Below are 56,333 nucleotides of genomic sequence, written 5' to 3' on the forward strand. Positions count from 1 at the left end.
CGGCTCGCGCCCGTCCGGAGATCGTCGGCAGACCCCCGTCCGTTCGGACGGGGGTCTCGCCTTTTAATACCGGAAAAACCTGTTTTTAGCTGGCTGAGCTGTTGAATGGCTTCTGTCCGGTATAACTGGCCCCAAAATCGGCGGCTCTGCGTAGCGGGGCGACCGCCATGCGTAGTATCCCCAGCATTGCTCCAGCACTGTGACCATTCCGTTGTAGAGCACGGTGCAGACACGCCCGGGCGTGCTGGGCATCATGCTTGACGTGACCGAGGGATGCTACGCCGGGACCATGACCGCGGCCGCTGCCGAACCCTCGGGGGGGCACGCCCCTCCACCACCCCACGTCACCGGCCGTGGGATACGGGTTCTGCGCGCGACCAAGGCGGCCGACGGTGACCTCAAGGAGCTGACGAACCTCGCCGTCCAGGGCGATCCCGGCGCCATCGAGGTCCTGATCGCCGAGGTGCGACCGATGATCGTCCGGTACTGCCGGGCCCGGCTCGGCCGGGTCTCCGGGCAGTACCACATCGCCGACGACGTCGCGCAGGAGGTCTGCATCGCCGTTCTGTCGGCCCTGCCCCGCTACCGGGACATGGGCCGCCCCTTCGCGTCCTTCGTCTTCGGCATCGCCTCCCACAAGATCGCGGACGCGCTGCGCAGCGCCGTCCGCGCGGCGGTGCCCACCGAGGACCTGCCGGACGGTCCGGACGACCGTCCAGGTCCCGAGGAGACGGTGGTCCGCTACATCGAGGCCCAGCGCGCCCGCGACCTGCTGACGCGCCTTCCCGAGCACCAGCGCGAGCTGGTGCTGCTCCGGGTCGTCGCGGGCCTGTCGGCCGAGGAGACCGGTAATGTACTGGGCATGTCCGCGGGGGCGGTACGGGTCGCGCAGCACCGGGCGCTGGCCCGGCTTCGGGCGATGGCGCGAGAGGAGTCGATCGCTTGACGGAGCGAGGCCCCTTCACTGGCATGCGGGGCGCCCCGGGTCCGGCCGAGCCTTCGAGCACCGGCGATCCCCCCGCGACGGCGACCGGGCCGCAACAGATCCCCGGTCTGCCCGCGGACCTCGGCGCCGTGCGCCGGACGGACGCGATCATCGACTCCCTGTCGGCCCGGCGCGCTGCCGGTACCGCGGCCCGTTCCACGACGGGCGCTGAGACCGGCGCCGAGGGGTGTGCCGAGGGCTGCCGCCCGCGCCAGGCCGACGAGCCAGACCCGGCCGTCCGGCTCCTGCGCGCGCTGATCACCGACGTGGACGAGGCCCCCGAGGCGGGCGCGGACACCACTCCCGCGCCACCGTCGCCGCCCGCTCCCGGCTCCGGTCCGCGGCGCCGTGGGCCCCGCACCATCGTCGCCCTCGGCGTGGCCGGGGCCGTTCTCGCCAGTACCGGTGTCGCCGCCGCGGGTGACGGCGTGTCGGAACGCGGCGCGGCCGCCCCCGTCCCGGCGAGCACGGGCGTGTCGGGCGACGTGGAGAAGCCCATAAGCACCGATTCCGACGCCGGGTTCCACGACGACTGGCGGGCCGTGTCCGTTCCCGGTGCGTCCTCGCCCGTGCGTGTCGTGCCCGTGCGGGTCGTCCCGGACCCCGTACGTCAGGCGGCGCGCAGACCGCCCGCCGAGCGCCGGGAGTACGACCCGACCAGGTCGCGGCCGAGGCACCTGTACCCGCACCAGACGCCGTCGCCGTCCGAGAACGCCCCGGTGACCCCCGCGTACTCGCCCACTCCGCGCCCGGAGGACACGCCGTCCAGCCCTCCGCCGTCGAGCCCTCCGCCGTTCGGTCCTGCGCCGTCCAGCCCCGCGCCGCCGAGTGGCACCCCGGGCTACGGCCGCCCGCCGAGCGGCGACCTCGGTGAACCCCCCGAGAAACGCCCCGACCAGTACAAGTACCGCCGTCACCACGATCACCGCCACAACGACCACCAGCGTCGCGGCTAGCGACTGGGGTCAGTTCTCGTCGCGGCCCTCTTCGCTGTCGATCACGCCGTCGACGTAGCCGCGGGCGTACTCCCAGCTGACGTAGTCGACGGGATCGGGTGACATGGCGGGTTCGTGGACGCGGGGCAGCCCCTGGTCCAGCAGGTGCCGCAGGTTGCCGTGCAGCAGGTCCCAGTCGATGTAGTGGAGCTTGCCGCAGTCGCCGCAGTCGACGGTGAGCCCGCGGACGCCGAGCGGCTCCAGCAGGGCCCGGAAGACCTCCAGGTCGGCGAGGTCGGCCAGCACGTCCTCCCGCTCCGTCACGCTGAGCGGAGCGGTCTCGTCGCCCGGGTCGCCGAGCGCCGACGCCGGATCCTCCGGATCTCCGGCGAACGGGTCGAGCGGAGCATCGTCGTGCACACACCCACGCTACTGCCCGACGCCGGGGGAGGTGCACCCCCCTGTCTGCTCCGTGCGTGGCCTGTCACGGACTGTTCGCTAGGAACGGGAATGTACAGGAGCGTCGGGCTTGTTGCGGGATGTCATCAAGGCCACGTGACCGCCGTCCCGAACGGCGCGTCCAGCCGGGGGCGCACGCTCTACCATGGGGACAGGGTCGCCGTGACCTGGCCCGACGCCGCCACTGAACGGGAAGGTAGTCATGAACCCCGCCGAGCCCGACAAATTCCTCCCGCAGGGCCTGACCTTCGACGACGTGCTCCTGCTGCCGGGCTACTCCGACCTCCAGCCGGGCGAGGCCGACACCACGACCCGGCTGACCCGCCGTTACTCCCTGCGCATCCCGTTGCTGTCCGCCGCGATGGACACGGTGACCGAGGCCCGGACGGCGGTCGCGATGGCGCGCCAGGGCGGCATCGGCGTGTTGCACCGGAACATGTCGATCGAGGAGCAGGCCGAGCAGGCCGACCGGGTCAAGCGCTCCGAGGCCGGGATGATCACCAATCCGGTGACCTGTCTGCCGGACGCGACGCTCGCCGACGTCGAGGAGCTGTGCGCCCGCTACCGGATCTCGGGCGTGCCGGTCACCGACGTCCGGGGCGTGCTGGTCGGGATCGTGACGAATCGGGACATGCGCTTCGAGTCCGACCCGTCCCGTCCCGTCCGCGCGGTCATGACGCCGATGCCGCTGGTCACCGCGCCGGTGGACGTGACGCGCGACGAGGCGTTCCGGCTCCTGGCGGGCAACAAGGTCGAGAAGCTCCCGCTCGTCGACGCCGACGGCCGCCTCAAGGGTTTGATCACCACCAAGGACTTCACCAAGAGCGAGCAGTACCCGCACTCCACCAAGGACGCCGACGGGCGGCTCCTCGTCGCCGCCGCCGTCGGCGTGGGCGAGGACGCGATCAGCCGCGCCCGGGCCCTCATTGATGCGGGCGCCGACGTGATCGTCGTGGACACGGCCCACGGCCACTCCAAGGGCGTCGCCGACACGATCGCCACCATCAAGGCCAATGCCGGGGTCGACGTCATCGGCGGCAACGTCGGCACCTACGCCGGGGCCGAACTGCTGGTGGAGGCGGGCGCGGACGCGATCAAGGTGGGTGTCGGGCCCGGCTCGATCTGTACGACTCGCATCGTCGCCGGTGTCGGCGTCCCGCAGCTCACCGCGATAGCCGAGGCGTCCCGCGCGGCGGGCAGGGCGGGCGTGCCGGTGATCGGCGACGGCGGCCTCCAGTACTCCGGCGACATCGCCAAGGCGATCGTCGCGGGCGCCGACACGGTGATGCTCGGCTCCCTGCTCGCGGGCGTCGAGGAGTCGCCCGGCGAGCTGATCTTCGTCCACGGCAAGCAGTACAAGTCGTACCGGGGCATGGGCTCGCTCGGCGCCATGCGCAACCGCGAGCGCGGCGGCTCCTTCTCCAAGGACCGCTATGCCCAGGCCGACGTCAGCGCCGAGGAGAAGCTGATCCCCGAGGGCGTCGAGGGCCAGGTGCCCTATCGGGGCCCGCTCGCCAACGTCGCGCACCAGCTCGTCGGCGGCCTGCACCAGTCGATGTGGTACGCGGGCACCCGCACGATCCCCGAACTCCAGGAACGCGGCCGTCTCATGCGCATCAGCGCGGCGGGCCTGCGCGAGAGCCACCCGCACGACATCCAGATGACGGTGGAGGCGCCCAACTACCAGGGTCGCTGACCCGCGCCCGCACCTCGCGACCCCCTGACGTAAGCTCTTGCCGGGCTCGTAGGACGATGGCCGGCGCACGCCGGGGCGAGGAAGGGACGGCAGTGGCTGCTGAGGTGGAGATCGGCCGGGGCAAGAGCGGCCGCCGGGCGTACGCCTTCGACGACATCGGCATCGTGCCGTCCCGCCGGACGCGCGACCCCGAGGAGGTCAGCGTCGCCTGGCAGATCGACGCCTACCGCTTCGAGATGCCGCTGGTCGTCGCGCCGATGGACAGCGTGGTCAGCCCCGCCACCGCGATCGCGGTCGGACGGCTCGGCGGCCTCGCCGTCCTCGACCTCGAAGGCCTGTGGACCCGCTACGACGACCCGGCGCCCCTGCTCGCCGAGATCGCCTCGCTGGACGACGCCCGCGCCACCCAGCGGCTCCAGGAGATCTACGCCGAGCCGATCAAGGAGGAGCTGATCGGCCGCCGCATCGCGGAGGTCCGCGACGCGGGCGTCACCGTCGCGGCCCGGCTGTCGCCGCAGCGCACCGCCCAGTTCCACAAGACCGTGATCGACGCGGGCGTCGACCTGTTCGTCATCCGCGGCACCACGGTGTCCGCCGAGCACGTGTCCGGACGCGCCGAGCCGCTGAACCTCAAGCAGTTCATCTACGACCTGGACGTCCCCGTGATCGTCGGCGGCTGCTCCACCTACACCGCCGCCCTGCACCTGATGCGCACCGGCGCGGCCGGTGTCCTGGTCGGGTTCGGCGGCGGCTCCGGCCACACCACCCGCACGGTCCTGGGCGTGGCCGTCCCCATGGCCACCGCCGTCGCGGACGTGGCCGCCGCCCGCCGCGACTACATGGACGAGTCCGGCGGACGCTACGTGCACGTGATCGCCGACGGCGGCATGGTCAACAGCGGCGACATCGCCAAGGCGTTCGCCTGCGGTTCCGACGCCGTCATGGTCGGCTCCCCGTTCGCCCGCTCCACCGAGGCCCCCGGCCGCGGCTACCACTGGGGCAGCGAGGCGCACCACGGCGACGTCCCCCGCGGCACCCGCCTCGAACTCGGGTCGATCGGCACGATGGAGCAGATCCTGCACGGCCCGTCCCATGTCGCGGACGGCTCGATGAACCTGATCGGCGCGCTCCGCCGGGCGATGGCGACGTCCGGCTACACGGAACTGAAGGAATTCCAGCGCGTCCAGGTCGTGGTGGCGCCCCGCCGCTCCACCGACTGAGCTGTAACCGACCCCACGCGGAAACGGTCATTTCCTGGGTGGACCCGACCCTACTCTTGGGTAGGAAACGCTCCGGAGACAGAACCGCACTGGGGGGAATCGCGATGACGGGATCACCTGCGACGGGCCTGGGCAGCTCCCGCCTCGGCCCGGCCGAACGGGCGGCCGCGCTGGACCGCATGGCACGCGAGGAGTTCGACGTAGTCGTCGTAGGCGGCGGCATCGTAGGCGCCGGAGCGGCGTTGGACGCGGCCACTCGAGGCCTATCAGTCGCCGTAGTGGAGGCCCGAGACTTCGCCTCAGGCACCTCGTCCCGCTCCTCAAAACTGATCCACGGCGGCCTCCGCTACCTGGAGCAGTACAACTTCGACCTGGTCCGCGAGGCCCTCACAGAACGCAGCCTGCTCCTCCAACAAATCGCCCCCCACCTGGTCAAACCCGTCCCGTTCCTCCTCCCCACGACTCACCGAGTCTGGGAACGCGGCTACTTCGGCGCAGGCGCAGCGCTCTACGACATCCTGGCCTTCCAGATGGGCAACACCCGGGGCGTCCCGCACCACCGCCACCTGACCCGCCGAGGCGCGCTCCGCCTGGCCCCGTCCCTCCGCAAGGACGCCTTCGTAGGCGCGATCCAACTCTGGGACGCCCAGGTGGACGACGCCCGCTTCGTCATGATGGCCCTGCGCACGGCCGCCGAGTATGGCGCCCAGATAGCGTCCCGCACCCAATGCGTAGGCTTCCTCCGCGAGGGAGAACGCGTAACAGGCCTCCGAATCCGCGACCTCGAAAGCGACACGACAGCCGAGGTCCGCGCCAAACAGGTAGTGAACGCCACCGGCGTCTGGACGGACGACATCCAGGAACTGGTAGGCGGCCGAGGTCAAATCCACGTAAAGGCTTCAAAGGGCATCCACCTGGTAGTTCCCAAGGACCGTATCCACTCCGCGACAGGCATCCTGCTCCGCACCGAGAAATCGGTCCTCTTCGTGATCCCGTGGGGCCGCCACTGGATCATCGGCACCACCGACACCGCCTGGGACCTCGACAAGGCCCACCCCTCAGCCTCCAAGGCCGACATCGACTACGTCCTGGACCACGTCAACTCGATCCTCTCCACACCCCTGACCCACGACGACGTGGAGGGCGTCTACGCGGGGCTCCGCCCCCTCCTCACGGGCGAAACAGAAGAAACCTCAAAACTCTCCCGCGAACACGTGGTAGCGCACCCCGTTCCCGGCCTAGTCCTAGTGGCAGGCGGCAAATACACCACGTACCGAGTCATGGCCAAGGACGCGATAGACGCCGTAGCCCACGGCCTGGACGGCAAGATCCCCGAATCCTGCACCGACCGCGTCCCCCTGGTAGGCGGCGACGGCTTCCAGGCAATGTGGAACGCCCGCCACCGCCTGGCGGCCCGCTCGGGCCTCCACGTAGCGCGCATCGAACACATCCTCCGCCGCCACGGCACCCTGGTGGACGATCTCCTGGAGTTGATCGCCGAGAGACCCGACCTGGCCAAGCCCCTGACAGGCGCCGACGACTACCTCCGCGCCGAGATCGTCTACGCCGCCAGCCACGAGGGGGCCCGCCACCTCAACGACGTCCTCGCCCGCCGAACCCGCATCTCCATAGAAACCTGGGACCGAGGCGTAGGCGCCGCCGACGAGGCCGCCGACCTCCTGGCCCCCGTCCTCGGCTGGTCCAAGGAACAACGAGACCGAGAAATCGAGTACTACCGCAAACGCGTAGAAGCAGAACGCGCCTCCCAAACCCAAGAAGACGACCAGGAAGCCAACGCCCACCGCCGAGGCGCCCCCGACATAGTCCCCACCGCCTAATCTCGCCCTGGCAGGGCTCCGCTGTCGGCCTCGACCACGACACACTGGCGAGAAGCGCGCCGCGCTTTCCCATCCACGCATCTTCAGGACATCTGCCATGTTCTCCGAGCCTGACGGCTCCGACGTCCGTGAACGCGTGAACGCCGCCCGCGCCAGCGCGGCGGACCGGCTCGGATGCTCGCCCGTGTCCGGTGGAACCAGAGCCTGGGGCCACGGCGGGAGGACGCTCGGCACACCAGTCGCGACGTCCAACGGCAAGGCCTGGCTCCGCGTGCTGGAGGCGCCGCTGGGAAAAGAGGGCGGAAAGCTCTGGACCGGCACCAAGGAGGCAACCACCGCCCTCCCGCCGGACGTCCCACGTCCCCGACTACTGGACTCAGCCGAGTGGGCTCGTGACAGGTACGCCTACCGAACCGGACTCAGCACATTCGTCACGGCGTCCGTATGCTCCGATTCCCCAGCTCTCACCGAAAACATCGCTCTTTCGGACGAGTGGTGGTCCCAACTGCGGCGGGCCATGAACAAGGTCGCGTCCACGCCCGTCCCGGTGGACCGACCGCCCGTTGTCTCTTCGGACTACATACACCGCACCATTCCCCGCTATCTCGGTGACACGGGCATCGACACCAACGTCGGCCACTGGAACCTCGCCCACGGTGACCTGCACTGGGCCAACCTCGCCGGCCCAGGCCTGACCATTCTCGACCGGGAAGGCTTCGGCCCCGCCCCGCGCGGATTCGACGCCGCCCACCTTCACGCATACGCGCTGCCCGTCCCAGAACTCGCGGCCCATGTCCGCGCCATTTTCGCCGACGTCCTAGAAACGCCAGAAGGTCGTCTAGCAGAACTCACCGTCGCGGCCATCCTCCTGCAAGCCGCCGACCGCGACCCCGTCCACGCCCGCCTCGCCCCCCACATCCGAAAGAACGCTCAACTACTGCTAACCCGCGCCCGACGCAAACCGTGACCTGCCCGCCGAAGAAGGCGGGCCCCTGGTAACCGGTGTGTCAGTGGAGTTGGCCGACCTGGTGTAGGTGGTCGAAGATGATCTGGTCGACGGGAGAGACCTGGTCGCGGTCGGCGTAAGTCAGCCAGACCAGTTCGGCGATTTCGTTGCTCGGTGCCGGTTGGCCCTGGTGGTCGGCGGTGTAGCAGGTCATCTGCACCGTGATGCCGTCCGCGTGACCATGTGCTTGTGCCCGGAAGGTGCCCAGGTGCGCGGCGGTGGTCGCGACGATGGTGATGGCGAGTTCCTCGTCGATCTCCCGGACGAGGGTCTCGAGGTCGGTCTCGCCGGGTTCGCGCTTGCCGCCGGGGATGTAATAGACGTCCTTGCCAAGTGATCGCGTGCTGAGGATCTTGCCATCCCGCACATGGATCCAGGCGATCTTGTCGATGGTCGTTGTCATCACTCCATGGTGACGCGGACGCCACCCGCCCGACCCGTCGACAGCCGCGCTTCCCCAGCCTGGGAAGAGGTGACCGAAACAGAGAAACCCCGGGCACCCACTGCGTGCCCGGGGTTTCTCTGTGATCTAGAGGTTCTTGAGGGTCTCGGTGAGGCGGCGGAAGTCTTCGCGGCTCATGAGGATGTTGCCGCCGTTCGGGTCTTTGCTGTCACGGATTCCCACGACGCGGCTGAGCCCGGCGAGCTCGACGCAGGCGCCGCCGTTGCCGGAACTGCGTGAGGACTTGCGCCAAGTTGCCCTAGTCACATCCATGCACTTCTCCCATGATGCGGCGGATGAGCGATGCTGACTGCTTCACTGGCAGCGCGGTCGACTTGATTGCCTCATAGCAGGCGACCCAATGACTAAGGTCGTCGTGCCGCTCGATGAAGCGTCCACCACTCAGATCCTCAGTGTAGGCCACAGTGACCCCGTCAGCGACGGTCAACAGAATGAAGCTGCACGTGAGTCCGGCGTGAGCCCCGGTATCGAAGGGGAGGATCTGAACCGTGATCTTGGGGTGGTCGGTGATCTCCAGCAGGTGAGAGAGTTGGTCGCTCATGACCTTGCTGTTTCCCACGGGGCATCGTAGGACTGGTTCTGTTACGACAACCCACAGGGTCGGTGCGGTTGGTTCGGAGAGAAGCGCCTTGCGCTCTATTCGAGCGGTCACGAGAGCCTCTATCTCGTCTGGAGAGTCTCCGGGACGTCCGGCGCGCAGTAGTTCGCGCGTGTATTCGGGGGTCTGGAGAAGACCGGGAATGCACAGCGCTTCGTACCAGCGGATCATGCTGGTCTTCTTTTCGACTTCGAGGTATTCGGCGAAGCCAGTGGGGAACCGGCGTGCCTTCCGGAAGTCGAGCGCGCGCAGTAGCGCGCCGCCTGTGTTGAGTTCTTGATCGCATGCGGTTGCGAATGGCACCGAGGCCGGGACCTGCCCGGTCTCGGCGCCGGAGATCAGTGATTCGGAGAAGCTGATCTTGACGGCGAGTTCCGCTTGCGTGAGACCGGCCATGGTGCGGTGGTGCCGTAATTCTCGGCCCCAGATCGCTTGGGGGCTGTAGGGGTCGATCATCGGATGGAGACCTCCTGGTTTGTCGGACTTCGGCGAGTTCAAAGCCTTCAGTGAATACCGGTCGGGGTTCAGAGTTGCATCGAGGTGTTGTGACTTGCCCACCAAGCGTAACTTCGTCGGCTCAAGCTGGGGTCACTTCGCGAAACCAAACCGAAGGTCGTACCGATGCCAGCACCCGTTCAGTCGCCAGAGGTGTCCACGCTCGTCACACGTCCCACCGTCAATGCACCGGGGTTGGCGCGAGAGTTCGTCGCCAAGTGCTTCTGCGATCTGGGAGTCGCGGACGACTACGTGGTGAAGATCGTGGTCACCGAATTGGTGACCAACGTCCACAAGCACGTCAAAGTCGGACGGATCGTCATCCGAGTGTTCGAGGACGAGCGCGACGACTCGGTGGTCGTGGAGGTCTGGGATCAGGGCGAAGAACTGCCGGTCATTCGGGAGGCCGAGGACATGGACGTGTCCGGACGCGGTCTCTTCATGATGTCGTTGCTGGTTCGTGAATGGGGCGTGCGGCCGATCAGTGAGGGAGGGAAGATCGTATGGGCGAAACTCGACCGTTGACCGTCCGAGTGGGGCGGCGCGTCCTGCGACTGCGCACACACTTCGGACGCTCGAAAGCCGTCCGATATCTGGACACCCTCAGCGCCGCACTCAAGCCGCTGGGCTACAGACCCATCCGGCTCTACCACCCAGAAGAGTTCCCGGCCCCGATACCAGGCGGAGAACCCCTCCTCTGGATCTACGTCCCAGGCCCGCACAGCCATGTGGGGACAGTTGTGAACGCCCGTGCCGTAGCGAACCAGATGTGGGCCTACCACGAGGCCCAACGCGGCAGGCACGGCTACCTTTCTCCCTGCGGCGATGCGAAGGCGGCCGCAAAAGAGATCGACAGGCTGCTGAAACACAAGATGTATCCAGGTAATCCCTGGTGAGAGCCACGAGGACGTGTTGCTGCCTTCCCTTGCGCGTTCCTCGTGTCTGGGGATGACACACAAGTGAGGCTCCTTGGCTGGCTGGGGAGCTGTGGGCAGTGTCATCTCGGCCTCTGTCCCTTCTTTGAAGAGGGGGAGGGACAGGGGGCGCTCAATGGTGGAGCGGAGCGGCTGCCTCAGGGAGCCGCGTCTGGGGAGCCTCGCGAGCGGGCTTGTGGGGGCGCATTCGACATCTACTTGGGGTAGTCGAAAGTTCGTGTTCCGGCGTAGGTCAGGCCGGTGACGCGGTAGTGGTGGGCGGCTTCGCTGGCGGGGTGGTCCGGGCCGACGTTGACCGTGTCGGCGCGGGACCAGATGCCGTTGACCTTGTGGTCGATGAAGTAGATGAACTCGTTGAAGTCCTCGGCGGACGACACGAAAGTGTTGACGATGGTCAGGGAACGCCGACCGGCGGTCAACGATGGCGAGATGTCGATGCTCTGGTCTTTCCACCGGTAAGTGGGCTCAACGGGGAGGGGCTGCCATGCGCCCGCCGGTGCCTGTTCCACGGTGATGGACGCGGTTTGCTCGGCGATGCCGGCGTCCAGGCGGCGGGTCAGGCGCACACCGGTGTTGCGGGGGTCGACGGTCACGGTGAAGCGGCTGGAACCGCCGGGGCCGAACGCTCGACCGTCGTCGGTCACCGAACGTCCTGCCGAGGTGTCCGGTGGAGGAGCTGCTTGTGGTCGGTTCTGTGAGCCGAAGGTGTCAGTGAGCACGACGAACGCCGCTGCGGCGATCGTCGCTGCCGCGATGGTGGCCAGTGCCGCGGATCTGCCGGGTCGGAGTCGCCTTCGACTCACGGGATTGGTGCTCGTTCGGTCCGGGTGATCTTGTTCCGGCGGCTCATCATTGAGGGGGGCGGCGGGCTCAGTCACCTCGGTGGTCGCGGGGTCGATCGCGTCCGGGGTGGCGAGCGGGCGTCCCTGAGCGATCGCTACTCGTTCCCAGGCGCGCTCCCAGCGGGGCAGTTGGTCTTCGGGGACACCGCAGGCCCGCAGGAACGCCACCATCACCGCCTTCTTGGGGAACCGGTGGCCAGCGAGGATGTCCGCACACGTGGCACGCGGCAACCGGGGGCCGCCCGCTCTGTCCGCCCGTCTCTCCAACTCCCGGATTGACGCGTCGGCCCGCGTTTGCTGCTCGGCCAGCAGCCTGGCCAGCTCCTGCGGGGAGGTCACCGATTCCAGTTTCTCCGGTTCGTCCCCAAGTCCCTGAACCCTCAAGCCGTGCACCTCACTCTGGCCTGGCGGGCGTCCGCCGCCCGCGCGCGTTCATAGTCACATGAAGTGACGGACCGTGACTCTCGGTCGGCTGAATGTGGCTACTTGGCGTCCGGATATGGTCACTGTCCGGGTTGACTCCGGAGTGATCCTGGACGAGTCCGTCCACCGTCCTGTTGGCCACCGCTGTGGCTGAGTGTGCTGGCTGAGGGCGCCGACCGGCTGCCCACCGGCGAGGCGCGGCATCGGGCGACGGCCGCGTCGACCTGCCTCACCGGAACTTGATCACGACAGGATGGAGACAAGATGTGCGGCATCCCTTTTCGTCGGCCAGGGCCAGAACGAGTCGCTGACCGGATGCGGGAACGTAGGTTCAACATCCACCTGCACCTGGACGGGACCGTCCTGGTCGCGGTGGCCACCGCGGTGGCGTTGTCGCACCACGGCGAAATCATCGAGCACGCCGAGGCATTGCTCGCCGCTGCCTCGCTCACCGTGGGCCTACTGAGCAGACCGGACGCCGACCTGTAGGTGCAGCAGAAGGCCACTTTGAGGTACGCGGTAGGCAGGTCTGACAGTTCGTGGCGGAGTCATATGGACAAAGCTGGTCAGCAGCTGGCCGGATCGGCGGCGGCTGGCCAGCCCGCCGAGGCCGCCCAGTCCGTGCCCGGTCAGCAGTTTGACATGGGCGGCGAGGGTGCTGGTGGCTGGGCGCTCAGCAGCGTCTCCCGCTCAGTTGGCGGTTCGCAGGATTGTGGTTCTGGGGGGCTCGCGGAGCATGGAGGTCGCCTCTGCCATGCCGCTGTCCGCGGCGTCCTGCATGTGCTGGTGGAAGGCTTCCACGTTCTCCCACTCTTGGATGGCGTAAAAGGCGCCGGGGTCGTTGATGTCGTCGTATTCGCGGGAGCCGACCATGCCGGGCTTCTCGGAGGTCGAGATGGCGTGCAGCAGGGCGTCGCGGGCCTCTTGTTCCCGGCCCTCCTTGGCGTGGATCTCGATCAGGACTGTCACGGCGTTCGAGATCGCGTTCATTGTGCATCTCGTTTCGTGTCGGGGCCCATCTGAGCATGATCGCACTCGGCGGGGGTTGGGCGAGTCACCAAGGGATGGGGTTCGGAGGTGTGTGATCGGCCGAGGCGGGGGGCTTTGGTGTGGTTCTAGGTTCGTCGCATGTCTTCCACAGCTTCTCGTTATCCAGGGCAGGGCGTCGCTCTTGTGGGTGCCGCTGAGCGGCGGCTCGGGGTGATGTTGGGTGATGCCGCTCAGTTGATCGAGGTCGAGTCGCCCAGTGCCGATCATGCGATGGTCGCCAGGAGTGCGGGCGAGGTTGCCCAGTTGGTTGAGCGGCGGTTGGGGGTCATTCCCGAGGTTCGGGTGGTGGACGGGGTCAGTCATGTGCTGCTCGTGCCCGAGCGGCCACGGGTGCTGTTGTTGGGGCACCATGACACGGTTTGGCCTGAAGGGTCGCTTGCTGACATGCCTTGTCGGGTTGATGAGGGTGTTCTTCGGGGGCCCGGGTGCTTCGACATGGTGGTGGGGGTTGTGCAGGCCGTGCATGCCTTGGCGCTCCTGCTTGATGGCGGACGGCATGACGTGCTCGATGGGGTTGGGCTGCTGATCACCGGGGACGAGGAGGTCGGGTCGGGGACCTCGCGTGGGCTTATCGAGGAGCTGGCGCAGCGGGTTGACGCGGTGCTCGTCCTTGAGGCGGCGGCTGATGGTGGTGCGTTGAAGACCGCGCGCAAGGGCGTTGACGTGTATGTCGTGGAGGTCGCTGGACGGGCGGCGCATGCCGGGCTTGAGCCTGAGCTTGGCGTCAATGCGGGGGTGGAGATCGCGCGGTTGGTCGGGCAGATCGCGGCGCTGGCGGATCCTCGGTTGGAGACGACCGTGACTCCGACGAGGATGCGCGCGGGTACGACGACCAATACGGTGCCCGATCGGGCGCGGCTTGATGTGGATGTGCGTGCTTGGACGGCGGTCGAGCTCGACCGGGTTCATGCCGCGCTCAAGGAGTTGGCGCCGGAGGATCCGCGCGCCACGGTGACCGCACGGGGGGCGGATCGCCGTCCTCGGCCTTCCGGAGAAGGAGTTCCCGGTCGACTTCGCCAAGATCGTCATGTCCATGATCACGCTCAGGGGCATCTACGGCCGCGAGATGTTCGAGACCTGGTACACCATGTCGGTGCTGCTGGAGGGCGGCCTGGACCTGAGCCCGGTGATCACCGGCCGGTACCCGTTCCAGGAGTTCGAGGCCGCCTTCGCCGACGCCGCCGACGCCCGCTGCGGCAAGGTCATCCTCGATTGGACCAGTTGATGCTCGACTCCGTCCGGCAGAACCTCCAGGCCACCCTCGACGAGATCCGGGACGCGGGCCTGCACAAGCACGAGCGCGTCATCGCGACACCGCAGAGCGCCGCCGTCACCGTCGGTGGGCGCCCCGGCGAGGTCCTCAACTTCTGCGCCAACAACTACCTCGGCCTCGCCGACGACCCAGCGGTCATCGCCGTGGCGAAGGAGAGCCTGGACCGCTGGGGCTACGGCACGGCCTCGGTGCGATTCATCTGCGGCACCCAGGAAGTCCACAAGGAACTCGAAGCCAGACTCTCCGCCTTCCTCGGAACCGAGGACGCCATTCTCTACAGCTCCTGCTTCGACGCCAACGGCGGCGTCTTCGAGACCCTTCTCGACGAACGCGACGCGGTGATCTCCGACGCCCTCAACCACGCCAGCATCATCGACGGCATCCGGCTGTCCAAAGCACGCCGCCTGCGCTACGCCAACCGCGACATGGCAGACCTGGAATGGCAGCTGCAAGAGGCAGGGAACGCCCGCCGCAAACTGATCGTCACCGACGGCGTCTTCTCCATGGACGGCTACATCGCGCCCCTGGACCAGATCTGCGCCCTCGCCGAACGCCACGGCGCCATGGTCATGGTCGACGACTCACACGCGGTCGGCCTGGTCGGCCCGTCCGGCCGTGGCACCCACGAGCTGCACGGCGTGATGGACCGGGTCGACATCATGACCGGCACCCTCGGCAAGGCGCTCGGCGGCGCGTCCGGCGGCTACGTCGCCGCGCGACGGGAGATCGTGGCACTGCTGCGCCAGCGCTCCCGGCCCTACCTGTTCTCCAACTCGCTCGCTCCCGTGATCGCCGCCGCCTCGATCAAGGTCCTGGACCTCCTCGCGGACCAGCCCCCCGGCTACGGCCGAGAACTGCGCCGACGCCTCTACGCGAACACGACCCTGTTCCGCGGACGGATGACCGTCGAAGGCTTCGACATCCTCTCCGGGGAGCACCCGATCGTCCCCGTCATGATCGGGGACGCCGAGCAGGCCGGACGGATGGCGGACAAACTGCTGGAGCACGGCGTCTACGCGATCGCCTTCTCCTACCCGGTCGTCCCACACGGCAAGGCCCGCATCCGCGTCCAGCTGTCCGCGCGCCACACCGAGCAGGACGTTGAACACGCCGTCAAGGCCTTCACCAAGGCCCGCACCGCCCTGACCACCTGAGCCACGGGGCTTCCGAGCCCGGCGGAGCCTGCTGAGACGTCCGTAAACCACTGTGACTCGCCACTTCCGTAGCGGCCTTCGGCCACAACAGTGTGCCCAGAGCGGTCACTCTCAGTTATCAATCCTGACTTTAGGTTGATGTGACGGCCTCACTATGAAGGCTCGGTTCAACGGCGAAAGGTGAGATCACATGCGTGGCAAGCTACGCCCCCTGCCCCTGCTCGTCGGCACCCTCCTCGCGACGGGGTCGCTGACCGTGGCGGCGGCCTCGGCTCCGGCGGCGGAGGACGCCGCCCGCCCCTCGGCCGAGGCGGCACAACCGCAGGTGGTGAAGGGGCCCAGCGCCAACCATTCGACCGCGACCTGTCCCGGCGGGACCAAGGTGGCCAACGGCGGCTATTCCGTCAGTAGCTTCGCGCAGGGCGGTGACGGAGCCATCCACGACTATGTGAAGGCCAACAACCCGGTCAGCGACGGCACCGGCTGGGAGGCCGTGATGCTCGACCCCGCCTCCAAGGTGGAGGCGTTCGCCATCTGCGTTCCCAGCGACCAGGCCCCGCAGGTGGTGAAGGGGGCCGGCGGTAACCGTTCGACCGCGACCTGTCCCGCCGGGGCCCTGGCGGCCAGCGGCGGCTACTCCGCCAGTAGCTTCGCGCAGGCCGGTGACGGAGCCATCCACGACTACGTGAAGGCGAACAACCCGGCCAGCGACGGCGGCGGCTGGGAGGTCGCGATGCTCAGTCCTGATTCCAAGGTGGAAGCGTTCGCGCTCTGCGGCACGCCTCCGGCGATGTGACCCGCCGGACGGGGTCAGGGGCGGGGGTGGCCTTGGACGAGGTTCTTGCCGGTCTTGTAGAGATTCGTGGGGACTCGATCGGGGTCGAGGAGGTGCTGGAAGGCCAGGCCTAAGTCGAGGGCCATGGTGAGGATGGCGCGGTCGCCCGGGGCCAGGTCGTCGGTGGGGGCGAGCTGGCTGGCCAGGTGGGCGCGGCGTTCGGCGTACCAGTCGGCGATGCGCCATCCGGCGGCGTAGTCGCGCATGCCGTAGAGCCAGAACTCGACGAGGAGCAGGGCGAGCTGGCGAGCCCGGTCGTCGGGGGTGGTGCGGGCCGAGCAGCGGCCCTCGGGGTCGGCGTCCTGTTCGGCGGCGCGCAGCTCGTCGCAGACGTCGGTGGGGGACGGGTCGCTGGTGAATCGCTCCATCAGCGCCAGCAGCAGGTCGGTCTTGCCCGCGAAGTTGGAGTAGACGGCGCCCTTGGTGAGCCCGGCCGCGGCGGCGATGTCGTCGAGCGAGGCGCCGTGGATGCCGTGTTCGGCCCAGAGACGCTCGGCGGCGGTGAGGAGCGCGGCGCGGGTCTCGTCGCGGCGGCTCCGGCGTGGGGGCGCCGCGTCATCCTCGGGGTGGCCGTCCGTCATGGGTTGATCCCTCCTGAGAATCTCTCTCCTGCCCTTCGGAATACACCGGTCGGACGCGGTCGGTCTCCGAGTTGCGGAAGTCCGCCTGGCTTGGAACGGTCCGGTTGGTGGGGATTTCGGAAAACGGGAGGAGCACGGCGAATCGGCCGGCCAGCGCGTTACCTGCGGGTAGCCAGAGGTGGGCGGGGGATCATACGCTGCGAGCATGGCATCTCCTGCCCCGCTCGACCGGTTGGCGTCGCGGGTCGCCTCGGACGGTTCCGAGACCGTGGTGGTCCAGAGCCCGTTCACCGGGGAGGCTCTCTCGACCGTCCCGATCTCCGGTGCCGATGACGTCCGCGCGGCCTACGAGCGGGCGCGGAAGGCGCAGGCGGCGTGGGGGCGGGCAACGCCGTCGTCCACAAGCCGGACACCCAGGCGTGCCTGTCCAGTCTGTGGGTCGTTGACCTGCTGGTCGAGCTCGGGCTGCCGAAGGACTTGTGGCAGGTGGTCGTGGGGGAGCCGTCCGAGATCGGGGACGCGCTGGTGGAGAACGCCGACTATGTCGCGTTCACCGGCTCGACGCGGGCCGGACGGGCCATCGCGGAGAAGGTCGCGCCCCGGCTGGTCGGCTACTCGCTGGAGCTCGGCGGCAAGAACCCGATGATCGTCATGGCGGACGCCGACGTGGAGCGCACCGCGCGCGGCGCCGTCCGCGCGTGCTTCACCAACGCCGGGCAGCTCTGCATCTCGATCGAGCGTATGTACGTGCACGAGGATGTGTACGACCGGTTCGTCCCCAGGAGGCCTGTTGAAGTTCACCGAGTCGCAGACGGTCGCCAGCCAGCACCTCCTCGACCTCGAACCCCCGGGCGGCATGGGCTACGACCGGTTCGCCGACCTGATGGCGTCCGGAGTCAAGATCATGAAGAGACTGCGGATCAAGTAGTAGGGGTCGCCCTGTGAAGCATGACTTCGACGTGCTCGTCATCGGGTCGGGGTTCGGTGGCAGCGTGGCGGCGCTGCGGCTCGTCGAGAAGGGGTACCGGGTCGGGGTGATCGAGGCGGGCCGCCGCTTCGACACCGGCCAGTCCGGGACTCCGGGGGCGCGGTATCCGGGGCTGCCGAAGACGAACTGGCGCGTCGGCCGCTACGTGTGGGCGCCCGCGCTCGGGCTCACCGGCCTCCAGCGGATGCACCTGATCCGGGGCGCGAAGTCGAGCCGGGTGATGGTGCTGGCGGCGGCGGGCGTCGGCGGCGGGTCGCTGAACTACGGCAACACCCTGTACGTCCCGCCGGGGCCGTTCTTCAAGGACCGGCAGTGGGCGCACATCACGGACTGGCAGGACGAGTTGGCCCCCTACTACGCGCAGGCCCGGCGCATGCTCGGCGTCGTCCAGAACCCGACGACCACCGAGGCCGACCGGGTCGTCCGGCGGGTCGCCGACCGGATGGGCAAGGGCGACACGTTCGTCAGGACGCCGGTCGGCGTGTACTTCGGGGACGGCGCGGCGGTCGAGAGCGCCGACCCGTACTTCGGCGGGGCAGGCCCCCGGCGGCGCGGCTGCCTGGAATGCGGCGAATGCATGGTGGGCTGCCGCCACGGCGCGAAGAACATGCTGACGGAGAACTACCTGTATCTGGCGGAGAAGGCCGGGGCGCGGGTCATGCCGCTCAGCCGCGTCACGAGCGTCCAACCCCTTGACGATGGTTACGAGGTCCAGATCGTGCGGACCCGGTCGTTCGGACGCCACCGCAAGACCCTCACTGCCGGGCAGGTCGTTTTCGCCGCCGGTACGTACGGCACGCAGAAGCTTCTGCACAAGCTGAAGGTGACTGGACGCCTCCCACAGTTGTCCGACCGTCTCGGCGCCCTGACCCGCACCAACTCGGAGGCGATCCTCGGCGGCGGACGCGCCAACCGCAAGGCGGGCCCCGACTTCTCCACCGGGGTCGCGATCACGTCGTCGTTCCACCCGGCCCCGGACACGCACATCGAACCCGTTCGGTACGGGCGTGGCTCGAACCTGCTCGCGGGCCTCCAGACGCTCCTCGTGGACGGTGACCGTCCCGGCGAGAAGCACAGGCCCCGGCTGCTGAGGTTCGTGCGCGAGGCGATGCGGCACCCCGGTCACGTCCTCCAGTCGCTGGACATGCGGCACTGGTCCGAGCGGACGGTCATCGCGCTGGTCATGCAGACCCGCGACAACTCGATCACGCTGAGCCCGAAGCGCGGCCCGTTCGGCTGGGACGTCCGCGCGTCGGCGGGGCACGGCGAGCCCAACCCGACGTGGATTCCGGAGGGCCACGAGGCGACCCGGCTGATCGCGGACGAGATCGGCGGCATGCCCGGCGGGACGTGGGGCGACCTGTTCGACGTCCCGCTGACGGCGCATTTCCTCGGCGGCTGCGCGATCGGCGACTCCGCCGAGTCCGGCGTCATCGACCCCTACCACCGGGTCTACGGGCATCCGGGGCTGCACATCGTGGACGGTTCGGCGGTCTCGGCCAACCTGGGCGTCAACCCGTCGCTGACCATCACCGCGCAGGCCGAACGCGCCATGGCGTTCTGGCCCAACCGGGAGGAGGACGACCCGCGTCCCGCGATGGGCGACCCCTACCGGCGGGTCGGTCCCGTCCCGCCGATGGAGCCGGTCGTCCCGGCGGACGCGCCCGGCGCCCTCACCCTCCCGATCATCGACATCACCTGAGCGCGCCGCCCAGGCACGGGGTCACGCGCGGTAGGCGGCCCACTGGTCCTGCATGCGCTTGGTCTGGCCGGACGTGAACTCCGTCATGCAGGAGTCGTAGCCGTAGTCCATGTAGTTGTGGATCGGGTCGGCTCCGGCGGCGGGGCAGGTGTCGCGGCCGGTCGGACAGCCGGACGCCGGGCTCTCCTCGGCCGGGGTGTCGGACACCTGGTCGCCCGGGCCCGAGCAGCCGTCCTGGAACGTGTGGAACAGGCCCATCCAGTGGCCCACCTCGTGGGTGCCGGTGTCGCCCTCGTTGTAGTTGGTGAGGGTTCCGCCCGGGAGGCTCTGGTAGTGGATGACCACGCCGTCCATCGCGGGCTGGGTGCGGTAGTCGCTGGGGAAGGTCGACCAGCCGAGGAGGCTCGACCCTAGGTCGGCGGTGTAGAAGTTGAGGTCCTGCGCGTTGCCCTTGTGCAGGGCGCTCTTCATCGCCTGCTCGTTGCCCTCGGGGTCGGAGAACCAGGTCGCGTTCTGCGTCCGCTTGACCTCGGCGAGAGTGAACGAGACGCCGCTTCCGGCGTAGGCCGCGTTCATGACGGCGATCTGCTTGTTCAGCGTCGCGTCGGGCACGTTCCCGGCACTGCCGTAGACGACCTGGAAGTGCACGCGGACGGTCATGGCCTTCACGCGCTGCTTCCGCAGCTTGCCGAGGCGGTTCTTGAAGTCCTTCTCCATCGCCGTGACCTTGGCCCGGCCGGGCTGGTGCGGCTCGACGGCGTGGGCGCCGGCTCGGACGCGGGCCAGCGAGGGTCCGTCGCAGGCGGTCGAGCGGGCGGCGGCCGAATGGGTGGGGGCGGCAGCGGGGGCGGGCGCCGCCAGGACCGCGGGCGCGGCCCCGGTGGCCGTGGCGGTGACCGTGGCGGTGGCGAGCATGCCGAGGACGCTGACGATTCCGGCGCGTTTCATGGAACTCCTCGCGGGGGCTTGCGTGCGTGGGAGGCGCGCGCGCAGGGGGAGCGGAGTGATTGCTGGAACAAGAGTGGAGGCGAACAAACATCACGTCTTTGGCAAACTTGGACGAATTAGGGCGAGCAACGCTGAATACGGCGCCCTAGCGCGGCGGCGTAGCGTGTCCGCATGGATGTCAGAGGCGAGGCGGCTCGGGTCATGGCCGATATGCGGGCCGACGCCGACCCGGTTCGGGCCGCGCATGAAAAGCGCTATCTGAAGAGTGAGTACGTCCATATCGGCGTGCCGGTGCCCACGCTGCGCAAGCTGGCGCTGTCATCGGTGAAGACCAAACCCACCCGGGACGAGTTGGTCGCTCTTGCCGAAACCTTCTGGGACGTGACCGACGACGGGCGTCCCGTCCACGAGGCGCGCATGGCGGCGGGGGAGGTGCTCGCCAAGCGGGCCGCACTGCTGGAACCGCGCGACGTCCGGCTGGCCGAACGGCTCATCCGCGACTCGGTGAGCTGGGTATATGTGGACCACCTTGCCGAGAAGGTGGTCGGCGCTCTGGTCGTCCGGCACCCCGACCTTGGAACGGTTTTGGACGAGTGGGTCGGCGACCCCTACATGTGGATACGGCGCACTGCCGTCCTGGCTCTGCTCGCGGGCGTCCGGGCGGGAAACCCGGATCTGGACAGGCTCGACCGGTTCGGCGACGCCGTGATCGGCGAACGCGAGTTCTTCATCCGCAAGGCCCTCGGCTGGGTGTTGCGGGAACTGTCCAAGAAGGACCCGGAATGGGTGGTGACCTGGGTGGAACCCCGCGCCGCCACCATGTCCGGGGTCACGCTACGGGAGGCCGTCCGGCGATTGCCGCCCGAAGACGCCGCCCGCATCCTCGGCCGTTGACGCGAGTCTGCGGGCCCAGCTCCTGAACCGCGCGGGATCTCTGATCAGGCGCGGTACGCCTGCCAGACGTTGTGCATCCTGGTGCCCTGTCCGGGGGTGAACGACGTCATGCAGGTGTCGTAGCTGTAGTCCATGTAGTTGTGCACGGGGTCGGCCCCGGGGGACGAGCAGGTGTCCTTACCGGTCGGGCAGCCGTTCGTGGCGTCGCGCTCGGCCGGGGTGTCGTCGACGCGGTCTCCGGAGCCTCCGCAGCCGTCCTGGAACGTGTGATAGAGCCCCATCCAGTGGCCGACCTCGTGCGTGGCGCTGAAACCCTTGTTGAAGTTGTCGATGTCGCCGCCCGGCATGCTGCCGTAGTGGATGAGGACGCCGTCCATCTTCGGCTCGCTCTTGTACCGCCACGGGAACGTGGACCAGCCGAGCAGGTCTCCGCCGATGTACGCGCTGTACAGGTTCAGCGTGCTCTTGCCGCCCTTGCGCAGCCTGGGCTTGAACGTCTTCTCGTACCGCTCGGGGTCGCTGAACCAGTCGGCGTTGTCGGTGCGGGTGATCTCGCGGAGCTTGAAGGAGATCTGGGTGTCGGCGCCCCCGTCGCCCCCGGCGTAGGACGTGTTCAGCGTGCTGATCTGGCGGTCGATCGCCGCCTTGGAGACATTGCCCTTGGAACCGTCGTGCAGGACGTGGAAGTACACGGGCACGCTGACCGGCGTCGCGTCGCGCAGCCCGCCGCTGGTCGACTGCTCGCCGGGGGCGGTGCCCTGGCCCAGGCCGAGACCGTCCAGGATCCGGTTGAGGCGCTGCTCGACGGCGGCGGCCTCCCCGGGCGTCAGCTCGTTGCGCTCGTGGCCCTGCCCTCCCGTCCGCACCCTCGCGCCCACGTGCGCGCAGTCGTTCACCGACGGCGCGGCGGCCCGCGTGAGGCTGGACGACGCGTTGGTGGATCGTCCCGCGGTGGACGGCCCCGTGGTCGCCGGGATGGCCGGAACGATGGCGGTGATCAGGGCGGTGACGGCGAGCAGCTTCACGGCACTCCTCGGGAGGACGCTTGCGGACGGGAGCCAGTCGGACACGGTGTGTTATCAACAGGTATCAGACCGGAGCCCTTCCATGAGTGCCGTCAAGGTAAATGGATGCTGACCGTTATCGGAGGATCGCACCACGTGATGGTCGTACGAGGCCGCGCATCGGCGCAGGCCGCACCGCCCGTAGACTGGTGTCCTCGTTCCGGCCCGTGCGAAAGGGCGTTCTTTGGTGGCCGCAGACCAGTCCTTTGACACCGTTCTCGTCGTCGACTTCGGCGCGCAGTACGCGCAGCTGATCGCCCGGCGCGTCCGCGAGTGCCATGTGTTCAGCGAGATCGTGCCGTCCACCATGCCGGCGGCGGAGATGCTCGCCCGGCGGCCGAAGGCGATCATCCTGTCCGGCGGCCCGGCCTCGGTGTACGAGCGGGGTGCCCCGGCCGCGCCGGAGGGGCTGTTCGAGCTCGGCGTCCCCACGTTCGGGATCTGTTACGGCCACCAGGTGATGGCGCGGGCCCTCGGCGGGACGGTGGAGAACTCCGACGTCGCCGAGTTCGGCGGCGCGACCCTCTCCGTCACGTCGCCCGGGATGCTGTTCGCGGGGCTGCCGAACGCGCAGCCTGTGTGGATGTCGCACCGCGACCACGTGAGCCGGGCACCGTCCGGGTTCACGGTCACGGCCAGCACGGACGTGACCCCGGTCGCCGGGATGGAAGACCGCGAGCGCGGCTTCTTCAGCGTCCAGTTCCATCCCGAGGTGCTGCACACCGAGCACGGCATGGAGGTGCTGCGCCGGTTCCTGTACGAGGGCGCCGGATGCCGCCCGAACTGGACGATGGTCAACATCGCGGACGAGTCGATCGAGGCCGTCCGGGAGCAGGTCGGGCCCAAGCGGGTGATCTGCGCGCTGTCGGGCGGCGTCGACTCCGCGGTGGCCGCCGCGCTCGTCCAGCGTGCCATCGGCGACCAGCTGACCTGCGTGTTCGTCGACCACGGGCTGCTGCGCAAGGGCGAGCCCGAGCAGGTCGAGAAGGACTTCGTCGCCGCCACCGGCGTGAACCTGCGCGTCGTGGACGCCCGCGACCGCTTCCTCAAGGCCCTCGACGGCGTCTCCGACCCCGAGGAGAAGCGCAAGATCATCGGCCGCGAGTTCATCCGCGTGTTCGAGGCGGCGGCGCGGGAGATCACCAAGGGCGGTTCCGGGGGGTCTGCGGGGCCGTCCCCCCAGAGTGGCGCGCCGGACGCCCCCGAACCGGTCGAGTTCCTCGTCCAGGGCACTCTCTACCCGGACGTGGTCGAGTCGGGCGGCGGCACCGGCGCGGCCAACATCAAGTCGCACCACAACGTCGGCGGCCTGCCCGACGACCTCCAGTTCACGCTGGTCGAGCCGCTGCGGAACCTGTTCAAGGACGAGGTCCGCGCGCTCGGCGAGCAGCTCGGCCTGCCGTCGGAGATCGTCTGGCGGCAGCCGTTCCCAGGCCCCGGCCTCGGCATCCGCATCATCGGCGCCGTCACCGGCGACCGGCTCGACATCCTGCGGGACGCCGACGCGATCGCCCGCGAGGAGCTGACCGCCGCCGGGCTCGACCGCGACGTGTGGCAGTTCCCCGTCGTGCTGCTGGCGGACGTCCGGTCGGTCGGCGTGCAAGGTGACAGCCGCACCTACGGTCACCCGATCGTCCTGCGCCCGGTGACCAGCGAGGACGCGATGACGGCCGACTGGGCGCGGCTCCCGTACGCCCTGCTCCAGCGGATCTCGACCCGCATCACCAACGAGGTGCGCGAGGTCAACCGGGTCACGGTCGACATCACGTCCAAGCCGCCGGGCACCATCGAGTGGGAGTGATCCCGACAGCATGAAGGCCCGGGTGCGCGTGCACCCGGGCCTGTCTGTTTCAGATTAGACAGAGACGGGGGCTAGCGCGGCCTCGGCCTCCAGGGTGGCGGCGGCCGCGTTCACGACGGCGGCGACGCGCAGCGCCTCCGCGCGGTAGTACACGTTGTTCATCGCCATGACGGACGCCGCGCCCTTGGCGGCCTCGAACGCCTCGGCGGACAGGTGCTCGACCGCCTCCTCGGCCAGTTCCCGGATCACGATGGTGCTCCGGGTGGCGAGGGCGCAGGCCAGGACCGTCCCCCACAGCCGCTGCTCGCCGAGCTGCGACGTGGAGGTCACCGAGCCCAGGTTGAGCTTGGTGTCCTTGGCGTAGCCGGGCAGGGCGGACTTCAGCGCGTCGACGCCCACCGTCAGACCCCGGCCAGCAGTTCGGTGGCGTTGAGGGTGTCCTCGCCCTTGTTCCAGTTGCAGGGGCATAGCTCGTCGCTCTGGAGCGCGTCCAGCACCCGCAGCACCTCGGTGACGTTCCGGCCGACGGAACCGGCGGTCACCATCGTGAACTGGATCTCGTTGTTCGGGTCGACGATGAACGTCGCGCGCTGCGCCACTCCGTCGGCGGTGAGGATGCCGAGCGCGGACGACAGCTCCCGGTTCAGGTCGGCCATCATCGGGAACGGGATCTCGCGCAGGTCCGGGTGGTCCTTGCGCCACGCGAAGTGGACGAACTCGTTGTCGACGGACGCGCCGAGCACCTGGGCGTCGCGGTCGGCGAAGTCCTCGTTGAGGCGCCCGAACTCGGCGATCTCAGTCGGACACACGAACGTGAAGTCCTTCGGCCAGAAGAACACGACGCGCCACTTACCCTGGTGCGTCTTGTGGTCGATCGTGTCGAAGGCGTTGTCCGCGTCGAGCGAGACGCAGGCGGTGAGCTCGTACTCGGGGAACTGGTCACCGACAGTAAGCACGCATGCTCCTTCGTCATGAGTCAGAGGTCGCCTCCGACAGGGAGGCGCAGCTGGGCCGCCGTGTTCCGTTCCAGCGGCTGATGTCACTCAGAGTGCCGCAGGCGCGGGGAGAAGAGAAATCGGTTCCGGGCGACCGACTTATAGGGGCTGCCTATCAATCCCCGGGAGAGGGCCTGCCGACGTGGCGCAGTGAGCGGTCCGCGACCGTCACCGCCAGGAACAGGACGCAGATGGCGAGCATGAACCAGGCGAGATGGTGCAGGCCCGGAGTGTCGGCGCGTTCGGGGAAGAAGCCCGCGGCGGCCGACGAGGCGAGGATGGCGCCGAGGTAGCCGGACGTGCGCAGCAGCCCGGCGGACGAGCCGATGTGCTCGGGTGGGGCCTGGCGGTAGACGGAGTTCTGGAGGGCGAGGCTCGTGAGGCCCTGTGGCACGCCGAACAGCAGCGTGGTCGCCGCGAGAAGCCAGATCGGGCTCCCGGAACCCGATCCCAGGAGGAGGGCGCAGCCCGCGATCTGGGCGGCGGCGCCGACGAGCAGTTTGCCGCGTACCGCCTCGTGTCGTCCGGTGACGGCGGAGACGACGATTCCGGTCGCGAACATCGGTAGCTGGAGCAGCCCGGCGTGGGTGGGCGACAGATCGCGTCCCTCCTGGAGCCACTGGGTGTAGCCGTACAGGACGGAGTAGGACACGACATAGGCGAGCACGGCACGGGTGTACGTCGTGATCAGTGGCAGGTTGCCGCCGAGGACGCGCACGTCGATGAACGGGTCGGACGCCCGTAGCTCACGGACCACGAACCCCGCCGCCGCCACGGCCGCGAGCGCGGGCAGGTACAGGCGGCCGGTTCGCGGATCCATCAGGAACAGCAGCAGTGAGAGCAGCGTCGCCGTGAACAACGCCATGCCCGGCAGGTCCAGGCCGCCGAGCAGCCGCCGGGCGCCGACCCGCGCGGGCGGTGGTTTCGGCAGGCGGAGCAAGCCGAGGAGGATTCCGGCCGCCGCCAGTGGGATGTTGAGGGCGAGTGTCGTCCGCCAGCCGCCGAGGCCGATCAGCACCCCGCCGAGGGGCGGGCCGATGACGGCGATGGTCTGGGTGGCGACCGCGAGAACGGTCAGCACCCCGGCCGGGCTGTCGCGTCCCGTTCGTTTGGCCTCGCTGCGGATCAGGCTCATCGCGGCGGGATAGCCCGCGCACGTGCCGAATCCCAGCAGCACCCGCGCGGCGATCAGCACGCCCAGGTTCGGGGCGAGGGCGCCGACGACGCCCGCGATGCCCGTCAGGGCCGTCGCGACGAGGTAGGCGCGGCGTGGGCCGTGCAGGTCGATCAGCCGTCCGGCGACGGGCTGGCCGACGGCCGTGGCCAGGTAGAGCGCCGAGACCAGCCACGCCGTGTCGGACGGCGGCGCGCCGAACGCCCGTCCGATCGGGATCAGCGACACCGCGATGATCGAGGAGTTGACCGGGTTGAGGATCGCGCCGAGCAGCATCGGCGCGAGCAGCCCGCGGTCGAAACCGTCGCGCGGTCGTCCCGGCGTCGCAAGGTTCACGACACCATTTTCGATTGTTCAGAACGCCAAGCGTGTTCTGAACAGCCCGGGCCGCCCAGTTCCGGCTGGCAGGGCCTCGGTAATCTTGCTGGTGGGATGGCGATCAGTAGACCGACGGTGGCGCAGTTGCGGGCGTTCTTGGCGCTCGCGGAGCATCTGCATTTTCGGGACGCCGCGGCGGCGCTGCGGATGAGCCAGCCCGCACTGTCCGGCGCGGTCGCCGCGCTGGAGGACACCCTCGGGACGCGGCTCGTCGAGCGGACGACCCGCAAGGTGCTGCTGACGCCCGCCGGGCGGCGGGTGGCGCGGCGGGCCGAGGCCGTCCTCGCCGAGCCCGCCGAGTTCGAGCTGGCGTCCGCTGGTGTTCCCCGGACGGTGCTGGGCGATATGGACGTGATCCTGCTCAATGAGGGGCACTGCCTGCGCGACCAGTCCCTGGAGGTGTGCCGGGAGGTCGGCGCGCGGGCCGCCGCCACCTACGCGACGAGCCTGGCGACGCTGGTGCAGCTCGTGTCGGGCGGGCTCGGGGTGACGCTCGTCCCGGAGACGGCGCTGGCGGTGGAGACGCGCCACGCGCCGAACCTGTCGCTGCACCGGTTCGCGGCGCCCGCGCCGTTCCGCCGGATCGGGCTCGGGTTCCGGACGACGTCGCCGCGCGCCGACGAGTTCGAGGCCCTCGCGGGGTGCGTGCGCGACGCGGTCGCCGAGTCGGGCGCCGGGCCCGGGGTGCGTCCCGCCGGGTCGGTCACCCCCCGGTAAACGGCGGCCAGACGAGGTCAAGTCTACGTCAGGGGACGGCCTGGCAATCGCGATGCGCGTTCAGAACGTGACGCGACGTCACCATGCTCGGTGGGGCGAGGAGGAGGCCCCATGTCCCCGAAGCTCAGCGTCGTCGTGCCGTTCCACAACACCGAGGAGTTCTTCCGGGAGTGTCTGGAGTCGCTGGCCGACCAGACGCTGCGCGACCTTGAAGTGATCATGGTGGACGACGGGTCCACCGACAACGGCGCCGTGATCGCCAAGGAGCTGTGCGGGCGCGACGCGCGGTTCCGGCTGGTGACGCGGGACAACGAGGGCCCCGGCCCTGCGCGCAACGCGGGAGTGCGGCACGCGCGGGGCGAGTTCCTGGCGTTCGCCGACGCCGATGACGTGGTCGGACGCGACGCCTACGCGCGGCTGGTCGCGTCGCTGGAGCGGACGGGGTCCGACCTCGCGTCCGGGAACGTGCACCGGATGGACGCCGACCGCGACTGGCAGTCCCACCTGCACGACGGCGTTTTCACGGAGCCGTGTTCGAGGACGCATGTGTCGTCCAAGCCGATTCTGATGCGCGACCGGACGCCGTGGAACAAGGTGTACCGGCGTGAGTTCTGGGACCGGGTCGGCTTGCAGTTCCCTAAGGGCTACTACGAGGACCCGCCCGTCACGGCGCGCGCGCACGCGCTGGCCCGTTCCGTGGACGTGCTGAGCGAGACGGTCTATTACTGGCGCAAACGGCCGGGCTCCATCACCGAGGACCGCTACGACTGGGACAACCTCACGCAACGTCTCGCTTCTGCGCGCGTGCTGCGGGAAGAGATGGTCGAGTACGCGCCACGGCTCCTGGACGCCTACGACGAACACGCGCTTATCGGGATCGAGTTGCGCGTCCTGTTCGAGGCACTGCCCAGAACGCCGGACGAGCACGGGGGCGACCTCGTCGCGATCGGCGCGGAGCTGGCACGGCACATCGGCCCCCGGGTGCTGCGGCGGGTTCCCGCGATCACGCGCCTGCAACTGCACCTGCTGCGCCGCCGGATGCTGCCGGAGCTGCTGGAGGTGCTGCGGTTCGTCCAGTTGCGGAAGGTGGGGGACGCGCCGAGGGTGCGGCGGGGTATGCGGCGCCACTGGTACGCGGAGTACCCGTTCTTCGAGGACGAGGAGCGCGCCGTCCCGCTGGACGTGTACGACGTGACCGCCGAGCTGAGGCCGTACGCGGCGATCGACAGGGCCGAGTGGGTGGACGGGCGGCTCCGCGTCGAGGGGCACGCCTACATCCGGCACCTGGACTCCTCGACCGAGGACGATTCCCGCATCCGCGTGTGGCTGCTGGCGTCGAACAAGCGCGGTCTGATGCGCGTGCCGATCCAGCGGGTCCGCAGACCGGACGTGACCGCGCGGTCACGGCAGTCGGGGGTGTCCTACGACTGGTCCGGGTTCGTGGCCGAGATCGACCCCGCGTCGCTGCGGATGTTCGGACGTTTCCGGGACGTCGACTGGATCCCGTGCGTCGAGATCGTCAACCGTGGGCTGCGGCGGCGGACCACGTTCTCCAACCCGAGGCTGACCTGCCGCCAGTGGCCGGACGACCGGGAGTGCGCGCCCGGCGTGCTCGTCCAGGGCGTCGCGGGCAGGCACCGGTTCGTGCTCCAGGTGCGGCGGACGGCGGCGGCCGTGGTCGGCTGCCGACTGGAGAGAGGCGAACTGCGGCTGGACGGCTGGAGCCGGACCCCCATCGGCGAGGAGTCCAGGATCGTCGCCGTGCCCAGGATCGGACGCGGCAAGGTCGCGGGCCCGATCGAGCCGTCCGGCAAGACCGAAACCCACGACGACGGGCTCCAGAGCCACGGGTTCAGGGCGCGACTGCCGGTGGCCGGGTTGATGAAGCGTCCCGGCGACTGGGAGATAGCCCTGCCGGACGACGTGCGGCCCTACCTGGTGGAGCGCGCGGCCGGGATCGTGTTCGGCGTCCCCGGTGGGGAGGTGGAACTCGCCAGGACGCGACGCAGCACGCTACGCATCGTCGTCCGCGAACGGGCCTTGGCCGTGGACGCGCTGTCCTGGTCGCCCGACGGTGCCCTCTACCTGGAGGGAACGTGCACCGACCACGCCGGACGGCCCGACGCGCTGATCCTGCGGCGGCGGCGGTCGTCGGAGGAGCACGCGGTGGCGCTGCGCTGGGACGGCGACCGTTTCGCCGCCAAGTTCTGTCCCGCGCGCATGCCGGTGCTCGGGGTGGCCCGTCCGCTGGTCTCCGGCCGTTGGGACGTCGTCGCGGCGGTCGGTGGGAAGGAACGGCCGGTCGTCGTCAGGCGGCACACCCTCCGGGAACTGCCGGAGCCGTTCGAGGCGGGACTGCACCGGATCACGGTGCGCGCCCAGAAGACCGACCAGTTGCAGTTCCTCATCGAGACCGCCTTGGACGACGACGAACGCGGAGCCTACGCGCAGAGCCGGATCCGGTCCGGGCACTATCGGCGCCACCTGAACCTGCCCATGCGCGACCTGGCCGTGTTCGACGCCTACAAGGGGCGCCAGTATTCGTGCAACCCGCGCGGTATCTATGAAGAGCTACGAAGACGCGGGACCGACCTTGAGTGCGTGTGGGTCACCGAGAACGGCCAGTTCGGTAAGCCCGCTGGTGCCCGGACCGTCCTCGCGGGGACGCGGGAGCACTACGAGGTCCTGGCCCGCGCGCGCTACGTGTTCGGCAACTGGTCGCAGCAGGAATGGTTCACCAAACGCGACGAACAGACGTATGTGCAGTGCTGGCACGGGACGCCGCTGAAGAAGCTCGGCTACGACGTCAAACAGATGCCGTACAAGCGCACCGAGGGCGTCGACTGGATGGAGTACGACGTTCCCCAGTGGGATCTGCTCATTTCGCAGAACGCGTTCTCCGTGCCGCTGTTCCGGCGCGCGTTCGGCTACAACGGTGAGGTTCTCGTCAGCGGCTACCCGCGCAACGACCTGCTCAGCAGCCCGCACAGCGGAGAGATCGCGGCATCCGTCCGCCGACGCCTCGGCATCCCGGAAGGGAAGAAGGTCGTCCTGTACGCGCCGACCTGGCGGGACGACTTCCATCTGGCGATCGGCAAGCGGGCGTTCCGCCTCGAATTCGACCTCGATCGGTTCCGGAGCGCGCTGGGGCATGACCACGTCCTACTGCTGCGCACCCACTACCTCGTGACCGACCGGCCGAAGCTGCGTCCCGGCGACTGCGTCATCGACGTTTCCGTCTACCCGGACATCTCCGAACTGTTCCTCGTCAGTGACGTGCTGGTCACGGACTACTCGTCGGCCATGTTCGACTTCGCCGTCACCGGCCGCCCGATGGTCTTCTTCACCTACGACCTTGAGCGCTACCGCGACCATGTGCGCGGTTTCTACTTCGACTTCGACGCCGAGGCACCGGGCCCACTGCTGAGCACCTCCCAGGAGGTCGTGGACGCGCTGCGCGACCCGGTCGCGCTCGGCGCCGGGTTCCGGGACGCCCGCGCCGCGTTCGCCGCCCGGTACTGCCCGCACGACGACGGCCACGCCGCCTCCCGTGTGCTCGACCGGGTCCTCACGCCCACCCACTGAAACACCCACCACGGAGCCGCTCGTGTCACCTCAGATCAGCATCGTCGTCCCGTTCCGCGACACCGGGGCGCACCTGGCGGAATGCCTGAAGTCCCTGGCCGGGCAGACGCTGCGCGACCTTGAGGTGCTGATGGTGGACGAACGGCCGGAGCACGGCAGCCCGCCCGTCGCGGAGGACTTCGCCGAACTCGACGACCGGTTCGCGCTGCTCCAGCCGTCCGGCGGGCTGGACACCGTCATCGAGCAGGCCGAGGGCTCCTACCTGGCGTTCGTGGACGGCGACGACGTGGTGCCGCCCTACGCCTACGAACTCATGGTCCGCACGCTGGAGGACACCGGAGCCGATTTCGTCGGCGGCAACGTCCTGCGCTTGGACGGGACGCAGGTCCGCCAATCCCTGACGCACCGCGAGCCCTATGCCGCGACCCTGAAATCAACGCACGTGACCCGTCACACCGCGCTCATGCAAGACAGGCTGGTGCGCAACAAACTGTTCCGGCGCACCTTCTGGGACGCCTACCGCTTCCCACTCCCGACGACGACGCAGGACGGGTTCGCCGCCGTGCAGGCCCAGCTCCTTGCCGATGCCGTGGACGTGCTCGACGTACCCGTTTACTACTGGCGGGACCGTCCGGGGACGGCGACCCGGCTGCGTCACGACCCGGCGGGCATCACCGACCGGATGGTGGCCCTCTTCAACGTCCGGAAGTTCGTCGACGACCACGCACCGGAACTGTTGACCGTCCACGACAGGTACGCCCTGGACCTGGACGTGCGCGCGCTGATCCTCGCCTTGCCCGGGGCGACCTGGCAGGAACGCGAACGACTGGCCGAGTTGGGGGCCGAGGCCGTCGCGTCCATGGACCGTTCCGCAGCGGACGGGCTGCCGTCGATCAGGCGGTTGGAGACGCATCTCCTGCGCGAACGGATGCTGTCCGAACTCTTGGACGTGGTCCGCTTCGAGGAGATCGGCCTGGGGGACGTCCCGATCGCCCAACAGGGCCGCCTGCGGCAGCGCTGGCACGCCCGCTATCCGTTCTACGGCGATGTGGAACGTGGCATACCGGAGGATCTGTACGACGTCACCGACGAGGTCCGCCTCCACGCCGAGATCGACCGCGTCACCTGGGACGCCGACACTCTCGTCGTCGACGGGCACGCTCACTTCGACCGGTTCGATGTGTCGTCGTCGGCGGACTCCCGTATCCGCGTCTGGATGCGCGACGTGAAGACGGGCAAAGAAATACGGCTGCCGGTGGAGCGCGCGTACTGCCCGGAGGCCACCGCCCATTCCGCGCAGTCGACCGTGTCCTACGACTGGTCCGGTTTCTCCGTGCGGGTGGAGCCCGACTACCTCCTGGACGGCGACGAATGGCGAACCGCCACCTACGAGCTGTTCGCGGAAGTGTCGATGGCGGGACGCAAGGCCGTCCGGCGGTTGACGGCGGAGAACACGGCCGTGCGGTGGACGGTCGCCCGGCAGGTGGACGAGTACGTGGCCGTCCAACCGGCGGCGGGCGACGACGACGTGTTCGTCGTGCACGTCAAGCAGGCCAAGGCCGTCCTCACCGGGATCCGCCACGACGGCGACACCCTCGAACTGACCGGCTGGACCCGGTGCGCGCTCGGCGCCGGGGCCGCCCTGATCGCCGCCCGGCGGCACGGCGGCGCGGAGGTCCACGCCGAGGTGACGGTCCGCCAGTCGACCGTCCTGCGCTTGGCGGCGGGCACGGGTTTCGACTTCACGGCGAAGCTGCCGATGGCGAGCCTGGTCTCCGTCCCGGACGGACGCGACCACGAGCGAGGCGAATGCCACCACCTGCTGGACGCCATCGACTGGGACATCCGCCTGACCGGCGAGGGCGGCCCGATGAGGCTCACCGTCGCGCGGCACCTCCGCGCCGCCCGCTACGCGCTGCCCACCGGAGGACGGGAGTTCGCGCTCACCCGGACCGCGTTCGGGAACCTGCGGGGCGTCGAACGCGGCGTCCGTCCGGTGGTGATGGCGGCCGAATGGGACGAGACCGGCGTCCTCACCCTGACGGGCGACGTCGCGGACCAGGCCGACCGGCCGGACCACTTCGTCCTGCGACGGCGCCGGTCGGGCGACGAGCACCAGGTCCCGGTCACCTGGAAGGGCCGCCGGTTCACCGCCGCCATCACGCCCGGTGCGATGACCGTCTTTGGTACGGACCTGCCTTTGAGCAGCGGCACGTGGGACCTGCTGGCGCGCACACGCTCGGGAGAGGCGGCCGTCGTCGCAGAACGGGAGGCCATCCCCAGCCTGCCTGGTTGGCGAACCGAGGGAACGCACGAATTCGATGTCGGCGTGTACCAGACGGACGCGGTGCGGTTCCGCAGCCGTCCCGCCCTAGAGGACGGTGAACGCGGAGCCCACGCGCAAGCACTCCTCCAGCAGCGCGACTACCCCGTCTACCTGCGGAGCCCCCTCTGCGACACCGCCGTGTTCGACTGCCACGGCGGCACCCAGTACAGCTGCAACCCCAGGGCCATCTACGAGGAACTGGCCCGCCGCAAGCCCGAACTGGAATGCGTGTGGATTTCCCAGGACGGACAGTTCACGGTCGACGGAAAAGCCAGGATCGTCTTGGCGGGAAGCCGCGAGCACTACCGCGTCCTCGCCCGTGCCCGCTACGTGGTCACCAACCACGGGTTGCCGCCGTGGTACGTCAAGCGGGACGGCCAGACCTGCGTCCAGACCTGGCACGGCACCCCACTGAAGCGCCTCGCCCACGACCTCAAGGACATCCCCTACTACCGGTCGGAACGGCTCGACTGGATGGAACGGGAAGCGTCACGGTGGGATCTGCTGCTGTCGCCGAGCCCGTTCGCCACCCAGGTGATGCGGCGTGCGTTCCGCTACGACGGCGACGTCCTGGAGACCGGCTACCCGCGCAACGACATCCTGAGCACCCCCGAGTGGGAGAGCTTCGGGTCGCACATCCGCAAGCGCCTCGGAATCGCGGACGACAAGAAGGTCGTCCTCTACGCCCCCACCTGGCGGGACGACCGGCACCACGCGCCTGGCCAGTGCGGGTTCTCCCTTGAGCTGGATGTGGAAACCCTTCGTCGGGCCCTGGGCGAAGACCACGTCCTCCTTCTGCGGACGCACCACTTCATCACCGACCAGAACCGTCCCGCGACGGACGACTTCCTAGTCGACATGTCCCGCTACCCAGATATCGCCGACCTGTACATGGCCGCCGACGTTCTCGTCACGGACTACTCGTCCGCCATGGTGGACTTCGCGGTTCTGGGAAGGCCGATCGTCCTCTACACCTACGACCTGGCGCGCTACCGCGACCACGTGCGCGGCCTGTCCATCGACCTGGAGGCGGAGGCGCCCGGCCCGATCGCGACGACGTCCGCGGAGGTCGCCGAGGCGGTCAAACGGGCACCGGGATCCGAGGACGACTACGCCGACGGCTACGACCGCTTCTTCGTGAAGTACTGCCCGCACGACGACGGCCAGGCCGCCGCGAGGGTCGTCGACGAGGTCTTCGGCGCCATGATCAACGGAGCCTAGCTCCGCGCTAAGCTACCTCCGCCCGCCGACGGCAGAGGAGAGCGTGAGCGCATGAGTGGTGAATTCGTCCCCGCGTCCAACGCCCTGACGGCGCGGTGGGCCAAGGACGCCTGCGACGGCACGACCACCGTCCTGTCCGGCGCCGGGGTGTGGCCGCTGCTGGCGTTCCTGGCCGCCGCCGCCCGCGAACCCGGCCGGGCGGAACTCCAGCGCGCCATCGGCATCGACGCCGCCGGGGCCGACCGGCAGGCGCGCGTCGCGGTGAGCCTGCTGCGGACCGCCGCCACCGCCGCCGCGCTCGGCGTGTGGACGCACGCGGGACTCGCCGTCGAACCGTGGTGGCAGAAGATCGTCCCCACCGAGGCGCGCGGCGAGCTGAGCGGGGAGCCCGCCGCCGACCAGTCCAGGCTGGACGAATGGGTCCAGCGGAACACCGCCGACCGGTTGACCCGGATGCCGGTCCAGGTCCGGCCCGACACCGCGCTCGTGCTCGCCACCGCGCTGACCATCGACACGAAGTGGCGGGAGCCGTTCCAGGACGTCCCGCTCAAGCCCGCCGAGGGCCCGTGGGCGGGACGCGCCAAGGACGTGGCGGGCCTGACCCACACCAGCCCCGACGTCACCCGGCTCGCCCTCGTGCCGGACACCCCGGCGGGCCCCGTCACCCTCCTCACCACCCAGGGCGAGGACGACATCGACGTGACCCTCTGCATGGGCGAACCCCACCGCGCGCCCGGCGAGGTGCTCGCGGCGGCCGTGGCGGCCATCGACGGCGAACACCGCCTCCGCCGGGGCGAACGACTGCTCGACCGGACCCTGGCCAGACAGACGCCCGGCCTGCGGATCGACAGGATCACCGCGTACGAACCGCACACCACCTTGCGTGCGACCGCCGTGCGCTTCGACATCGACGTCCAGCACGACCTGCTGTCCCGCGCCGGGGTGTTCGGGCTGGAGACCGTCTCCACCCTCGACGGCCGCGGCCACCTGCCCGGGATCAGCCGGACCCCCCTGGCCGTCGGCCAGGCGGCGCAGGACGTCACCGCCACCTTCAGCGCCGAGGGGTTCCGCGCGGCGGCGGTCACGGCGATGGCCGTGGCGGCGGCGGGCGTCCCGATGGCGGAGGCGCAGGTCCTGGACGTGACGTTCGACCGGCCGTTCGGCTTCCTCGTCTGGCACCGGCCGAGCAGCCTCGTCCTGCTCGCCGGATGGGTCGCCGAGCCCGAGGACTGGCCGGACGACGTCGCCTAGGGCCCCGGTGACGCGGGTCAGCCGGGTCGGCGAGCCCGCGCGACCAGCTCGACGCCCGGCCACCCGCAGATCGGCAGCCGTCGCTCCAACACGGCCGCGACGCGCAGCGCCTCGTTGACGGCCGGGCGCAACGGAGCGAGATCCTCCCGGCGAACCGTGCGATGCCTGAGACGCCGCAGGAACGGGCGGAGCAGGACGCCCCGGCTCCACACCCGCTCCAGCACCAGCCCCGCGCCCTCGACGAGCTCCACGAACCCCGGGCGACTGTAGCGGCGGACCCGGCCGAGAGCCACGTCGTGCGCCGACCACATCGCCATGTCGCACGGGACGGACAGCAACGCCGTCCCGCCCGGCTTCAGCACCCGCGCGATCTCCGCCGCCGCCCGCGCGTCGTCCTCTATGTACTCCAGGACGTCCAGGGCGAGCGCCAGATCGAACCGCTCCGGGGGAAGCGGCAGGTAGCGGGCGTCACCCTCGTGGGCGTCCACGCCGTGACCGCGCGCCAGCGCGACGGCCTCCGGGCTCAGGTCGATCGCGGTGGCGTCCCAGCCGTGCTCGGCGAGCACCCGGGACGCGGCGCCCGCCGCCGCACCGATGTCCACGGCCGCGCCCGGCATGCTGAACCGCAGCAGCTCAGCGGAAATGATCTCCCGGCGCTCCCGGTACCACCAGTTGTCGTTCTCGATCCGTGCGATCCGCCGGAGCTCGATGGTGTCCACGCCACCAGCCGACGGCATGGACGGCGGTGGGTTCCACCGACCTGGCCGCCTGACGGCACATCGTTGACCGTTGTTTGACGTCAGCGCTTCTTGCGGCGACGACGACGGATGAACCGGACGCCCAGCAGCAGCGCGACCAGCCCGCCGACCACGGGGGCGGCCCGCTTGGCGACGGACGGGCCCGCGACCTCCATCAGGTCGATCGCGTCGTCCTCCCGCGCCACCCGCAACGGCGGCCTCTCAGTCTTCTTGGGCTGCTCAGTCTTCTTGGGCTGCTCGGCCTTCGCGGGCTGCTTGGTCTTTTCGGACTCTTCGGACTTCGCGGTTTCCGTCTCCACCGTCTCCACCGGGCTTTCGGCCTGGGGCTCGGGTTCGGACGCGGCCTGGGGTTCGGGTTCGGGTTCGGGTTCGGGTTCGGTGGGAGATTCGAGTTCCTCCGCCAGTGCCTTCGCGAACCTTGTGATGATCTTGGCGCCGACCTCTGCGAGGATGCCGCGGCCGAACTGAGCGGGGCGTCCCGTCACGTTCAGCTTGGTGTGGACGGTCACCCGGGTCGTGCCGTCCTGCTCCTCGTGCAGCTTCGCCTGGACGGTGGACGACGCCGTCCCCGAGCCGCGGGCCTCCTTGCCGGACGCCTCCAAGGTTACCGTGCGGGACGACTCGTCCGCCGACACGATCCGCGCGGTGCCCCGGTAGGTGATGGTCATCGCGCCGACCTTGACCTTCATCCGGCCCTTGTACTCGTCGCCGTCGACGGAGTCGAGGGTCGCGCCAGGCATGCAGGTCGCGACGCGCTCCACGTCGAGCAGCACTCGCCAGGCCTGATCCACCGGTACGGGGACGGCGAAATCGTGGTCGAGTTCCATGATCGTTGTCCTTGTCGTCCGGAGAGCTTGCCCGTGACGTGACCTTACGGCGGTGGCCCGTCCACTCGCCAGTCGGGGCCGGGTACCCGAAATCGGGAGGTACCCGGCCACAGACAGCCAAACGCGAACGAAAGGCTAGATGGCGGCGGTCTGGAGCGCCCGCGCGGTGAGCACCGTCGCGAGATGAGACCGGTAGTCCGACGACCCGTGGAGGTCGGTCGGCGGTGTCGTGCCCTCTGCCGCGTGTTCGGCGGCGGCACGGAACGAGTCGCCCGCCACGGGACGGCTCCTGACCGCGATCTCCACCGCACTGGCCCGCACCGGCGCGGGACCCATGTTGGTCAGCGCGACACGTGCGTCCTCGACCGTGCTGCCATTGCGGCGCACCGCGCACGCCACTCCGACGATGGCCCACGCCTGCGCCGTCCGGTGGAACTTCTCGTAGTGCACGCCCCACCCGGCGCCCAGCTTGGGGATCCGGATGCCGACCAGGAGTTCGTCCGGCTCCAACGCGGACGTCAGCCAGTCGACGAAGAACGCCGACGCGGGGATCTCCCGTTCACCGCGCGCCGACCGGACGAGGAACACCGCGTCCAGTGCCAGCGCGACCGCCGGGAGGTCGCCCGCCGGGTCGGCGTGCGCCAGCGACCCGCCGAACGTGCCGCGATGCCGGACGGCCGGGTCCGCGACTATTCGCACGGTCCGCGCGATCAGCGGGGCGTGCTCGCGGACCAGCGGGTCGCGGATCACCTGGTGGTGCGTCGCCATCGCGCCGATGAGCAGCGCGTCGCCCTCGTCCCTGATCTCGCGGAGCGCCGCGATCCGGCCGAGGTCGATCAGCGCGTCGGGGACGGCGAGCCGCAGCCGCAGCAACGGCATCAGGCTCTGCCCACCGGCGAGCACCTTGGCGTCCTCGCCCGCGTCGGACAGGGCCCGGACGGCGTCGTCCACCGACGCGGGCCGCGCGTAGTCGAACGTCGCCGGAATCATCGCGCACCTCCCGAGCGTGCGGCCCGCCACACCCGTTCGGGTGTGCACGGCATGGGTACGTCGTGCACGCCGTAGGGGCGAAGCGCGTCCACGACCGCGTTGACCACCGCCGGGGTGGACGCGATCGTGCCCGCCTCTCCGACACCCTTCACACCCATCGGATTGGACGTCGCGGGCGTCTCCGTGCGGTCGGTCGTGAACGTCGGCAGGTCGGCGGCGGACGGAACCAGATAGTCCGCCATGGTGGTCGTGGTCAGATTGCCGTCCGCGTCGTACACGGCCTCCTCGAACAGTGCCTGCGCGATGCCCTGCGCGAGCCCGCCGTGCACCTGTCCCTCCACGATGAGGGGGTTGACGACCTTCCCGACGTCGTCCACGGCCACATAGGTGCGGATCTTCACCATTCCCGTCTCGGTGTCGACGTCGGCGGCGCACAGGTGCGTGCCGTGCGGGAAGGAGAAGTTCTCCGGGTCGAACGTGGCGTCGGCGTCCAGCGACGGTTCGAGGCCGTCCGGCAGATCGTGCGCGGCGAACGCGGCCAGCGCGACCTCCTGGATCGTCCTGCTCTCCTCCGGGACGCCCCGGACGCTGAACCGGCCCTCGGCGAACTCCAGGTCCTGTTCGGCGGCCTCCAGCAGATGCGCCGCGACCACGCGCGCCTTCTCGATCACCTTGCCGCAGGCCGAGAACAGCGCGACCCCGCCGACGGCGAGCGACCGCGACCCGTAGGTGTCCATGCCCTTGGGCGAGATCGCCGTGTCGCCGTGCAGGACCTTCACGTCCTCGAACGGCACGCCGAGCCGGTCGGCGGTGATCTGCGCCCACGCCGTCTCGTGGCCCTGCCCGTGTGGGGACGTCCCGGTGATCACCTCGATCTTGCCGGACGGCAGGACGCGCACCGAAGCGTGTTCCCAGCCGCCCGCGCCATACGACAGCGAACCCAGAACGCGAGACGGTGCGAGACCGCACATCTCCGTGAACGTCGAAACGCCGATGCCGAGCTGTACCGGGTCCTGCGCTTCGCGCCGTGCGGCCTGCTCGGCGCGCAGCTCGTCGTAACGGAAAAGCTCAAGCGCCTTGTCCGTGGCGGCCTCGTAGTTGCCGGAGTCGTAGGTGAGCCCCGCGATCGTCTCGTAAGGGAACTCCTCGTGGGCGATCCAGTTGCGGCGCCTTACCTCGATGGGGTCGACGCCGATCTCGGCGGCCAGCTCGTCCATGATCCGCTCGATGGCGTAGGTGGCCTCTGGCCTTCCCGCGCCCCGGTAGGCGTCCGTCGGCGTCTTTGTCGTGAACACGCCCTCGCAGGTGAACGAGTAGGCGTCCATCTTGTAGATGCCGTTGAACATGAATGCGCCCAGCAACGGGATGCCGGGGGTGACGAGCATCAGGTACGCGCCCATGTCGGCCAGCAGATTCACTTTGAGCCCGCGAATCCGTCCGTCCCGCTCCGCCGCGAGCGTCAACCGCTGGATCTGGTCGCGCCCGTGGTGGACGGTCATGTTGCCCTCGCTGCGCGACTCCGTCCACTTGACCGGACGCCCGAGCCTGCGGGCCAGCAACAGCGCGAGGACCTCCTCGCCGTACACCTGGAGTTTGGAGCCGAACCCGCCGCCGACGTCCGGCGCCACCACGCGGATGTGGTGTTCCGCGATCCCCGTGACCGTGGCGAGCATCAACCGCAGGATGTGCGGGATCTGCGTCGCCGAATAGAGCGTGAAGTCGTCCGCGTCCGGCACGCACAGCACGGAACGCGGCTCCATCGCAGAGGGGATCAACCGCTGCTGCACGTACTCGCGTTCGATGACGACGGGGGCGTCGTGCAGCGCGGCGTCCAGATCCCCGTTCTCGAACACCCACGTGTAGGACTTGTTGGTGCCGAGATCCTCGTGGACGAGGTCGGCGCCGTCCGCGACGGCCGCGTTCATGTCCAGCACAACCGGCAGCGGCTCGTAGTCGATGTCGATGTCTTCCAGAGCGTCCGCCGCCGCGTATCTGTCTCTGGCGACCACACACGCCACGGGCTCACCGGCATACCGCACCTCTGTCACCGCCATGGGCGGATGGTCCGGATGCTTCATGTCGTCGGTGACGACCCACGCGCACGGCAGCGAGCCCTGCTCCTCGGCGAAATCGGCGCCGCTGAACGCCGCCACCACGCCAGGACGTGCCTTGGCCTGCGACGTGTCGACGTTCACGATCCGCGCGTGGGCGTGGGGGCTGCGCAGGAACATCACGTGGAGCGTCCCCGCCGGAGTGATGTTCTCGGTCCACCTCGTCTGGCCGGTGATGAGCCGGGCGTCCTCCGACCGTTTCCGTGGGGTGCCGACCTCCTGGATCGTCACGGCGTCACCTCCCGCTCCGCGGGCTCCCGCATCTCCCGCGCCGCGCGCCGGACGGCCTTGACGATGTTCTGGTACCCGGTACAGCGGCACAGGTTGCCCTCAAGACCCTCCCGGACCTCGTCGTCGGACGGGTCGGGGTTCTCCCGCAGCAGGTCGAGCGACGCCATGATCATGCCGGGGGTGCAGTAGCCGCACTGGAGCGCGTGCTCCTCGTGGAAGGCCCGCTGCATGGGATGGGAGGTCCCGTTCATGCCGAGGCCCTCGATGGTCGTGACGTCGCCGCCGTCCGCCTGGACGGCGAGCACGGAGCAGCTCTTCACGCTCATCCCGTCCAGCAGGACGGTGCAGGCTCCGCAGTTGCTGGTGTCGCAGCCGACCGGGGTACCGATCTTCCCCAGCCGTTCGCGCAGATAGTGGACCAGAAGGAGGCGGGGCTCGACATCGTCCTCGTATGTCGCCCCATCGACCTCGACACGGATACGTGGCATGCGTTCTCCCAGAGACGTCTCGGAGTGGACTCGGCATGAGACGTCCCCGGGAGGGCCGCGTGGACTCGGCGTCATCGGCCACCTCCAAGAAAGGCGACCTTAAGAACGTATGACGCCGGTCACGTCCTGGACCATGCCTGATGGGGCCTATTTACCGGCGGATGGCCGACGCGTGGCGCTGGTGCACGAAGCGGGACCTAGCTCACGCGGAGCAGGACGGGCCAGGTCTTCGGGCCGACGACGCCGTCGGCGGCGACGCCGCCCCACCGCTGCACCGCCTTCACGGCGGCCTCGGTGGTGTCGTCGAACCGCCCGGTCATGCGGATCTCCGGGTGGCTGCGGGCCAGCAGCAGCCCCTGGAGGCTCTCCACGTGCTCGCCCGAGTCGCCCTTGTTCAGTTCCGGCAGCTTCTTCACGATGTCCTCCGTCCAGGAGCCGCCGCCGTACGCGGGGCGTCCGTAACCGGCGATGACGCCGGAGGCCCGGACGCGGCGCCGCACCGCGTCGTCGGTGTTGGCCTCGATGGTCTGCACCCGCCCACCACCGAGCACCTTCTCGACCACGCCCACGTGGTCGATCGCCCCTATGTTGTTGGTGGCGTCCCAGTCGAAGAACACGATGTCCCCGGGCTTCGCCTGGTTCACGCTTGCGGTGGTCCCGCTGTGCCACCGCCCGACTTTCCGAAAATCCCCCGCGTGCCAGGGGGCGTAGGCGCGGTCACCGCCTGGCAGGGCGGCGGCGGCGTTCCCGCTGTGCCGCGCCCAGTAGGTAATGGCCATGTCGCACCAGCTGGCCCTGAGGAACTCGTCCCCGTGCCGCTCCGCGTACTCCTTGGTGATCTTGTTCGGGCGGCCCGACATGCCGATCGTCCCGCGCGCCGCCGCGATCATCTTCGCGGCGCTCACCCGGACTCCTCCCCGCGGAAGAACCCGTCGTCGTCGGGGTCGCCGTACAGCTCGGCGAGGATCTGGTCCTCGTCGGACTCGGTGGGCCGGTGGACGTCGGGGTGGGCGTCCAATTCCTCCGTATGCGCGGCTTCTGCGCTATCTGTTCTGATTTGGGGGGTCACATGCTCTCCTGGAGCCTCTGATCTCGGCCACCTCGGTCCGTGATGGCCCATAGCCGACCGTAATGGGCTCCGCTGGCAATTCTTGGCTTTCGCCCGAAAACAGGCCCACGCGCAGGACTTTGCTGCCCACCAGGTAAGGGTTCACGGTCCTGACCGGCGGAGATACGCCCCGGACACATGCGAAAACTGCACTTATCGGGGTAGGGCGCCGTTATGTTCTTCTTTTCCTCGTCTCGGCTGGGGTGTCTGGGGTCGGTGGCGGTGACGCTGGTGCTGACCTGGGTCGCGTACGTGGTCCTCAGCCGCTGAAACGGGGGGACTCCGGGGGATCGGCTTGACAGGTCCGGTCGCCGAGTGTCTTCTTGTACGCATGTCGGCGCGCATCCTCTTTGACAGCCCCGTGGCCCTCGGCCGCGTGGCCAGCGCGCTGTGTCCTTCGTGTTGTCGCTGAATCAGTCGCTCAAGCAGACCTGTTCATTCCGCAGACACACGTACGCGAAGGACCTCCCATGGTTCCCGATCTCGCCATGCGCGGCCAGGACGATCCGCACGGCCGCGCGCTCACCGTCCGGCCGCCGACCGTCGGGCAACTCGCCAGTCGTGTCGCCGACCTCGCCGGACGGCCTGAGATCTGGTGGCGGCTCGCCGAGTTCGACCCCGCCGGGCCCGCGCACGTCGCGCTGGACGCCCAGACGTGGCTCACCACCTGGCCGCCCGGCCATGGCGGGACCATCCATGGCGAGGTCAGCACGCTGATCGCGGGTGAGTTGGCCGAGGTGACGATCGCCGAGTGCGGGGTCACCGAGCACCCGCTGAGGGCCAACCGGACCAGGGTGCACGGCGGGCCGTGCGCGCTGACCAACCCCGGACCCGCGTTCGCGGTCAGTCTGCACGCGGCGTCAGATACCTGGAAGCGTCCTCGCGGCCTATGACGGGCAGCAGCGCGAAATAGGTGAGGGACGGCAACAGCGACGGCAACTCCTTCGCCTCGCCCGTCTCCATCTGCATGTGGATCGCGCCGTAGATGCCGCCGACGATCGCGTCGACCACGGCGACCGGGGCGTTTCTCCTGTGGGGGGACGACCCACCACAGGAGAAAGCACCGGTGACGAGGGACGGCCCGTAGAAGAAGACCCGGAACCGGGTGAGGGCCTCGATGCGCGCCGCCCTGACCTGGGGGCCCGCCGCGTTCACCTCGACCAGCGACGCGCGCGCGAACCGCGGCTCGCGGCCGAGCGTGGCGAGCATCGTGCGCAGGGCCGCGTGGACCCCGTCCGCCCAGGACGGCGCCGCGTCGTACGCCTCCGTCATGCGGCGGAACAGGATGTCGGTCCCGCGCAGGTAGGCGGCGAGGAAACAGCCGTCCAGGTCGGTGAAGTGCGCGTAGAAGGTCTTCTTGGTGACGCCCGCGCCGTCGGTGACCCGGCTGATCGTCGTGTGGGCGTAGCCGTGCTCCGACACGACGTGGACGAAGGAGTCGATCAGCCGCTCGCGCTGGATCGTCGCGACGGTCTCGGGGGAGAGGCCGTGCCGCCCCGGCTTGATGGCGCGCCCCGGATCCAGCGCGGACCGGGAGCCGGGCAGCGCGTCGATGCCGTCCGCCTCCGCCTCGCCGGGATCAACCGCCATCGAACCTCGATTCGATCACCTGCCGTCGAGGTCAGATTACTGCGCGTCCCTGACAGTCCGGTGCACCGAGCCCCCGGGTACGGCGTCAACGCAGGTTCCGGCGCCGTGACCGGGTCAGCACCCGGACCGTCCCGACCAGACCGAGACCGATCAGCACCACCGGGGCGAGCACCTCGGGGGTCAGGATCTCGTCGCCCGACAGGCCGGCGGCGAGGAACAGCGCCGCGAGGGCCAGGAAGAACAGCCCGGTGACGGGCCCGGACGGGTCGAACCGTCGCCGTCCGGCCGCGCAAGCCTTCCGCTCGTCAGCCACGGTTCACGCTCACATCGCTGAGCTTTCCGCGTATCCGCAGCTCGATCACCGGCGGTTCGCCGCCCGTCTGGCCGCCCTCGGGCTCCAGCGTCCGGACGACCTTCGCCCGCGGCCCGCCGGTCGTCCGGTGGTCGACGCGCAGGTCGCCGAGCGTGACCCTGGCGTCCACCAGCACCCGGGCCGTCGACGGGACGGTGACGTCCAGCCCGCCGAGCGCGACCTCCGCGACGATCGTGACGCGCTGCCCGGGGGCGAGTGTGAGCGAGGTGAGGTCCAGATCGCCCTGGCCGACGCCGACCTTGTACACCTGGTTCGTCTGCGCGGCGTCCGTGGGCCGCCACTCGATCTCGCCGTACTCGGCGCCCTGCGGCGCGTCCCGCACGACCGAGGTGGTCAGCATGGCGAGGGTCAGCACGGTCCCGGCCGCCACGAGGCCCCGCGTCCGGAACCAGCCGCCGAGGACGAGCCCGAACCCGACGACGGCCAGCGCGGGCGCCATGATGATCAGCCAGGCGTCCGGCGCCGGATATCCCCGCGCCACGGGGATCATCGCCGCCCCCGCCGCCATCGCGCCCAGCAGCGTGATCGCCGCCACCGGGGAGCCGCCCCGCTCCGGGCGCGGCGCGCCCTTCGCCGAACGAGTCTCGCGGGCGCCGGTGTCGCGGGTGTCGTGGTCGTCGAGCGGCGGGGCCCCGGTGTGCGCGGCCGAGTAGGCGGCCAGGTCGATCATGCCCTCGCGCAGGCCGGTCGCCGTCTCGGCCTCCGCCCGCGCCGGTTCCGGCATCGGCGCCGGTGGATGCCCGGTGAGCCGTTCCGGGACGGACCGTGCCACTGCCACCAGGTCCGTGCCCCGCGAGTGCGCGACCAGCAGCGCCAGCCCGAACACGACCAGCAGCGCGACCGTGTCGGTCACGGCGGCGCCGAAGAGGCTGAACACGACCCCGGCGGTCAGCAGCGCGCCGAGGATCGTCAGCACGGCCGGTGCGTCGAACCACCGCTTGAGGAGCCGCTCGGCCAGCGCGGACTCGCCCGGCCGCGCGGGCATCAGCACCGCCGCCGCGACGTAGAGGAAGACGCCCTGCCCGTGCGCGAGGACCAGTACGGCGAACCCCACGCGGAAGACGACGGGGTCGATGCCGGTGTAGCGGCCGATTCCGGTGCACACACCGGCCAGCACGCGGCGTTCGGCGTTTCGCGCCAGCCGCTGGTAGCCCTGTTCGCTGCCCATGGTGACCATCCTGACTTGGGAGTTCCCAAGGGCGGTATCCGGGACGTCCCTGACCCGACCCTGAAGTGAAGCCCGGGGTGATCCCCTGATGCGGCCGGGCGCCGGGCGTGTGACGATCGTTGACGTGGGAGAAGAGACGGCCGAGGAGCCCGGCGCGACGGCGGCGGTGACCGCGCCGCCCGCCGCTCCGGTGCCGCCGGACGACGGGCGGCGGCTCACGCGCGCCACCGACGGCGGGCTCATCGCCGGGGTGTGCCGGGGCCTGGCCGAACATCTCGGCGTGGACGTGCTGATCGTCCGCGCCGCGTTCGTGCTGCTGACGATGGCGAGCGGCCTCGGCCTCGCCGCGTACGTCGCGTTCTGGATCCTGGTTCCGGCCGCCGAGCGTCCGGAGGAGGACGAGCGGGCGGCGTCCGGACGGCGGCGGCTCCGCGGCCGCGACTGGGGCCAGCTCGCCGCCTACGCGGCCGTCACGGTGGGCCTCGCGGTCCTGCCGTGGGGTGCGGCGGGGGCCGTCCAGTGGGCGCTGTGGCCGTTCGTCGTCGGCGGCGTCGGCGCGGCGATCCTGTGGCAGCAGGCCGACCGCGACCAGCGGCAGCGATGGACGCTCCCGCTGCGCCAGCGGTGGCTGCGCAGCCTGCTCGGCCTGCTGCTGGTCGTCGGCGGCATCGGCGGGTTCGTCGCGCAGAAGGTCGAGGCCGACCAGGCCCGATCCGTCGTGATCGCCATGCTGATCATCCTCACCGGCCTCGCGGTGATCGTGACCCCGTGGGTGGTGCGGCTCTGGCAGGACCTGGACGCCGAACGCCACGAACGGATCAGGTCGCAGGAGCGCGCCGAACTGGCCGCGCACATCCACGACTCGGTGCTGCACACGCTGACGCTCATCCAGCGGAACGCGCACGACACCCGGGAGGTGCAGCGCCTCGCCCGCTCCCAGGAACGGACCCTGCGGACCTGGCTGTACCAGCCGCGCGCCGACCCCGACCAGACCTTCGCCGCCGCGATCAGGGAGATCGCGGGGGAGGTGGAGGACGACCACGGCGTCCCCATCGAGATCGTCTGCGTGGGCGACACGGCGCTGGACGAGCGGCTCGGCGCCGCGCTCCAGGCCGCGCGGGAGGCGATGGTGAACGCCGCCAAGTACGCCGAGGCGCCGTCGGTGTCGGTGTACGCGGAGGTGGAGGGCGACGAGATCGCCATCTTCGTCCGCGACCGGGGCAAGGGATTCGACCTCGACCGTGTCCCGGACGACCGGATGGGCGTCCGGGGGTCCATCATCGGACGTATGGAGCGCAACGGGGGCAAGGCCACCGTCCGCACCGCCCCCGGCGAGGGCACCGAAGTGCGCTTGGAGATAAAGAAGAGTTGAGCGGAGCGATCCGGGGGGCGTGGGGGGTCGCCCCCCACAAGGAGGCAGCGTGACTGAGGTTGAGGCGTTGAAGAAGGTCGTGCTGGTCGACGACCACCAGATGTTCCGGACCGGCGTCAAGGCGGAGCTCGGCGGCGGCGTCGAGATCGTGGGGGAGGCCGGTGACGTCGACGAGGCGGTCGCGGTGATCAAGGCGGCGCGGCCCGACGTGGTGCTGCTGGACGTGCACCTGCCGGGCGGCGGCGGCATCGAGGTGCTGCGGCGGCTGCACGGCAGCGTCCCGTCGAAGTTCCTGGCGCTGTCGGTGTCGGACGCGGCCGAGGACGTGATCGGCGTCGTGCGGGGCGGGGCGCGCGGCTATGTCACCAAGACCATCTCCGGGCCCGAGCTGACGGACGCGATCGGCCGCGTCGCGGACGGCGACGCCGTGTTCTCGCCGCGCCTCGCCGGGTTCGTGCTGGACGCCTTCGCCGCCACCGACGTCCCCGCCGTCGACCCCGAGCTGGACCAGATCACCCAGCGGGAGCGGGACGTCCTGCGGCTGATCGCGCGCGGCTACGCCTACAAGGAGATCGCCAAGGAGCTGTTCATCTCGGTCAAGACGGTCGAGACGCACGTGAGCAGCGTCCTGCGGAAGCTCCAGCTGTCCAACCGGCACGAGCTGTCCCGCTGGGCCGCCGCCCGCCGCCTGGTCTAGCAGGGGCGGCCTGGACTGAGGCGGGCTACGTTTTCTGCCCGTTTGGTCGCCAAGAGTAAACGTTTTCCCGATAAGTGTTGATAAATCGTGATGGTCCAGTCCCGTGCCGGTTGGTCGGCGGCGTGCCCGGATGTGGGACAGTCCCTCATCATGAGCTACCCCCCTCCTCCTCCGGGGCCCGGTTATCCGGGCTCCGGACCGCAGCCGCCCTATTCGCCTCCGCCCGCGCCGCCCGGACCCGGCTACCCGCCCGGACCCGGCTACGGTGACCCCTACGCGAACAACCAGACCAACGGCATGTCGGTCGCCGCGTTCATCACGGGCCTTCTCGGCTGCTTCGGCGTCCTCGGCATCATCCTGGGATTCGTCTCCCTCCACCAGATCTCCTCGCGCGGCGGCAAGGGCCGCGGCCTCGCCATCGCGGGCATCGTGCTGTCGTGCCTGTGGATCGCGGGCGGCATCACCCTCTACGCGCTGGGCGTCGGCTCCGACAACTCGTCCTCCTCGGGCGGGGGCACGGGAAGTTCCGCGACCGCCCCGAACAAGCCGGGTGAGGTCGACGCGCGCAAGATGAAGATCGGCGACTGCATCAACGACGCCAAGGTCGCCTCCACCACCGCCGGGGAGACGGTCGAGGTCGACAGCGTCAAGGTCGTCCCCTGCACGGGCCCGCACGACGGCGAGGTCATGGCCTCGTTCCCGGTGACGGGCACGTCGATGCCGTCCGAGCAGGAGATGGTCCGGCTCGCGTCCGACGGCTGCGAGAAGCGCCTCACGCCGAAGATCCGGCGCGACCCGGCCGCGAACTCGCTGAGCATGTCGTACTACTACCCGACGTCCAGCTCGTGGCGCCTCGGTGACCGCGACATCACCTGCGTCGTGGTGTCCGCGACCGAGGGCAAGAAGCTGACCAGGCCGATCCGGACCTGATCCAGGGGTTCCCGGGCGGCCGGCCCGCCGCCCACCGCCCCGCGCGCCCCCGCACTAGGGTCCCGCGGCGCGCAGGGCCCCCACCACCTGGTCCGCCACGTGCTCGACGGTGGCCACCCCCGCCTCCATCGTCGGGCTGCCACCGCTGCACACCGCGACCAGGAAGTCGTGGCCGCCCCCGGTGATCCGGCCGACGCTGTTCACCGCCCACCCGTGCCCCTGGTGGTACACGGGCGTCCACCCGTTCTTCAACGCCACCTTCTCGCCCGGCCGCGCCGCCGCGCTGACGCCCCACGCCTGCTCGTCCAGGACGGACCCCATCAGGCCCAGGACGTAGCCGCGTCCGGGCGCCGCGAGCGGGCTCCGTTCCGACACCAGCGTCGTGAGCAGCCGGACCTGGTCGGCCGGGCTCGTCCACGACGACCCCCACGACATGGGATACGGCGTCGTGTCCGTCAACCCCAGGCGCTTGTTGGACTTCTCGACGCCCGAGCTGTTCCCGGCCTTGGAGTACAGGGCGTCCGCCGCCGAGTTGTCGCTCTCGCGGATCATCTGGCCCGCCAGCTCGCGCTCCCCGGCCGACAGGCCGATCCCCGTGCCGACTCCCGGACGTTCGCGCTGCCGTTGCAGCAGCAGGCTCGCGAGGATGTCGACCTTCATGACGCTGGCCGACACGAAGTCGCCCGCCTCGTTCTCCCCGAAGGACAGGCCCGTGCGCAGGTCGGTCGCCATCACCCCGGCCTTGCCCGGCCGCTGCCCGACATAGGCGCGGACGGCCCGCCGCAGGCCCGGCGCGTCGAGCGGACGGGCCTTCGCCCCGGTCACGGCCGCCTTCCGCCCGCCGTCCCCGCCGATCGACTCGGTGGCGCCCACGACGACGCCGTTCCGGTCCGGCTCGTTCGTGAGGAGCCAGTGGGTGGTGAACCCCACCCCGGTGGCGCCCGCCGCGAAGGTGGCGAGCACGATGATGAGACGTCGCATCGATCCCCCCGAATTCGTGCGACTCGGCTTACGTCAGCGCGTGCGTCAGCGTGCGTCAGAGCGCGCCTTCAAGACGTGCGTCAGAGCGCTTGCATGACGCGTGTCAGAGCGCGCCTGGAAGGCGGGCCGGGCAGCCCGGCTCGCAGCGCTCGGAATGCCACGCCACCCGGCGCGCGTACGCGCCGAACCGGCGGCGCAGCGCCGCCCGCGTGAACGGTCCCGTGCCGGGGAGCCCGCCGAACGCGCAGCGCCAGCGGATCAGCGTCCCCGGGAAGTGCGGCTCCAGCAGGACGTCCGCCCGGAACCGGCGCGGCGGCGTCCCGGCGAGCGCGACGTAGCCGTAGTGCCGGGGCGGATCCCAGGCCACGACCTCCTCGCGCCGCCGCGGGACGCACCGGACGGCCCCGATCCCGTTCGGATGCTCGGCGCCCGCCGTCTCCCGTCGCCCGCGGAGCCGGAACCCGCCCCACTCGCCCCAGGCCTCGGCCACGCACAGATGCTTGAAGATCACTTCTGGCGAGGCCCTGGAGACGGCGGTGGCCTCGACCTCGTGCTCCCCGCTCTCCGTCTCCCGCGCCCCGATTTCCCGTGCCATGACAACCCCCCGACTCCCGTCACCTGGGGGTGCATGCCCGAACTCGGGTCAATTACGGCTTGTAAGCGAATGTATTTGGAAAGTGACGGCGATGCGACCGGACGGGGGCCGTGTCCGCTCAGGCCGTGTTGATGACCTGGAACGACTCGGCCAGCCGCCCCTCGGCGAGACCGGCGGCCGTGGCGTTGGCCGACATCCAGTTGCGCAGCATCGTCGGCAGTTCGTCGCCCATGTGCGCGGTCTGGCTGGCATGGGCTCGCAGGGCGTTCACCTTCCGGTCGAAGCGGTCGGTGACGTCGACGTAGTGGTTCACGGTTGGGCCGCCGGTGGTCCACACTTCGCGTGCCGTCCAGGCTTCCAAGCCCTCGTCGGCGAGCAGTTCGGGGAAGGCGTACGGGTTGCGCGCGTCGGGGTACACGGCGTCGAGCGCCGCCGCCCCCACCGCGCGGTGGTCGGGGTGGCTCGGATAGATCCGCTCGTAGTTGCGTTCGGGGCTCGGCATCAGCACCCGGTCGGGCCGCACCTGCCTGATCACCCGCGCGATGTCGCGGCGCAGCCCGAGCGTCGCCTCGACCCGGCCGTCGGGCAGGCCGAGCCACCGGACGTCGCTGACGCCGACGCACTTGGCCGCCGCGCGCTGTTCGTCGCGGCGCAGCGCCGCCATCTCCGTGCGCGTGATCGTGTCGTCGAACCCGCCCGCGTCACCATCGGTGACCATGAGGTACACGACCTCGATGCCATGGTCGGTCCAGCCCGCGACCGCGCCCGCGGCGCCGAAGTCGACATCGTCGGGGTGCGCCATCACGACAAGGATTCGCTGAAGTTCACCGTCGTCCAGAACATAGGTCACGTTTCAACTTTAAAGACCCTGAACGATTACTGGTACACACGCAGATCAGGAGAGGTCGGTCAGGCCCATGATCTTTGCGGGCGGGGGCGCGGGAGACGATCGGGTCTGGGATACCGGGTCGCGCCGGGGTAGAGGATGGGGCATGCGCAAACTCATCAACGCCCCGGCGGACGTCGTCCCGGACGCGCTGCGCGGCCTCGCCGCCGCGCATCCGGAGCTGCGGGTCGACCCGGCGAACGGGACGGTCGTGCGGGCGGACGCGCCGCGCGCCGGGAAGGTCGGCCTCGTGTCGGGCGGCGGGTCGGGGCACGAGCCGCTGCACGCCGGGTTCGTCGGCCACGGGATGCTGGACGCGGCCTGCTGCGGCGAGGTCTTCACCTCGCCGGTGCCCGACCAGGTCATCGCGGCGACGATGGCGGTGAACGGCGGCGCGGGCGTGCTCCTCGTGGTGAAGAACTACACCGGCGACGTCATGAACTTCCAGCTGGCCGCCGAGCTGGCCGAGGACGAGGACATCGCGGTCACGACCGTCCTCGTGGACGACGACGTCGCCGTCGAGGACAGCACGTTCACCGCCGGGCGGCGCGGCACCGGCGCGACCCTGTTCGTCGAGAAGATCGCCGGTGCGCTCGCCGAGGAGGGCGCCGACCTGGCCGCCGTCGCGGCGGTCGCGCGCGAGGTGAACGAGCGCAGCCGGTCGTTCGGGGTCGCGCTGTCGTCCTGCACCGTCCCGGCGGCCGGGACGCCCACGTTCGACCTGGGCGAGGACGAGATGGAACTCGGCATCGGCATCCACGGCGAGCCGGGCCGCGAGCGCGTGAAGGTGGGCACCGCCGCGCGGATCGTGGACGCGGCGCTCAGCGCGATCGACGCCGACATGCCGCTGTCCGGGTCCGAGGTGCTGGTGCTGGTGAACGGGATGGGCGGGACGCCGCTCATCGAGCAGTACATCGCCTACGCGGAGGCCGCCGCCTGGCTGGAGGGGCACGGCGCGACCGTCGTCCGCAGGCTCGTCGGGCCGTACGTGACGAGCCTGGAGATGGCCGGGTGCATGATCAGCGTGTGCCGGACGACGCCCGAACTGGTCCGGCTGTGGGACGCGCCCGTCGAGACGCCGGGCCTGCGGTGGGGCCGATGACGAACGTCGATCTCGCCGGGTGGATCCGGCACGCGGCGGAGCTGGTGTCCGCCGACGCCGACCGGCTCACCCGCCTGGACGCCGCCATCGGCGACGGCGACCACGGCCACAACCTCGACCGCGGGTTCCGCGCGGCCGTCGACGCGCTGCCCACCGACGACGTCCCGCCGGGGAAGGTGCTGGTCGCGGCGGGCCGGGCCATCGTGTCCAAGACCGGCGGCGCGTCCGGGCCCCTGTACGGGACGGCCCTGCGCCGCGCGGGCAAGGCCCTCGGCGACGCGGAGGACGTGGACGCCGCCGGGTTCGGCGCCGCGCTCCACGCCGCCCTGGACGGCGTCCGCGACCTGGGCAAGGCGGAGGACGGCGACAAGACGATGGTCGACGCGCTGGCCCCCGCCGTCGCCGCCTACGACACGGCGCTGGCGGACGGCGCCGACCTCGCGGCCTGTGTCCGCGCCGCCGCCGACGCGGCCGCCGTGGGCGCGGAGGCGACGATCCCGATGCAGGCCCGCAAGGGCCGCGCCAGCTACCTGGGCCCCCGCAGCGTCGGCCACATGGACCCGGGAGCCTCGTCCACGGCCCTCCTCCTACGCGCCCTGTCTGATACCACGGGGTCGGACATCACCGGAAAGGCATGACGTGGTCGGCATCGTGATCATCTCGCACAGCCGGACGCTCGCGGAGGGCGCCGCCGAGGTGGCCCGCGCCATGGGCGTCGGCAAGGCCGTCGTGGAGCCCGCGGGCGGGGACGCCGAGGGCGGGCTCGGCACCAGCATCGACCTGGTCGAGACCGCGGTCGCGGCGGCCGACGACGGTGACGGCGTCGTGCTGCTGGCCGACATCGGCAGTTCCGTGCTCACCGCGAAGCTGCTCGTCGAGGACAGGGACGGTGAGGGCGTGCTGCTCGCCGACGCGCCGCTCGTCGAGGGAGCGGTCGCCGCCGCGTCCATGGCCGCGACGGGCGCGGGCCTCGTCGCCGTCCACGCCGCCGCCGAAGAGGCGTCCGGGCACCGCAAGACACGCTGATCTCCGCCGAAGTGTCCGTCCGGAGCCGTAGACTCGCACATGATGTCGAAGACCGAAGCCAGCCCCTTGCTCGATGGCCTCAACCCGCAGCAGCGCGCCGCCGTGCTGCACTCCGGCGGTCCGTTGCTGATCGTCGCGGGCGCCGGGTCGGGCAAGACCCGAGTGCTCACCCACCGCATCGCGCACCTGCTCGGCGAGCGCGACGCCCATCCCGGCCAGATCCTCGCGATCACCTTCACCAACAAGGCCGCGGCCGAGATGAAGGAGCGGGTGGACGCCCTGGTCGGGCCGCGTTCGCGCGCCATGTGGGTGATGACGTTCCACTCGGCGTGCGTGCGGATCCTGCGCCGTGAGGCCAAGCGGCTCGGGTTCCCCACGAGCTTCTCGATCTACGACCAGGCCGACGCGAACCGGCTGATGGCGCTCGTCTGCCGCGAGCTCGACCTCGACCCGAAGCGGTACCCGCCGAAGGCGTTCAGCGCGCAGGTGTCCAACCTGAAGAACGAGCTGATCGACTACGAGACGTTCAAAGCGCGGGCGTCGACGCACATGGAGCAGACGCTCGCCGAGGCGTACGAGATGTACCAGGCGCGCCTCCAGCAGGCCGGCGCCATGGACTTCGACGACCTGATCATGATGACGGTCAACCTGATGCAGGTCTTCCCGGAGGCCGCCGAGCACTACCGGCGCAGGTTCCGGCACGTCCTGGTCGACGAGTACCAGGACACCAACCACGCCCAGTACGAGCTGGTCAGGGAGCTGACCGCCCCCATTGCGGTTGCCGGGGGGTCTGGGGGGTCGTCCCCCCAGGAGGAGCAGGTCGAGGGGGTCGGGGCGGCCGAGCTGTGCGTGGTCGGTGACGCCGACCAGTCGATCTACGCGTTCCGGGGCGCGACGATCCGCAACATCCTGGAGTTCGAGCGCGACTACCCGGACGCGACGACCATTCTGCTGGAGCAGAACTACCGGTCCACGCAGACGATCCTGTCGGCCGCCAACGCCGTCATCGAGCGCAACGCCGACCGCAAGCCCAAGAAGCTCTGGTCCGACCAGGGCGAGGGCCACAAGATCACCGGCTATGTGGCCGACAACGAGCACGACGAGGCCGCGTTCGTGGCGCGCGAGGTCGACCGGCTCAGCGACGAGGGCGACGCGCGTCCCGGCGACGTCGCCGTGTTCTACCGCACCAACGCGCAGTCCCGTGTCTTCGAAGAGGTGTTCATCCGGGTCGGGCTGCCGTACAAGGTCGTCGGCGGCGTCCGGTTCTACGAGCGCAAGGAGATCCGCGACGCGCTCGCCTACCTGCGCTGCCTCGCCAACCCCGAGGACACCGTCTCGCTGCGCCGCATCCTGAACGTCCCGAAGCGCGGCATCGGCGACCGCGCCGAGGCGTGCGTCGAGGCGTACGCGTCCCGTGAGCGGATCTCGTTCTGGCAGGCGCTGCGCGTCCCGGACGAGGTGCCGGGCATGGCGACCCGCTCGATCAAGGCCGTCCGCGACTTCGTCGTCCTGCTGGACGAGCTGCGCGCCGCCGCCGAGTCCCTCACCCCCGCCGACCTGGTCGGCGAGGTGCTGAAGGCCAGCGGCTACCTCGCCGAGCTCCAGGCCTCCAAGGACCCGCAGGACGAGACCCGCGTCGAGAACCTCCAGGAGTTCGAGGCCGTCGCCCGCGAGTTCGAGGAGCGCCTGGACGGCGAGCCCGCCGAGGGCCGCCTGCCCGAGTTCCTCGAGCAGGTGGCGCTGGTCGCCGACGCCGACTCGATCCCCGGCGGCGCGAAGGGCGGCCCGGTCCCGCCCGGCGAGCAGCCCGCCGAGACAGAGGGCGGCGTCGTGACCCTGATGACCCTGCACACCGCGAAGGGCCTGGAGTTCCCCGTCGTCTTCCTCACCGGCATGGAGGACGGCGTCTTCCCGCACCTGCGCGCGATGAGCAACCCCAAGGAGCTCGAAGAGGAACGCCGCCTCGCCTACGTCGGCATCACCCGCGCCCGGCAGCGGCTCTACGTGTCGCGCGCCGCGATGCGCAGCTCGTGGGGCGCGCCGCAGGTCAACCCGCCGTCCCGGTTCCTCGGCGAGGTGCCGACGACGCTCGTGGAGTGGGAGCGCGAGGCGTCGTCGACGTCGGGGTCGGCGATGGAGCGGATGGCGTCCCGGCCGGGCGTGCGGTCGCCCGGCAACCGCGCGGTGCCGTCGCTCACGCCCGGCGACAAGGTCACCCACGACGCCTTCGGGCTCGGCACGGTCGTGTCCGTCTACGACGCCGGGCAGAAGGCCAGCGTCGACTTCGGCGGCGAGTACGGCGTCCGCACCCTGGTCCTCCGCTACGCCACCATCGAGAAGCTCTGACGGTCGCCCGGCGTAGTCGCCCGGCCTAGTCACCCGGTGCGGTCACCTGGTGGGCGGCACGGGCAGCGGCTTCTCCAGCGCGGAGACGCTGAGCAGGACGAGCGACGCCGTCCAGCCGAGCGGGGCGGGGCCCGCCTGCCCGCCGCTCGGGCCGACCTTCTCCGGCAGGACGCCGAGGGGCGTGCGGTGCTCCGACAGCCAGTCGAGACGGCCGACCGCCGCCGCCGTCCGCCCGGACGCGGCGTCGGTGAGGCCGAACATGGCGGTCTCCGGCGTCCAGGCGACGTTGGGGGTCCCCGACCAGTGCTCGCCGGGCAGGACGCCGCCGTTCGGCAGCGCCTGCTTGCGCTGCGCGTCGCCGATCGCGGCGGTCACGGCCGGGTCGGCGGGCGCGAACGGCGGCGCGAGGAACGTCACCGACGTGTCCATCAGCCCGTCGCGGATGGGGGAGCGCGGGTAGCCGTAGGGGGCGAACTGGCGGGCGACCGCGTCCGACACGCGCCCTGCGGCCCGCTCCCACTCGACGGCCTTGCCGTCCTCGCCGCGCGCGCGGGCGAGGCCCGCCGCCGAGCGCAGCCCGGCGAGAACAGGCCCGACGACGCCGAGCGTGGGGCGGCGCGGGTCCTCCTCGCGGCGGTGGTCGCGCTCCCAGTAGTCGGACGAGGCAGGCGGCAGCCCCTCCGCGTCCAGCGAATGGGCGAGATGGTCGGCGGCGCGCCGCACCATCGGCCACAGCTCGGGCAGTTCGTCGTCGAGCGGGCCCGTCTGGACGCGGTAGAACCACGTCGCCCACAGCACCCAACCGACCGAGTCGAGCTGCGGCGCCCGGCCGTCGGCGACGGCCGTCCCGTCGGGGTTGTATCGGGCGGCCCACATGCCGTCGCCGTGCTGGGCGCGGGCGAGGAACCGCAGGACGCGCCGC

Annotated in this window: 53 protein-coding genes and 2 pseudogenes (1 of these 55 running past the window's edge); 29 read left to right on the forward strand and 26 right to left on the reverse strand. The window is 70.1% G+C overall.

The features are described from left to right. Positions 1-358: 358 nt before the first annotated feature. Together ABD808_RS23395 and ABD808_RS23400 are read left to right on the forward strand one after the other, a co-directional pair. A complete protein-coding gene (locus ABD808_RS23395) occupies positions 359-946 on the forward strand; it encodes a sigma-70 family RNA polymerase sigma factor (protein ID WP_344900487.1) in 588 nt (195 codons plus the stop codon). Next, positions 943-1,941 (forward strand): hypothetical protein, encoded by a 999-nt coding sequence (locus ABD808_RS23400; protein ID WP_344900197.1) that lies wholly within the window; start codon positions 943-945, stop codon positions 1,939-1,941. The genes ABD808_RS23395 and ABD808_RS23400 overlap by 4 nt, the downstream gene beginning before the upstream one ends. Positions 1,942-1,950: 9 nt before the next feature. Here the strand turns inward: ABD808_RS23400 and ABD808_RS23405 are convergent, their stop codons facing one another. Further along, on the reverse strand, positions 1,951-2,340 hold the full coding sequence (locus ABD808_RS23405; protein WP_344900199.1) for a DUF5319 domain-containing protein: 390 nt from the start codon (positions 2,338-2,340) through the stop codon (positions 1,951-1,953). Between the two features lie 241 nt (positions 2,341-2,581). On the opposite strand from ABD808_RS23405, the gene guaB reads away from it, so the two are divergent. The 4 genes from guaB to ABD808_RS23425 all read left to right on the forward strand — a co-directional run bounded on the left by guaB (position 2,582) and on the right by ABD808_RS23425 (position 8,100). Continuing rightward, positions 2,582-4,075: an IMP dehydrogenase gene (gene guaB / locus ABD808_RS23410; protein ID WP_344900201.1), complete on the forward strand. Its 1,494-nt coding sequence runs from the start codon at positions 2,582-2,584 to the stop codon at positions 4,073-4,075. Between the two features lie 104 nt (positions 4,076-4,179). After that, a complete protein-coding gene (locus ABD808_RS23415; RefSeq protein ID WP_344900489.1) occupies positions 4,180-5,295 on the forward strand; it encodes a GuaB3 family IMP dehydrogenase-related protein in 1,116 nt (371 codons plus the stop codon). Positions 5,296-5,399: 104 nt separating this feature from the next. Then, a complete protein-coding gene (locus ABD808_RS23420; protein ID WP_344900206.1) occupies positions 5,400-7,133 on the forward strand; it encodes a glycerol-3-phosphate dehydrogenase/oxidase in 1,734 nt (577 codons plus the stop codon). A 97-nt stretch (positions 7,134-7,230) separates the two neighbouring features. Further along, positions 7,231-8,100 (forward strand): phosphotransferase, encoded by an 870-nt coding sequence (locus ABD808_RS23425; RefSeq protein WP_344900208.1) that lies wholly within the window; start codon positions 7,231-7,233, stop codon positions 8,098-8,100. 40 nt (positions 8,101-8,140) lie between these two features. Here ABD808_RS23425 and ABD808_RS23430 read toward each other — a convergent pair whose 3' ends face one another. The 3 genes from ABD808_RS23430 to ABD808_RS23440 all read right to left on the reverse strand — a co-directional run bounded on the left by ABD808_RS23430 (position 8,141) and on the right by ABD808_RS23440 (position 9,656). After that, a complete protein-coding gene (locus tag ABD808_RS23430; RefSeq protein WP_344900210.1) occupies positions 8,141-8,542 on the reverse strand; it encodes an NUDIX hydrolase in 402 nt (133 codons plus the stop codon). Positions 8,543-8,668: 126 nt separating this feature from the next. Continuing rightward, entirely contained in the window at positions 8,669-8,854 is a 186-nt protein-coding gene (locus ABD808_RS23435) for a DUF397 domain-containing protein (RefSeq protein WP_344900212.1), read from the reverse strand. Continuing rightward, entirely contained in the window at positions 8,841-9,656 is an 816-nt protein-coding gene (locus ABD808_RS23440; protein WP_344900214.1) for a helix-turn-helix domain-containing protein, read from the reverse strand. The genes ABD808_RS23435 and ABD808_RS23440 overlap by 14 nt, the downstream gene beginning before the upstream one ends. Before the next feature lie 165 nt (positions 9,657-9,821). Here ABD808_RS23440 and ABD808_RS23445 point away from each other — a divergent pair, with 165 nt between their 5' ends. Together ABD808_RS23445 and ABD808_RS23450 are read left to right on the forward strand one after the other, a co-directional pair. Continuing rightward, the gene (locus ABD808_RS23445) at positions 9,822-10,220 is read left to right on the forward strand and encodes an ATP-binding protein (RefSeq protein WP_344900216.1); all 399 of its coding nucleotides are present in this window, start codon (positions 9,822-9,824) and stop codon (positions 10,218-10,220) included. Beyond that, a complete protein-coding gene (locus tag ABD808_RS23450) occupies positions 10,217-10,591 on the forward strand; it encodes a hypothetical protein (protein WP_344900218.1) in 375 nt (124 codons plus the stop codon). Before ABD808_RS23445 ends, ABD808_RS23450 begins: the two co-directional genes overlap by 4 nt. 233 nt (positions 10,592-10,824) lie before the next feature. Here the strand turns inward: ABD808_RS23450 and ABD808_RS23455 are convergent, their stop codons facing one another. After that, entirely contained in the window at positions 10,825-11,811 is a 987-nt protein-coding gene (locus ABD808_RS23455) for a carbohydrate-binding protein (protein ID WP_344900220.1), read from the reverse strand. Positions 11,812-12,210: 399 nt separating this feature from the next. Here ABD808_RS23455 and ABD808_RS23460 point away from each other — a divergent pair, with 399 nt between their 5' ends. Continuing rightward, positions 12,211-12,384 carry a hypothetical protein gene (locus tag ABD808_RS23460; RefSeq protein WP_344900222.1) on the forward strand — a complete coding sequence of 58 codons (174 nt, stop codon included), beginning with the start codon at positions 12,211-12,213 and terminating at the stop codon, positions 12,382-12,384. Between the two features lie 201 nt (positions 12,385-12,585). Here ABD808_RS23460 and ABD808_RS23465 read toward each other — a convergent pair whose 3' ends face one another. Next, positions 12,586-12,885 (reverse strand): putative quinol monooxygenase, encoded by a 300-nt coding sequence (locus ABD808_RS23465; protein ID WP_344900224.1) that lies wholly within the window; start codon positions 12,883-12,885, stop codon positions 12,586-12,588. Between the two features lie 270 nt (positions 12,886-13,155). Between ABD808_RS23465 and ABD808_RS23470 the strand changes: the two are divergent. The 4 genes and pseudogenes from ABD808_RS23470 to ABD808_RS23485 all read left to right on the forward strand — a co-directional run. After that, positions 13,156-13,869 (forward strand): annotated as a pseudogene (locus tag ABD808_RS23470) (M20/M25/M40 family metallo-hydrolase); the annotation flags it as partial. Positions 13,870-13,978: 109 nt separating this feature from the next. Next, a complete protein-coding gene (locus ABD808_RS23475) occupies positions 13,979-14,170 on the forward strand; it encodes a hypothetical protein (RefSeq protein WP_344900514.1) in 192 nt (63 codons plus the stop codon). Then, positions 14,158-15,372: a glycine C-acetyltransferase gene (locus ABD808_RS23480; RefSeq protein WP_425548969.1), complete on the forward strand. Its 1,215-nt coding sequence runs from the start codon at positions 14,158-14,160 to the stop codon at positions 15,370-15,372. Before ABD808_RS23475 ends, ABD808_RS23480 begins: the two co-directional genes overlap by 13 nt. Before the next feature lie 190 nt (positions 15,373-15,562). Continuing rightward, on the forward strand, positions 15,563-16,168 hold the full coding sequence (locus ABD808_RS23485) for a hypothetical protein (protein WP_344900226.1): 606 nt from the start codon (positions 15,563-15,565) through the stop codon (positions 16,166-16,168). A 14-nt stretch (positions 16,169-16,182) separates the two neighbouring features. Here ABD808_RS23485 and ABD808_RS23490 read toward each other — a convergent pair whose 3' ends face one another. Next, positions 16,183-16,788, reverse strand: coding sequence for a TetR/AcrR family transcriptional regulator (locus ABD808_RS23490; protein WP_344900228.1), 606 nt, complete (start codon positions 16,786-16,788; stop codon positions 16,183-16,185). Positions 16,789-16,993: 205 nt separating this feature from the next. Here ABD808_RS23490 and ABD808_RS38575 point away from each other — a divergent pair. Both ABD808_RS38575 and ABD808_RS23505 read left to right on the forward strand, forming a co-directional pair. Further along, positions 16,994-17,571, forward strand: a pseudogene (locus tag ABD808_RS38575) (aldehyde dehydrogenase family protein); the annotation flags it as partial. Positions 17,572-17,729: 158 nt separating this feature from the next. Beyond that, complete coding sequence (locus tag ABD808_RS23505; RefSeq protein ID WP_344900232.1) at positions 17,730-19,478, forward strand: FAD-dependent oxidoreductase; 1,749 nt, start codon at positions 17,730-17,732, stop codon at positions 19,476-19,478. A 21-nt stretch (positions 19,479-19,499) separates the two neighbouring features. Here the strand turns inward: ABD808_RS23505 and ABD808_RS23510 are convergent, their stop codons facing one another. Next, a complete protein-coding gene (locus ABD808_RS23510) occupies positions 19,500-20,426 on the reverse strand; it encodes a zinc metalloprotease (RefSeq protein WP_344900234.1) in 927 nt (308 codons plus the stop codon). Between the two features lie 171 nt (positions 20,427-20,597). Here ABD808_RS23510 and ABD808_RS23515 point away from each other — a divergent pair, with 171 nt between their 5' ends. Next, positions 20,598-21,320, forward strand: a complete 723-nt coding sequence (locus tag ABD808_RS23515; protein ID WP_344900236.1) for a DNA alkylation repair protein — start codon at positions 20,598-20,600, stop codon at positions 21,318-21,320. Positions 21,321-21,364: 44 nt separating this feature from the next. Here ABD808_RS23515 and ABD808_RS23520 read toward each other — a convergent pair whose 3' ends face one another. Continuing rightward, positions 21,365-22,345, reverse strand: a complete 981-nt coding sequence (locus tag ABD808_RS23520; RefSeq protein ID WP_344900238.1) for a zinc metalloprotease — start codon at positions 22,343-22,345, stop codon at positions 21,365-21,367. Between the two features lie 226 nt (positions 22,346-22,571). Here ABD808_RS23520 and guaA point away from each other — a divergent pair, with 226 nt between their 5' ends. Continuing rightward, on the forward strand, positions 22,572-24,185 hold the full coding sequence (guaA, locus tag ABD808_RS23525) for a glutamine-hydrolyzing GMP synthase (RefSeq protein ID WP_344900240.1): 1,614 nt from the start codon (positions 22,572-22,574) through the stop codon (positions 24,183-24,185). Positions 24,186-24,239: 54 nt separating this feature from the next. Here guaA and ABD808_RS23530 read toward each other — a convergent pair whose 3' ends face one another. The 3 genes from ABD808_RS23530 to ABD808_RS23540 all read right to left on the reverse strand — a co-directional run bounded on the left by ABD808_RS23530 (position 24,240) and on the right by ABD808_RS23540 (position 26,690). Further along, the gene (locus ABD808_RS23530; RefSeq protein ID WP_344900242.1) at positions 24,240-24,584 is read right to left on the reverse strand and encodes a hypothetical protein; all 345 of its coding nucleotides are present in this window, start codon (positions 24,582-24,584) and stop codon (positions 24,240-24,242) included. Positions 24,585-24,586: 2 nt separating this feature from the next. Further along, positions 24,587-25,141 (reverse strand): peroxiredoxin, encoded by a 555-nt coding sequence (locus ABD808_RS23535; RefSeq protein ID WP_344900244.1) that lies wholly within the window; start codon positions 25,139-25,141, stop codon positions 24,587-24,589. A 154-nt stretch (positions 25,142-25,295) separates the two neighbouring features. Continuing rightward, a complete protein-coding gene (locus ABD808_RS23540) occupies positions 25,296-26,690 on the reverse strand; it encodes an MFS transporter (protein WP_344900246.1) in 1,395 nt (464 codons plus the stop codon). 96 nt (positions 26,691-26,786) lie between these two features. Between ABD808_RS23540 and ABD808_RS23545 the strand changes: the two genes are divergently transcribed. The 4 genes from ABD808_RS23545 (at position 26,787) to ABD808_RS23560 (ending at position 35,832) form a co-directional block, all read left to right on the forward strand. Continuing rightward, the gene (locus ABD808_RS23545; RefSeq protein WP_344900248.1) at positions 26,787-27,449 is read left to right on the forward strand and encodes a LysR family transcriptional regulator; all 663 of its coding nucleotides are present in this window, start codon (positions 26,787-26,789) and stop codon (positions 27,447-27,449) included. 111 nt (positions 27,450-27,560) lie between these two features. Then, positions 27,561-31,034 (forward strand): bifunctional glycosyltransferase/CDP-glycerol:glycerophosphate glycerophosphotransferase, encoded by a 3,474-nt coding sequence (locus ABD808_RS23550; protein ID WP_344900250.1) that lies wholly within the window; start codon positions 27,561-27,563, stop codon positions 31,032-31,034. A gap of 22 nt (positions 31,035-31,056) precedes the next feature. Beyond that, positions 31,057-34,581, forward strand: a complete 3,525-nt coding sequence (locus ABD808_RS23555) for a bifunctional glycosyltransferase/CDP-glycerol:glycerophosphate glycerophosphotransferase (RefSeq protein WP_344900252.1) — start codon at positions 31,057-31,059, stop codon at positions 34,579-34,581. A 51-nt stretch (positions 34,582-34,632) separates the two neighbouring features. After that, on the forward strand, positions 34,633-35,832 hold the full coding sequence (locus ABD808_RS23560; protein ID WP_344900254.1) for a serpin family protein: 1,200 nt from the start codon (positions 34,633-34,635) through the stop codon (positions 35,830-35,832). A gap of 17 nt (positions 35,833-35,849) precedes the next feature. On the opposite strand, the gene ABD808_RS23565 is transcribed toward ABD808_RS23560, so the two are convergent. The 7 genes from ABD808_RS23565 to ABD808_RS23595 all read right to left on the reverse strand — a co-directional run bounded on the left by ABD808_RS23565 (position 35,850) and on the right by ABD808_RS23595 (position 42,306). After that, positions 35,850-36,551, reverse strand: coding sequence for a class I SAM-dependent methyltransferase (locus tag ABD808_RS23565; RefSeq protein ID WP_344900256.1), 702 nt, complete (start codon positions 36,549-36,551; stop codon positions 35,850-35,852). An 80-nt stretch (positions 36,552-36,631) separates the two neighbouring features. Continuing rightward, positions 36,632-37,417, reverse strand: a complete 786-nt coding sequence (locus ABD808_RS23570; protein ID WP_344900258.1) for an SRPBCC family protein — start codon at positions 37,415-37,417, stop codon at positions 36,632-36,634. A 135-nt stretch (positions 37,418-37,552) separates the two neighbouring features. Next, a complete protein-coding gene (locus ABD808_RS23575) occupies positions 37,553-38,407 on the reverse strand; it encodes an FAD binding domain-containing protein (protein WP_344900260.1) in 855 nt (284 codons plus the stop codon). Further along, positions 38,404-40,749, reverse strand: a complete 2,346-nt coding sequence (locus tag ABD808_RS23580) for a xanthine dehydrogenase family protein molybdopterin-binding subunit (RefSeq protein ID WP_344900262.1) — start codon at positions 40,747-40,749, stop codon at positions 38,404-38,406. Before ABD808_RS23580 ends, ABD808_RS23575 begins: the two co-directional genes overlap by 4 nt. After that, positions 40,746-41,237: a (2Fe-2S)-binding protein gene (locus tag ABD808_RS23585; RefSeq protein WP_344900264.1), complete on the reverse strand. Its 492-nt coding sequence runs from the start codon at positions 41,235-41,237 to the stop codon at positions 40,746-40,748. Before ABD808_RS23585 ends, ABD808_RS23580 begins: the two co-directional genes overlap by 4 nt. 197 nt (positions 41,238-41,434) lie before the next feature. Continuing rightward, positions 41,435-42,142: a peptidoglycan-binding protein gene (locus ABD808_RS23590; RefSeq protein ID WP_344900266.1), complete on the reverse strand. Its 708-nt coding sequence runs from the start codon at positions 42,140-42,142 to the stop codon at positions 41,435-41,437. After that, positions 42,139-42,306 (reverse strand): hypothetical protein, encoded by a 168-nt coding sequence (locus ABD808_RS23595; RefSeq protein ID WP_344900268.1) that lies wholly within the window; start codon positions 42,304-42,306, stop codon positions 42,139-42,141. Before ABD808_RS23595 ends, ABD808_RS23590 begins: the two co-directional genes overlap by 4 nt. Before the next feature lie 509 nt (positions 42,307-42,815). Between ABD808_RS23595 and ABD808_RS23600 the strand changes: the two genes are divergently transcribed. Beyond that, a complete protein-coding gene (locus ABD808_RS23600; protein WP_344900270.1) occupies positions 42,816-43,238 on the forward strand; it encodes a cupin domain-containing protein in 423 nt (140 codons plus the stop codon). Here the strand turns inward: ABD808_RS23600 and ABD808_RS23605 are convergent. From ABD808_RS23605 to ABD808_RS23615, 3 genes are all read right to left on the reverse strand, one after another. Next, positions 43,189-43,935, reverse strand: coding sequence for a TetR/AcrR family transcriptional regulator (locus ABD808_RS23605; protein WP_344900272.1), 747 nt, complete (start codon positions 43,933-43,935; stop codon positions 43,189-43,191). The genes ABD808_RS23600 and ABD808_RS23605 overlap by 50 nt on opposite strands. 85 nt (positions 43,936-44,020) lie before the next feature. Then, a complete protein-coding gene (locus ABD808_RS23610; protein ID WP_344900274.1) occupies positions 44,021-44,248 on the reverse strand; it encodes a hypothetical protein in 228 nt (75 codons plus the stop codon). Then, positions 44,241-45,476, reverse strand: a complete 1,236-nt coding sequence (locus tag ABD808_RS23615) for a PspC domain-containing protein (RefSeq protein WP_344900276.1) — start codon at positions 45,474-45,476, stop codon at positions 44,241-44,243. Before ABD808_RS23615 ends, ABD808_RS23610 begins: the two co-directional genes overlap by 8 nt. A gap of 190 nt (positions 45,477-45,666) precedes the next feature. On the opposite strand from ABD808_RS23615, the gene ABD808_RS23620 reads away from it, so the two are divergent. From ABD808_RS23620 to ABD808_RS23630, 3 genes are all read left to right on the forward strand, one after another. Next, on the forward strand, positions 45,667-46,848 hold the full coding sequence (locus ABD808_RS23620; protein ID WP_425548970.1) for an ATP-binding protein: 1,182 nt from the start codon (positions 45,667-45,669) through the stop codon (positions 46,846-46,848). 49 nt (positions 46,849-46,897) lie between these two features. Further along, on the forward strand, positions 46,898-47,545 hold the full coding sequence (locus ABD808_RS23625) for a LuxR C-terminal-related transcriptional regulator (protein ID WP_344900280.1): 648 nt from the start codon (positions 46,898-46,900) through the stop codon (positions 47,543-47,545). 150 nt (positions 47,546-47,695) lie between these two features. Then, entirely contained in the window at positions 47,696-48,475 is a 780-nt protein-coding gene (locus tag ABD808_RS23630) for a DUF4190 domain-containing protein (RefSeq protein WP_344900282.1), read from the forward strand. Positions 48,476-48,529: 54 nt separating this feature from the next. On the opposite strand, the gene ABD808_RS23635 is transcribed toward ABD808_RS23630, so the two are convergent. The 3 genes from ABD808_RS23635 to ABD808_RS23645 form a co-directional block, all read right to left on the reverse strand. Then, entirely contained in the window at positions 48,530-49,456 is a 927-nt protein-coding gene (locus ABD808_RS23635; protein WP_344900284.1) for a serine hydrolase, read from the reverse strand. Positions 49,457-49,559: 103 nt separating this feature from the next. Beyond that, positions 49,560-50,051 carry an SRPBCC family protein gene (locus ABD808_RS23640; RefSeq protein ID WP_344900286.1) on the reverse strand — a complete coding sequence of 164 codons (492 nt, stop codon included), beginning with the start codon at positions 50,049-50,051 and terminating at the stop codon, positions 49,560-49,562. A 118-nt stretch (positions 50,052-50,169) separates the two neighbouring features. Beyond that, positions 50,170-50,853 carry a PIG-L deacetylase family protein gene (locus tag ABD808_RS23645; RefSeq protein ID WP_344900494.1) on the reverse strand — a complete coding sequence of 228 codons (684 nt, stop codon included), beginning with the start codon at positions 50,851-50,853 and terminating at the stop codon, positions 50,170-50,172. A gap of 190 nt (positions 50,854-51,043) precedes the next feature. Between ABD808_RS23645 and dhaK the strand changes: the two genes are divergently transcribed. Genes dhaK through pcrA form a run of 4 tightly spaced genes read left to right on the forward strand, consistent with a single transcriptional unit; the run spans position 51,044 to position 55,411 of the window. Next, positions 51,044-52,039: a dihydroxyacetone kinase subunit DhaK gene (dhaK, locus tag ABD808_RS23650; RefSeq protein ID WP_344900288.1), complete on the forward strand. Its 996-nt coding sequence runs from the start codon at positions 51,044-51,046 to the stop codon at positions 52,037-52,039. Then, positions 52,036-52,677 (forward strand): dihydroxyacetone kinase subunit DhaL, encoded by a 642-nt coding sequence (gene dhaL, locus ABD808_RS23655; RefSeq protein WP_344900290.1) that lies wholly within the window; start codon positions 52,036-52,038, stop codon positions 52,675-52,677. The genes dhaK and dhaL overlap by 4 nt, the downstream gene beginning before the upstream one ends. Position 52,678: 1 nt before the next feature. Then, on the forward strand, positions 52,679-53,065 hold the full coding sequence (locus ABD808_RS23660) for a PTS-dependent dihydroxyacetone kinase phosphotransferase subunit DhaM (RefSeq protein ID WP_344900292.1): 387 nt from the start codon (positions 52,679-52,681) through the stop codon (positions 53,063-53,065). A gap of 42 nt (positions 53,066-53,107) precedes the next feature. After that, positions 53,108-55,411, forward strand: coding sequence for a DNA helicase PcrA (gene pcrA / locus ABD808_RS23665; protein WP_344900294.1), 2,304 nt, complete (start codon positions 53,108-53,110; stop codon positions 55,409-55,411). Positions 55,412-55,453: 42 nt separating this feature from the next. On the opposite strand, the gene ABD808_RS23670 is transcribed toward pcrA, so the two are convergent. Then, positions 55,454-56,333, reverse strand: the 3' portion of a protein-coding gene (locus ABD808_RS23670; protein WP_344900296.1) for a glycoside hydrolase family 15 protein. It continues 677 nt past the right edge of the window; 880 of the gene's 1,557 nt are visible here — the last part of the coding sequence; its start codon lies off the right edge, out of view — the gene reads right to left on this strand; its stop codon occupies positions 55,454-55,456.

The organism is Actinomadura meridiana, assembly GCF_039537545.1.
GTDB classification, from domain to species: domain Bacteria; phylum Actinomycetota; class Actinomycetes; order Streptosporangiales; family Streptosporangiaceae; genus Spirillospora; species Spirillospora meridiana.

Bases quoted from the DNA above. Each gene is read 5' to 3' on its own strand.
- guaB (WP_344900201.1), top strand. From the start codon at position 2,582: ATGAACCCCGCCGAGCCCGACAAATTCCTCCCGCAGGGCCTGACCTTC.
- ABD808_RS23420 (WP_344900206.1), top strand. From the start codon at position 5,400: ATGACGGGATCACCTGCGACGGGCCTGGGCAGCTCCCGCCTCGGCCCG.
- ABD808_RS23425 (WP_344900208.1), top strand. From the start codon at position 7,231: ATGTTCTCCGAGCCTGACGGCTCCGACGTCCGTGAACGCGTGAACGCC.
- ABD808_RS23430 (WP_344900210.1), bottom strand. From the start codon at position 8,542: ATGACAACGACCATCGACAAGATCGCCTGGATCCATGTGCGGGATGGC.
- ABD808_RS23435 (WP_344900212.1), bottom strand. From the start codon at position 8,854: ATGGATGTGACTAGGGCAACTTGGCGCAAGTCCTCACGCAGTTCCGGC.
- ABD808_RS23440 (WP_344900214.1), bottom strand. From the start codon at position 9,656: ATGATCGACCCCTACAGCCCCCAAGCGATCTGGGGCCGAGAATTACGG.
- ABD808_RS23445 (WP_344900216.1), top strand. From the start codon at position 9,822: ATGCCAGCACCCGTTCAGTCGCCAGAGGTGTCCACGCTCGTCACACGT.
- ABD808_RS23460 (WP_344900222.1), top strand. From the start codon at position 12,211: ATGCGGGAACGTAGGTTCAACATCCACCTGCACCTGGACGGGACCGTC.
- ABD808_RS23465 (WP_344900224.1), bottom strand. From the start codon at position 12,885: ATGAACGCGATCTCGAACGCCGTGACAGTCCTGATCGAGATCCACGCC.
- ABD808_RS23475 (WP_344900514.1), top strand. From the start codon at position 13,979: ATGATCACGCTCAGGGGCATCTACGGCCGCGAGATGTTCGAGACCTGG.
- ABD808_RS23485 (WP_344900226.1), top strand. From the start codon at position 15,563: ATGCGTGGCAAGCTACGCCCCCTGCCCCTGCTCGTCGGCACCCTCCTC.
- ABD808_RS23490 (WP_344900228.1), bottom strand. From the start codon at position 16,788: ATGACGGACGGCCACCCCGAGGATGACGCGGCGCCCCCACGCCGGAGC.
- ABD808_RS23510 (WP_344900234.1), bottom strand. From the start codon at position 20,426: ATGAAACGCGCCGGAATCGTCAGCGTCCTCGGCATGCTCGCCACCGCC.
- ABD808_RS23515 (WP_344900236.1), top strand. From the start codon at position 20,598: ATGGATGTCAGAGGCGAGGCGGCTCGGGTCATGGCCGATATGCGGGCC.
- ABD808_RS23545 (WP_344900248.1), top strand. From the start codon at position 26,787: ATGGCGATCAGTAGACCGACGGTGGCGCAGTTGCGGGCGTTCTTGGCG.
- ABD808_RS23550 (WP_344900250.1), top strand. From the start codon at position 27,561: ATGTCCCCGAAGCTCAGCGTCGTCGTGCCGTTCCACAACACCGAGGAG.
- ABD808_RS23560 (WP_344900254.1), top strand. From the start codon at position 34,633: ATGAGTGGTGAATTCGTCCCCGCGTCCAACGCCCTGACGGCGCGGTGG.
- ABD808_RS23570 (WP_344900258.1), bottom strand. From the start codon at position 37,417: ATGGAACTCGACCACGATTTCGCCGTCCCCGTACCGGTGGATCAGGCC.
- ABD808_RS23575 (WP_344900260.1), bottom strand. From the start codon at position 38,407: ATGATTCCGGCGACGTTCGACTACGCGCGGCCCGCGTCGGTGGACGAC.
- ABD808_RS23585 (WP_344900264.1), bottom strand. From the start codon at position 41,237: ATGCCACGTATCCGTGTCGAGGTCGATGGGGCGACATACGAGGACGAT.
- ABD808_RS23600 (WP_344900270.1), top strand. From the start codon at position 42,816: ATGGTTCCCGATCTCGCCATGCGCGGCCAGGACGATCCGCACGGCCGC.
- ABD808_RS23605 (WP_344900272.1), bottom strand. From the start codon at position 43,935: ATGGCGGTTGATCCCGGCGAGGCGGAGGCGGACGGCATCGACGCGCTG.
- ABD808_RS23615 (WP_344900276.1), bottom strand. From the start codon at position 45,476: ATGGGCAGCGAACAGGGCTACCAGCGGCTGGCGCGAAACGCCGAACGC.
- ABD808_RS23630 (WP_344900282.1), top strand. From the start codon at position 47,696: ATGAGCTACCCCCCTCCTCCTCCGGGGCCCGGTTATCCGGGCTCCGGA.
- ABD808_RS23635 (WP_344900284.1), bottom strand. From the start codon at position 49,456: ATGCGACGTCTCATCATCGTGCTCGCCACCTTCGCGGCGGGCGCCACC.
- ABD808_RS23640 (WP_344900286.1), bottom strand. From the start codon at position 50,051: ATGGCACGGGAAATCGGGGCGCGGGAGACGGAGAGCGGGGAGCACGAG.
- ABD808_RS23645 (WP_344900494.1), bottom strand. From the start codon at position 50,853: ATGGCGCACCCCGACGATGTCGACTTCGGCGCCGCGGGCGCGGTCGCG.
- dhaK (WP_344900288.1), top strand. From the start codon at position 51,044: ATGCGCAAACTCATCAACGCCCCGGCGGACGTCGTCCCGGACGCGCTG.
- dhaL (WP_344900290.1), top strand. From the start codon at position 52,036: ATGACGAACGTCGATCTCGCCGGGTGGATCCGGCACGCGGCGGAGCTG.
- pcrA (WP_344900294.1), top strand. From the start codon at position 53,108: ATGTCGAAGACCGAAGCCAGCCCCTTGCTCGATGGCCTCAACCCGCAG.